This window comes from Vibrio sp. J383, from assembly GCF_023503985.1.
Taxonomy (GTDB): Bacteria; Pseudomonadota; Gammaproteobacteria; order Enterobacterales; family Vibrionaceae; genus Vibrio; species Vibrio splendidus.
Map to the genome: position 1 here is coordinate 461,371 of NZ_CP097293.1, position 57,671 is coordinate 519,041.

The following is a 57,671-nucleotide window of genomic DNA, read 5'->3' on the forward strand; positions in this document are numbered from 1 at the left end:
ATAGCGTGCGATCTTCCCATATTGTATAAAAATGCTTTACCTCTAATTTTTTTTAGTAGAGGGTGCTCATCGGTTCGCGCATCTACTCCAATAAAAAACTCAAAATCAACCTGAACACTTTTGAGAGCATTAGCTGTTGCTATTTGTCGGCTATCGTTGCCTTTTAAGGTAATGCAGTATGCTTTCATAAATTGTATGTATTCATATATAAGAGAGATATGTTATCACTCACTTAGATTTTTTGTAATGGTTGTTCTTTTTTCTAAGAGATTCTAACTGTAGAAAGAGTACTTCACTCTAACGTTAGAGAAAAACGGATTCATTTGAATGAAGGACTACCACGAAGTAGCTTTGATACTCGACTTTTCAATCTCCTTGATCTTGAGTTCGGAACATTTGTTGAGACCATAACCTTGTCCTGATAAGTTTTTAGGGTTGGTATTACATCCACTAAAACATAGCGCTCAATGATCGTTATGTTTTAGTGGATGAGAATACTACTTCGCTGTTTTTATTTTGATTTCGTGGGCTACTTTTTGTGGTACAAATTGACGAATATCCCCGCCATGAATAGCGACTTCTCGAACTATTGTCGAAGAGAGAAATGCATACTCTTCTGAAGGGGTTAGAAATACACTCTCAAGCCCCGGCAATAACTTACGATACATGCTAGTTAGCCCAAACTCATACTCGAAATCCATTGTTGTTCTCAAACCACGCACCAACACGTTTGCTTTCTGTTGTTTGGCAAAATCTACAAGTAATCCAGAAAACCCTTCAACAGATACATTAGACAGGTGAGCCACCGCATCACGTAGTAGCTCAACTCGTTCATCTAATTCAAACATGGTCTTTTTACTTGGGCTCGCTGCCACCCCAACGGTGATATGGTCAAACATGCTAGCGGCACGAACAATGATATCAAGGTGGCCATTGGTCACAGGATCAAAAGTCCCTGGGTAAATAACGTGTGTGCTCATTTTAGCTGTCCTTGCTTAATGTAGTGTTCGAATTCGGTGCTTTACTAGAGTTTAAGGCCTTATCGAGTTGCTGCTTTACCATATCGAGTGTGATGTCTTTCATCAGGTCATCGCCTTTAGCACGGGTTCCCCATGGAAGGCCTGTGACTGGTTTACCTTGTTGTGTTTCTACATGCTGTTGATAAACACTCACTACGATATCGAGATCGTTGTAAGGGCCTGTTCTACGAGGATCGCTGTGTGCGTACAAGCCGATTACAGGCGTTGACTGCGTGGTTGCCAAGTGGGCTGGGCCAGTATCAGGTGCCAATACTACCGTTGCATGTTTCAGTACGGCAGTCAGTTGCTTCAAGTTCGTTTTGCCAATCAAGTTAGTGATTGGCGACTGGCATAATTTTTCTATGTCGTTACCCAGGTTAACTTCTCTTGGTGCCGGAGAACCACATAACACCACTTGCATGCCTTGTTCTACAGCATAGTCAGCAATAGCAGCGTATCGCTCTGTTAGCCAGTTGCGAGAATCTTTGCTAGCAGCAGGGGAGATAACCAAGGTCGGTTTGTCTGCCATAGTACTGATTGCTAACTGTTCATCTTCAGGTGTTAAAGGGATATCCCATTGAGGTTTATCAAAAGGCACACCAATGTAGCGAGCAAATTCGGCAAAGTTATCCAGTACATGAAACTTGTCCGAGATAGGTAGATGGCGGTTGGTAAAGAGTGATTGAGCTTCACGAGTACGGTTTTTACCAAATCCTACCTTGCATTTTGCCTTTATCCCCCAAGATAGCACGCTGGCTCTGAGTGCAGCTTGCATATGCAGAAGTGCATCAAATTTACGATCAGATAGCTGACGCCATAATTCACGCATTCCTTTGAAGCCTTGTTTCTTATCGAAAACAATAACCTCAATACCGGGTAGATCGCCGATCAGCATGGCTTCTATTTTGCCCGTTATCCAAGTAATTTTCGTTTCAGGCCACTGCTTCTGGATGGCTTGAACCACAGAAATAGCATGACAAACATCGCCAATCGCGGAGAGGCGAAGTATGCAAAGAGATTGAGGTGCAGTTGAGAACAGTGACATAAAGTGCCCGAAAAAAGTGAATAACATCAGAATTATGCAGATACTCGCATTAGTTGTAAAATAGCAATGACGAAAAGCGACCCAAAGGCCTCATAGATGGAAACGATTAGCACCAAGAACCAAACAATTTGGTACGACCCTGAACTTCTGGCTCAGGTACCAGAGGACGATATCGCTCAGATCTTCGAGGCTGAATACTGGCGAAAACGTGAAGCCATTTCAGGGAGTGCTCAAGGTCGCGGTACCACATGGTTCATTCAGCTTGATGGAATACAGGCTGCATTGCGCCATTATCGTCGTGGCGGATTGTTTGGGAAGCTAGTCGAAGACCAATATCGTTTCTCTGATTGGGAAAGCACGCGCTGCGCGATGGAGCTTAATGTCCTAAAGATATTGGCAAACGCAGGTGTGAATGTACCGAAGCCTATTGCTGCTAGAGCAATTAAAAGCGGACTACTTTATCGAGCTGACTTAATGTCTGAACGAATTCCCAATGCCAAAGATCTGGTTGATGTCTTGGTCAATGGCCCGATAGATGCGGATGTTTATCGTCGAATTGGCCAAGAGGTACGCAAGATGCACGATGCTGGGGTTAATCATACCGATCTCAACATTCATAATATCCTGCTTGATGACTCGCAAAGGGTGTGGATTATTGACTTTGATAAGTGTGGTCAGCAAGCGGGTGATGACTGGAAAGAAGGCAACTTGAATCGCTTAAAGCGCTCGTTCTTAAAAGAAGTAAACAAGCGCCAGATTCAATGGCAAGAGTCGGATTGGGAACTGTTATTGCAAGGCTACCAAGGTTAATTAGGTCAAATAGTTGTTAGCTAAGAATGTATTCCAAGGTTTTACTCAATGCCCCTCGGTTCTGCTCAACCACTTGATAAGCCGCTAAGCCTCTGTTTTTACGCAAGTCAGGTTGAGTGAATAGCTCTCTTAGCTGGCCTGCAATTTTATTACTGTTTTGACAAATAGTGACGGCTTGAGCTTCAAGCAGTTTGTCTGTGATCTCGCTGAAGTTAAAATAGCTAGGGCCATTGAGTAAAGGTAACTGTAGTGCTGCCGGTTCTAGAAGATTGTGGCCACCTACCTTATCGCCCACAAGGCTTCCTCCCATAAAGCACACATCAGATCCGCCGAGTAATACCAACATTTCTCCCATCGTATCCGCAATATACACTTCAACATTAGAGGTGATTGGTTGCTGACTCGTTCGAGTGATGGTGTTGAATTGGTGTTGTTTAGCCAGTTCCGTCACTTGATTAAATCGCTCTGGATGACGAGGCACAATCATCAGTAAGGTATTCGGATTGTCTTTAAGGAGCTGTTTATGAGCGTCTAAGACAATTTCATCTTCGCCTTGATGAGTGCTGGCTGCTATCCACACACAGCGTTCAAAGCCAATTTGTTCACGTAACGCTTTGCCTTTTGATACTTGTTCAGCTGAAACTTCAATATCAAACTTGATCGATCCAGTCACATGCACAGATGCTTTATCTAACCCTAATCGTATAAAACGCTCAGCATCACTTGGGTATTGGCAAAGTACTTGAGAGAGATTTTTGGCTAAGAGATCAAAAACGGCTTGGAATTTAGCATAACGCTGGCACGAGCGTTCAGATAGGCGAGCGTTGAGTACCGAAATGGGGATTCCAGCTTTCGCGACGCAGTGCAGTGTGTTTGGCCATAACTCGGTTTCCATGATTAACATCTGTTTAGGCTGAACTGTCTTCAAAAAACCTCGAATACACCAAGAAAAATCAATCGGCATATAGCGATGCTCGACTAAATCACCGAGTTTTTCTATCTGCTCTGCACCTGTGCTGGTTGTCGTGGTAACGATAATGGCTTGGTTTGGATTTCGTCGCTTCAGTTGCTTGATGATCGGTACGGCGGCAATGGACTCACCAACTGATACTGCATGAATCCAGATAGGATTCTTATCTTGAGTTTGTGGCGTGATCCCGAAATGTTCTCTCCAACGCTGACCGAAACTTGGCTTCCCAGGTTTACTCTTATAAAGCCCATACAGCAGTAGCGGAGAGGCTAGTGACAATATGAGAGTGTAGAAAAGTCGTATAAGCATAAGAACAGTGACACCAGAAGGTAAAATCAGTATTGAGAAGAGTATTTTCTTCAATCTCGAAAGTAAAGAGCGTTATAATTAAATGCTTAGTTGCACTTTCAAACGGAAATGGTGAATTTTATCTCATCGCTTATGCAAACCGATCAAACCTATCGTTTCTTGCTCTACGTCGAGCAAAATTACTCATTTGCTATCCTTCGTCCCTTTTATGATTACGCGAAGCAGCTCGGCCACGATGTTAAGTGGTTGCTTGTTGGTGACGAGGCTTCTGAACATCTTTTACTAGAGCATGAACAGAACGTCTCTTTAGCTGAAGCTGTCTCTTTTAACCCTTCAGCTGTTTTAGTACCAGGTGATCGCGTTCCTGCGTTTATTCCAGGATTGAAGGTGCAAGTATTTCATGGCTTGAACGAGAGCAAACGAGGGAACTTATACCCTGAGCGTGGTCTATTTGATTTGTATTGCACTGAAGGCCATGAAAGAACAAGTTCGCTTGAGCCGTTAGCCAAGCAACGCGGCTATTTTCAAGTAAAAGAGACCGGGTGGCTGAAGCTCGATAGCTTGTTTAATTATCAAACTAGTGAGAACCGTCATGAGAGACCTCAAATTCTGTTTGCTTCGACGTTTTCGCCAAGCTTATCGTGTGCTGAACTGGTTTATGAAGAGTTAAAGCGACTAAGTCAACTGAGTCAATGGCAATGGTTAGTGACATTACACCCTAAAATGAAGCAAGAGACACGAGCAAAATATCAGGCGTTAGAAGGAGATAATCTTCTATTTTTTGATAATGACCGAGTGATTGAAATGCAGCATCGCGCCGATGTTATGGTGTGTGATAACTCATCGATATTTCAGGAATTTTTGTTGCTCAATAAACCTGTTGTTACGGTGAATAATCGTGAACCTCAAGCAAGCTTTATTAACATTACTCAAGCCGAGCAATTAGAATCAGCTATTAAGCAAGCCATGCTAGCTGATGAAGCTAGAGATAACGCTATCGTTAATTACGGCCCGTCAATTACACCGCATTTAGATGGGCAATCGTCGGCTAGGGTTCTGAACGCTATTACCGATGTGTTGGAAAGTGGCTGGCAAGATAGAAAGCCAAAAAATTGGATTCGTAATTTTAAGATCCGTAAATCATTAAACTATTGGAAATTCTAGGGCTGAATAATGAGAAAACATACCCTGTCTGTCATTGTTATTACCAAGAATGAAGAAGACCGAATTGAAACGTGCCTTAAATCTGTTGTTGATATTGCTGATGAACTGATTGTTTTAGACAGTGGCTCAACAGATACAACAGTTGAAATATGCCAAAAATACACAGATAACGTGACAATCACTGATTGGCCAGGCTTTGGTAAGCAGAAGCAGCGAGCGTTAGATAAGGCGACATGTGACTGGGTGTTATCAATTGACGCTGACGAAGCGTTAGATGAAGAGATGAGTAAGGCTCTTGTTGAACTATTGAAACAAGATCAAATTAAACACACAGCGTATAAATTGCCTTGGGGTGTGACCCTGTATGGCACAACACTTAAATATGGCCGTAGCGCTCGTGCAGTATTAAGGTTGTTCAAGAGAGACGGTTCTCGATATACGCTTGATGAGGTTCATGAGACGGTTGTTCCAGAGCAAGGCTCGATAGGGATATTGAAGGGGTTTCTTCTTCATTACACCCATCGCGATTATGGCCATGGTTTAGATAAAGCAGCGCAGTACGCCTGGCTCGGCTCGCAAAAGTACCATCGTAAAGGCAAGAAATCACACGGCTTATTCTTAGCTTTATTACGTGCCATATGGACGTTTTTCCTTGTGTATATCATTCGCCGCGGCTTTATGGATGGCAGTGTCGGCTTCATTATGGCGATGACCTACGCTCAAGTGAATTTCAATAAATACGTCGGTTTGTGGATTCTTGAAAATCGTTCAGAAGCCAGCTCAAAAGACCAAGCCAAATAGGAACTGAGAGATGAAGATTTTAGTTTGTGCATCTTACTTACATGCATGGAACAGTTTACGCCCTGAAGCCGCCATCTTTATTGAGCTTGCGCGTCAAGGTCACCAAGTCACTATCATGACCCAAGGTGAGTCTGAGCATGTATCAAAGTTAGAAGAGTATGGCATTCGAGTCGTTGATGGTTATCCAAAGCGTAAAATTTGTTTTGATACCATAAAAAAAATTCGCCACGAGCTGAAAACGCATGATTACGACATCTGCTATGCTTTTAATTCCAAAACGATACCTAATGCGGCGTTTGCCTGTATTGGTTTCAAGGTTAAATTAGTTGTTTATCGAGGCACTACTGGAGGTTTATATCGACATGACCCAAGTGCTTATCTAACACAGCTACATCCTCGTGTAGATGGCATTGTCTGTGTTTCTGAAGCGGTTCGACAAGATGTGCTGAAGCGTGTTTGGAAGAACAAAGATAACGTTGTTACCATATACAAAGGGCATGAATTGGATTGGTATAAAGTACCACCAACCGAGCGCTCTGAGTTTGGTTTGAATGAAGATGATGTCGTCGCGATCACTGCAGCGCACGTAAGGCCAAGTAAGGGCATCTCTGTTTTACTTGAGGCGACCAAATACATTACTGCACCGAACTTCCATTTGATCTTAGCGGGCAGCGGCTATGAGCCTCATTTTGATGAGATGAAAGCGAGCCCTATGAGTGAGCGAATTCACTACATTGGCCATCGTACTGACATCCCTTCAATTATGTGTATGGCTGATTTTCAAGTTCAGCCATCGATTAGCGGAGAAGGGCTACCACGCACGATTGTCGAAGCGATGGCAAATGGCACAACCTCAGTAGTTACAACTACCGGTGGCGCTCCTGAACTCGTTGTAGATGGCGAGACTGGGTATATTGTCCCAACCGGTGATGCTAAAGCCTTAGGTGAAGCTATGGACAAGCTAGCGCAAGACAAGGCCAAGTGCACAACAATGAGTGAAGCGGCTAAGAAGCGCTTAGATGAAAGCTTCAGTTCACGAGTGACAGTTAAGAAGCATTTGGAATTTTTTGATAGATTATTGAGTCACTAGTTATGAATTTGTACTTATGCTCTACATTACGGCATTTTCTCTTTGCTTTATTAAAGTCTTTAAAAGAGGTAGAGCAGGAAAGTAAAATAATAGTTGTTACGGATCAGCAGGGTCTTGAGTCTGAGAGTTTCGATTTATCTATCTTACCCAGTACTATCACGGTGAAGTTTATAGGTAGAAAAAAACTTCTTGAAGAAATATATAGTGGCGGTGTAGGTATTATTCATAAATGCTTTGCCGTTACTAATTATCAGAATGAGTTCTTCAAAAAAAGAACAGTTAATAAGCTATATGAAAGTGAAATATTAAGTGAGAAAATCACAGACGAAAAAACTCGTTTATTTTTATTTAATGATCGTAACCGTCTTTCAAGGCTAATGCGTTTAGCTTTCCCCTTTTATGAAGTTATAGAGGATGGGTTGTCGAATTATACAGGTACTGAGCTAAGTTTTACTGATCGTTTTCTTTCTAATAAAAAAAATCGGCGTTATATTGGAGATGATCGACGTTGTAAGTTTATCCATTTACTAACTCCTGAATTGGCCCCTAGTCAAATTATAAACAAAGTAAAAGGTATAGACTTCATCGACCCTAATAACGTCAATAGATTCTTGTATTCAATTTTTAAATTGGATAATTCAAATGTGGTGATCCCAGATGTGATAATTGCTACACAGCCTATTTCTATTGCTGGTATGAATAGTTCAGGAAAAGATATAGACATTTATCGTGAAATGGTGGAACACCTTGAATCTAAAAAATTCGTGTATGCCTTTAAGGTCCACCCTAGAGAAAATGAAGGTAAGTATAAAAGTGCATTTCCGGCTTCAAAATTTATACAAAGCAAAATTCCACTGGAGTTGTTGGTGTTCGCCTCTTCAAACTCACCGGTAGTCTTATCAGTATACTCTAGTGCTGGTATGGGATTTGAAGGTTTTTGCCGTAGAATGACTTTAATAACGGATGATGAAGCTGAGGTGCAGGCTGAGATCTATAATCAATGGAAAGAAAGTATTTTAGACTTAAATAAACGCTTAGAGGCAATGTTTTGATAAAAAAAATGGTTTTTGTAATATCAGCTTTACGAGGAGGTGGAGCTGAGAAGTTTGTGCTTAACCTTTATAAGGCAATGGAAAAATATCAAGGCTATGAGTGCCATATTGTCGCTATAGAAAAAGCCGTTGAGCATGATATCGATGGATGCCGTGTGCACTTTGTTAGTGATTTTTGTAACGTTTCAAAAAAAGGGTTAAGACGTCTTTCATATAAAAAGAACGTAGCTAAATCTATAGATAAATATATAAGCCAAAACATATCAAAAGATGCACTTGTACTGAGTAACATGTTGCTGGCTGATAAAATCATGTCTGAAAGCACCTTGAGAGTAAATCACGTAATTCATAGTTCATACCATTCGGCATTTTTACTAGGGAAAGGTTGGCTTAAGAAAAAACAAATAAAACGAAAAATAAACGCTATTTATAAAAATCACCCTCTGATTTTTGTCTCTGAAGCTTCAAAATATGAGTATGAATCGTCATTTGAATCTAAATTCTCAAATACTGTTATTTATAACCCAACAGAGTTAGAAGAGCTTGAAAATTTAGCTGATGAAGCTGTTGATGTGGATGGTCTAGGTGACTATCTTGTACATATTGGACGATTCAATCGAGCTAAGCGACATGACCGTTTGATTGATGCGTTCTCAAAAATGACTAACACATCAGTCAAGCTTGTCTTACTTGGAAATGGTGGCCTGTTAGAGAAAGCTCAGCAACAAGTTAAAGCCCTAGACCTTGAAGACCGTGTCATTTTTAAAGGTTTTTTAGCGAATCCATACCCTTATTTAAAGTACTCTAAAGGCTTAGTACTGACCTCTGATTTCGAGGGTTTACCTACGGTATTGATAGAGGCAATAGCCCTTGAAAAGCCGTTACTTACTACAAATTTCTCGGGTGGAATCTATGAAATCGTTGGTGATAACCAATTTGTAATTTCGGCAGAAAATGACCTACCCGAAAATATCGATGAAATTCTAGTTAACGGTCAGTACTATACCGTACCATTTGATGATAAATTTTCAGCGAAATGTATATCAGAAAGTTACCATAAACTTCATTTTCCTGAGTGAGCGTATAATGTCTAAAAAATTATTAACTCCAGCTTTTAAACTTCGATTGAAGAAGATGAATATTAAGGTAGCTAATAACACTATGCTATTTAGTCGTTTTTCATACAATAAATCGATAAGAATAGAAGAAAATACAGGTTTTTTTTGTGGTAAAAAATTATGGGCGATGGGGAGTTATTCTTACTCTATGAGTTCACTGCCTAGAGATACAATTGTTGGTCGGTATTGTTCAATATCATTTAATGTGACAGTCATGGGAGATAATCACCCTATCGACCGCTTTACGACAAGTACAATAACCTATGGTAATGAACAATTCAATCTGCCATTACCACCAATAGATATAGTTGATTTTGCACAAGATAAGCAGCCTATAGTTATTGGTCATGATGTTTGGATTGGGGCTAATGTTGTAATGAAACGTGGTATTAAAATTGGAAATGGTTCTATTATTGCTTCTAATTCAGTAATAACAAAAGATGTCCCTTGTTACGCTATTGTAGGTGGCGTTCCGGGAAAGGTTATCCGTAAACGTTTTGGCGATAGTCAGATTGCACAGCTTGAAAGCCTATGTTGGTGGGATTTAAATTTGGGAGATATTGGTAAGTTAGTTAAATCTAACTGCGATATTAAAGATTTTATTGAAAAAATTAAAATCGGTAAAGAACAAGGGGAATTAAAACCATTTCCCCTTAAGTTTATAGAATTTTAATTCTTTAAAAGAATTTCCCTTTAAGTTTGAATAGATACTTTTGGTGAGTATAGAGTTTTCCCCAGAAGTTTTTATGCTTAGATTTTAGGAACACTATACCTTTATTACTTTTCCAAGAGTGTTGATACCAGTGAGTCATATAGCGAGGTGTAAGACTATTTATATCTAATAGTTTCTTTCCATCATATGCATAAAAATAAGCTTGTTCATATAACCGACATGGTTCTAATTCTTGGAAACCATCGTGAGTTAACTTGTAGGATAAAACCTTAGGCCCCATATATAGCGAAGATGACATTATTTCGTTTTCATAGAAATGAACAAGCTTCGCTAATATTTTTGAGTTTTTATCGGCGTAAATTATTGCATTTCCTAGGAATTTGTCACTTTCCCACCCAGCAGAAAAAGACAACTCATCAAATAGTGGGAAGGGATCTTTGGTAATTGTTACGTCTGTATCTAAATAAAGCCCACCTTCTAAAGACAATATTTTTAGGCGTAAGTAATCGGTGACGAAAGCATAGAGTTCTCTTTTATAGCATTCTCGAGCAAATTCACAGCCATTTATCAAGTCGATTACGACAGGGTTATCATCTAACCAAAGTTTATAAGTAAACCCCTGCTTTTCCCAATCATCGATGCATGCATTAGAGAAACTGTTTGGAGTGCCTCCTAACCAGATTGCGTGAATTGTTTTATTTTGCTTCATTTTCAATATCACCTTTAAAATTATAGCTGTATAACACACCAAGAACTAAAGTGTGAATTAATACGCCGCTTTTAACAAAGAGGTATGACTCAAATAAATTCAGAACTCCTAAGAATGAATATAGGCAAACGGCAAAAACTAATATATCACGAGAGCCTCTATTTCTAGCAATTTTAAAAACATGAGTATATAAATATACCAACAGTATGATGCCAACTAGACCATAGGAAGCGATTAACTCCATGTAACTACTATGTAGGTGCCTGATTTTGTATTTTTCATACATTTCAGTATGACTTGAATGGTCTAAAATATACGTATTTGCATTATTCCCTAACCCTAAGATAGGGTTAAAGAGGAATTGCTTAATTGTATCGATCCAGGAATGGACCCTAATACCAACGGAGGTGTAAGGTATATTCTCAGAAAAGCCATCCAACTTGTGAATTATTTTTTCTCGAGATGTTAATTTGTTAACCGGATTTTTTGTTGAATAAAAAGGTGTTGTAGCTTCGTTAGTTTGAGGTTTTTCCTTAATTGCAACTTCTTTGATCGGAGAGTTTTTGTCAATTAAAACTTCAGTTTGTCTTACGTTATTTTCAACACTTTGATCGTATTTCTCTTGAAATTCTTTCGCTTCATAGTTTACTCGTGGAAGAGACGAGTAAATAAAGCTAACTAGGGTGGCTAATAAAACCATAAAAACAACAACAAGGTTGCCTTTATTTTTTTTCAAACTGGAAAAAAATAAAATGATAAATGGGATTGCGAGTGCAACATAAGCAGAGCGAGATTGTGTTCCCATTAAAAGAAAAATAGTGGTAGAAACTAATACCAATAATGGTATTAGTTTTCCAATACTTAGTTTAGCCTTAGAAGCGATATATGTAATAATTATCAAAGAAGCAGCAAGAAGTGCACCCGAATGGTTTGCGTTCATGAAGTTATAGTCAACTCTAATCCCTTTAGTTATTTTGGAGTAATCAGAGTAGATATCATTCGAATGTAGTAGGCATGTGAGTATTACACCAATGGAGAAAGCAAACAGGGTTATATTTATTTTATTATTATCACCTTTTAGCCAATATGCTATAACGAAAAATACAAAAAAATAGCCAAGCCAAGTCAATGATAGAACGTTAATATATTCTGGATCCAATAAATATAAACTATACCAACTTATAGTCTGTATGATGATAGAAGCAATAAATAGTTGGATAACTCTAAAATTAATTATATTAACACGGTGTATGTATAATGCACTCAAGGTACCTAAATAGATGATGGTTTGGAAAACATCCCCAACATAACGGTAGGATGTTTTGAACATAAAATAGCCCGTTATGCATGAAAGTAATACCAAGCTAAAAGTCGTTTCATTTTCCTGAAAATATTTCAATTTAATCATTATCTATAAGGGTTTATGTTGTTTTCTGGACGAGTCTTAAGCAACCTTAAGATCCACATATATTGTTCTGGGTTCTTACTCACGTAATCTTCAATACATTTATTCATCATACGTGCATCCTCCTCTTCGCTTCCTGTTGGGAAAGGTAGAGCAGGGTAGAAGTCCAGGGTATATTGGCCTGTACTGCTATCGTATTGAGCAAACAAGGGCACAATTTTAGCTTTACTTAGTTTTGATAGGCGACCAAGGCCTGAGATAGTTGCTTTTTGAGTCGCGAAAAAGTCAACGAAGACACTGTGCTCACGACCAAGATCTTCATCAGGGAGGTAGTAACCCAAGTACCCATCACGTACTGACTTGATGAAAGGTTTGATACCACCACTGCGATCATAAACACGACCACCATATTGCACTCTCTGTCTGTGCATCAACCAGTCACTGAGTTTGTTTTTCTGAGCTTTCGCCATCGCAGATACCGGAAGGTCGCGTGATGCTAATAATACCGCTGGGATATCGATAGCCCATGTGTGTGGTACCAGCAAGATCACATTCTCGCCGCTGTCCGTAATATCGGTTAGGTTACTCAGGCCGTTTATCGAGGTGTTGTTCTCTAGCCAAGTTTTACCCTTTAGTGTTAAAGAAGCAAAACCCATCAAAAACGATATAGATGTAACGTATGACTGATAGAGAGTTTCTTCGCGCTGTTCGATAGATTGCTCAGGGAAACACATCTCAAGGTTTACGCGAGCTCGGCGGTTAGCCTTATTCTTGATTTTTACAGCTTGTTTAGCCATAAACTTAGCGAGTGCTAAACGCATGCTATTAGGTAAGAAGCAGACTAAAGACGATAACAGAACAGCAATCCAAGTTCCCCAGTATTTAGGTGCAAGAAACCCCCATTCAAACTTAGGGTTATAAGCTTTTGGATCAAAATCATTGCGTTGTGTGGTCATTCGTTCACTACATTATTTAAATCAGAGAGTTAACTTTATATCGGTCACTCAGGGAATGATTATGTTTACTAGATTGCCCAACAATGCACCCCCAAAAGAAGGGGGCACTATTAGTCTTAATCTGAAATATAAAGCTGACAGCTATGCGTTTACGAGCTTCATGTACTCAGCGACGCCATCTGCCACTGTTTTAAACTCGATGTCGCAACCGGTATTGCGAAGCTTAGTTAAGTCAGCTTGTGTGAACTCTTGGTAAGCGCCTTTCAAATGCTCAGGGAAAGGAATCGTTTCAATCTCGCCTTTACCATGGTGCGTGATTACTGCTTTTGCGACTTCTTCAAAAGACTCTGCGTTGCCTGTACCTAGGTTGAAAATACCTGAAACACCGTTTTCTAAGAACCACAGGTTTACCGCTGCGACATCACCCACATACACAAAATCACGCTTGAAGGTTTCGCTACCTGCGAACAACTTCGGGTTTTCACCAGCATTCATTTGGTTGTTTAGGTGGAAAGCGACAGAGGCCATGCTGCCTTTGTGTTGCTCGCGTGGACCATAAACATTGAAGTAACGGAAGCCAACGATTTGTGGAAGCGTTTCGTTATGCGCTACGGCATCCGCAGTTAGGCGACGAACATAGTTATCAAACTGCTGTTTAGAGTAACCGTAGACATTCAATGCACCTTCGTACTCTCTCTCCTCGATAAAAGTATCGGTTTCGCCATAAGTGGCAGCAGAAGAGGCATATAGGAAGGGGATTTCACGCTCCACACAGTAATGAAGTAGCTCTTTTGAGTACTCATAGTTGTTGAGCATCATGTATTTGCCATCCCACTCAGTGGTCGCAGAGCATGCACCTTCATGGAAAACCGCTTCAATATGACCGAAATCATCACCAGCCATAACCTGAGTTAGAAAGTCATCACGATCCATGTAATCCGTGATGTCTAGGTCTACAAGGTTCTTAAATTTCTTACCATCTTTTAAGTTGTCGACGACCAGAATATCGTTGTGGCCCGCTTCATTTAGCGCCTTAACAATATTGCTGCCAATCATGCCTGCACCACCCGTTACGATAATCATAATTTCTAACTCTTTTGAATACAAAACTGTCACGAGTATAGCAAGGAATGGATAAAGCGGGCTAGTGGAATAATTCCCCAACCAGAGTATGATACGGCAAGCTAAGTTATAAATTATGTTGAGTTAATTACTCAAAACTATAGGTATTATCATGAAGATTGCAGTAGCCGGTACTGGGTATGTGGGTCTATCAAACGCAATGCTGTTAGCACAACATCATGAAGTGGTCGCGGTAGATATCATCGATGAAAAAGTGACAATGCTGAATAATAAGCAGTCACCGATTGTAGATAATGAGATTGAGTACTTTCTATCAAGTAAGGTTCTGAATTTCAGGGCGACAACAGATAAAGCGGCTTACAAAGATGCTGAATTTGTCATCATTGCAACTCCAACCGATTATGATCCAAAAAATAATTATTTTGATACCAGCTCTGTAGAATCGGTCATTAAAGATGTCATGGATATCAATCCAAATGCTGTCATGGTGATCAAATCAACGGTGCCTGTTGGTTATACTGAGCGCGTTAAGCAAGAACTGAACTGTGAAAACGTTATGTTCTCACCTGAGTTTTTACGCGAAGGCAAAGCCCTGTACGATAACCTACACCCATCACGTATTATCGTTGGTGAGTGCTCTGAACGCGCTAAAGTGTTTGCGAATCTGCTGGTTGAAGGCGCAGAAAAAGAGAATATCGAAGTACTATTTACTCACTCCACAGAAGCGGAAGCAGTAAAGCTCTTCTCAAATACCTACCTGGCGATGCGTGTTTCTTATTTCAATGAGCTCGATTCTTACGCGGAAGCGCATGGCTTGGATTCTCGTCAGATCATCGAAGGTGTGGGTTTAGACCCTCGAATTGGCAATCATTACAACAACCCTTCATTTGGGTACGGTGGTTACTGCTTACCGAAAGACACCAAGCAACTGTTGGCGAATTACCAAGATGTACCTAACAACATTGTGGGTGCCATTGTCGATGCTAACCGCACTCGTAAGGACTTCATTGCGGATTCAATTATTAAGCGCTCGCCTAAAATCGTTGGTATCTATCGCTTGATCATGAAGTCCGGCTCGGACAACTTCCGTGCGTCGTCGATTCAAGGCATCATGAAGCGTTTGAAAGCTAAAGGTATTGAAGTGGTCGTGTTCGAACCTGTGTTGGAAGAAGAGCATTTCTTTAACTCGAAGGTTTATTCTGACCTAGAAGAGTTCAAAGCCGTATCAGATGTGATTGTATCCAACAGAATGGTCGATGAAATATCAGACGTTGCAGATAAGGTGTACACACGAGACCTGTTTGGCAGTGATTGATTCCAGCAGCAATTGATTCCAGCTATGATTGATCAAAGGTATATGGATTGAAGGTGAATTTTAGCGCTTGCTAATTCGACCAGATGTTATCAGCTCGATCTATCCGCTTAGTGGCGATATACTGAACCACTAAACGGATAGGGATACTAATAACTAATGAAAACACGTGACAAGATTGTTTACGCTGCTCTAGAGCTTTTTAATGAGCACGGTGAGCGTAGTATTACGACCAATCATATTGCTGAGCATATCGAGATTAGCCCTGGTAACCTCTACTACCACTTCCGTAACAAACAAGAAATTGTACGTGACATCTTTACGCTCTATTCAACAGAGTTGCTTGAAAGGTTCACACCGATTCAAGGGCAACAAGAAAGCCTGACGCTACTAAAGCGCTACTTAGATTCTATCTTCACGTTGATGTGGAAGTACCGATTCTTCTATGCGAACCTACCTGAAATATTGTCACGTGATGAAAAACTCCACCTTGATTACATGGCCGTACAAGAAAAGCTGCAAACGAATCTTGTGGATATTATGAGAGCCTTCGTTGAGTTGAACTTGCTCAAAGCAACGGATACGGAAATGAAGTCGATGGTCACTTCTCTTCACTTGATCGCATCGGGTTGGTTGGCGTATCAGTCTGCGATGTCTCCAAAAGCCCAAATTACAGAGCAAGTCGTTCACCAAGGAATGCTGCAGATGATCGCGACCGTTAAACCGATTGCGACAGCTCAAGGCTTTGAGCAGCTGACATTGCTGGAAGATGGTGTGAAGGCGTTGAACTCTAAGTAGAAAGAGACGAGTAATGGAGATCGGGAAAGAGCAGATTCGAGTAACGAAAAGTTTAAAAGTAGATGTGAGTAACCGAGATTCCAGATATTTCGTTCCTCAATACTGGAATGACGAGGTTTTGTAAGTGACTAGTCCAAGGCTTCTTAACTCTTTTGGGTTGCTCAAGATTAATTAGCACCTTTTCCTCGAGCCTACTCTTAACCTTTTTGTATCCGGAACATTCGCACCCGTGTCTGCTTTAAGCTCTTGGTTAACATGTTATTCGTATCGATTTCTTCATCACGCATTGTAAATAACGACGTCATTCCCTACAGCGAGGTACGAGCGTGATAGGGAATCTTTGTGTTGTGGTGAATTAAACATGACAAATCATATATGAGACTGAGATTCCAGATATTTCGTTCCTCAATTCTGGAATGACGAGGTTTTGTAAGTGACTAGTTCAAGGCCTCTCAACTATTTGGGGTTGCTCTAGACTATTAGTACCTTTTCCTCGTACCTACTTTAACCCTTCTGTATCTGGAACATTCAACATCTGCTTTTAAGCTTTTCGTATCTCGGTTACTCGCATCCCTCATCTGCTCTTACCTAACCAACCAATTTTTCGGGTTCTGAGCTTGGCTGTTTCTGCGAATTTCAAAGTACAATGATGGGCGCGTTTGGCCGCCAGTGTCACCAGCAAGCGCGATGGCTTCGCCCGCTTTAACTTTGTCACCTTCTTTCTTTAAAAGTGCTTGGTTAAAGCCATAGAGCGTCATATCGCCTTTACCGTGGTCAAGTAGCACCACTAATCCATAACCACGTAGATACTCTGCAAAAACCACCGTGCCTGAGTAAACAGACTTAACCTGCTGACCGTACTTGGCGTTGATCACCATGCCTTTCCAGTTTATTTGACCCGTTTGGCGTGAGCCGTAGTTATGCAGAACTTTGTCTTTGATTGGCCAAGGCAGTTTGCCTTTACGTTTGGCTAACCCATCCATAGGGATTGCATTACGTCTCTCGCGAGCCGCTTTCTCCGCTTTCGCTATTTCAGCTTTAAGACGAGTTTCATTTCGCTGAAGCTCTGCCAAGTAATTCTTGTCACCCGAGATGTTTTTCTTGATGCTGCCAACCGTTTTCTTACGCTGCGTTTGAGTCTTAGATAGCTTGTCGCGCTTGGTGGTTTGCTGTTTTAACAATGTTGCTATCTGTTCTTGCTCAAGTTGACGCTGCTTATGGCTCTCTTCTAATTCTAGTTGCGTCTGTTCAATCGTTTTGATTGTTGCGGAGCGCGCTTTGGCAAGGTGTTGGTAGTAGTGACTGATACGATCTTCTTCCACACCTGTGTTGAGGATGTGAGAAGACGCTTTAGCTCGACTTGTCATGTAGTAAGTCTGAATCAGTTGTTCTAACTTGTCGGTATGGATTTTTTTCTGAGCCGTAAGCGCTTTAATCTTGGTGTCTAAGTTGGAAAGATTTGCATTGGCCGTATTGAGTTGCTTTTTACTGTCTAGAATCGCCTTTTCAAGCGACACAATCGACAGCTCTTGTTTCTTGAGGTTTGCCTGTAGGCTATCGAGTTTTTTCTGCTGTGAGGAAAGGTTTTTTTGTTGGCGAGATATTTCGCTCGATACGCCTTTCAGTTCCCCCTGAGAGGCGGAAAATGACGATGTAGATAACAGAGCAGCGCAAAGGCTGGTAGATATCAGAAGAGTCCGGCTAATGGCTCGAATTTTTTTCATCATTATCGTCATTTAGTTGTATTCATCTGCTCTTAATTTTTCGAATTTCGCTTAATCGAATCCACATCTGCTTTTAAGCTCTTCGCATCTCGGTTACTCGCATCCCGTATCTGCTCTTAAATCCCATCACCATGGATGAAGTTCTGAGAGCGACCGTTAAACCCCTGATCCATATCCAAAGACGGCTTGTCAGTTTTCGGCTTTCCAACAATTTTTGCAGGAACACCAGCGACTGTCGTATGAGGTGGAACTGCCTGAAGAACCACAGAGCAAGAGCCAATCTTCGCGCCTTCACCGACCTCGATGTTGCCAAGTATTTTAGCACCGGCACCGATCATTACACCTTCTCGGATTTTAGGGTGACGATCGCCACCTTCTTTACCTGTACCACCAAGGGTCACGTCTTGAAGGATAGATACATCATTTTCAACGACGGCTGTTTCACCAATTACAATGCCTGTCGCGTGGTCGAGCATGATCGCTTTACCGATACGAGCTGCCGGGTGAATATCCACTTGGCATGCAACAGAAATTTGGTTTTGTAGGTAAGTGGCAAGTGCGATACGGCCTTGCTTCCACAACCAGTTAGCCACTCGGTAGCCTTGCAGAGCGTGGTAGCCTTTCAGATAAAGCAGAGGCATCGAGTACATCTCGACCGCAGGATCTCGATTTACCGTCGCGCAGATATCACAAGCGGCAGCATCAATAATCGATTGGTCCTGCTTAAATGCTTGTTCAACCACTTCACGTACTGCCATTGCTGGCATTGAAGCCGTCTTTAGCTTGTTTGCTAGGATATAGCTAAGGGCTGCGCCTAAACTTTCATGGTTGATGATCGTGGCATGATAAAAACTCGCAAGCATAGGTTCTTGCTCCGACTGCTGTCGAGCTTCCTTCACAATGCATTGCCAAACTTTTTGTTGTTCACAGTGTTTCATTTTACCATCCATTCTTTTAAACCAGATACGTGTAGCGAGATGAGAGATGCGAAGAGCGACAAGAACAGATTAGAGTAGCGAGATGCGAGTAACGAAAAGCAGCCTTCTTTAAGCGCTCAATCTGCTTTTACTCTTTTCGCATCTCGTTTACTCGAATCTCGTATCTGCTCTTATTATCTTTCTGATTTTTTATCTCGAGCAAGTAAGTCTTGCGCCGCCAGGTGTGCATCTTTCCCTTGATACAACACTTGATAAATTTGTTCAACAATTGGCATCTCAACGCCCATGCGTTCTGATAATAACCAAACTTCTTTGGTGTTGCGATAACCTTCAACGACTTGGCCAATTTCTTCTTGTGCGGTATCGACGTCTTTGCCAGCGCCAAGTGCCAAACCAAAGCGACGGTTACGTGATTGGTTATCAGTACAGGTTAGTACTAAGTCACCTAATCCTGCCATACCCATGAAGGTTTCTGGTTGCGCACCAAGAGCAGCACCTAAGCGGCTCATCTCAGCTAAACCGCGAGTGATAAGTGCGGTACGTGCATTAGCACCAAAGCCAATACCATCCGACATGCCTGCGCCAATTGCGATAACATTTTTAACCGCGCCGCCAAGTTGCATACCAATGAAATCTGAGTTTGCGTACACGCGGAATGTTTTACCGCAGTGGATTTTTTCTTGCAGCTCTTCTAAGAAAACTTCATCAGGTGAAGCGACAGAGATAGCCGTTGGCATACCCATCGCTAACTCTTTGGCAAAAGTAGGACCTGAAAGAACGGCAAGCGAGTAGCCATCACCAAGCACATCGTGCGCGACATCTTTAAGTAGGCGGCCTGTTTCTGGCTCTAGGCCTTTGGTCGCCCAACAGATGCGAGAGTTCTCTGTTAAGTGAGGCTTAAGGCTATTTAAAACGAGACCAAACACGTGGCTTGGAACGACAACCAAAAGGTCTCGACTTGAAGTCACGGCTTTTTCTATATCTGACTCAATAATTAAGCTGTCTGGGAAAGCGATATTTGGTAGAAACTCATTGTTCGCACGCTCAGATTCAAGGCGAGCCATATGAACAGGGTCATGTCCCCAAAGAACAACATTGGCACCGTTACGCGCTAGAGAGATCGCTAAAGATGTCCCATAAGAACCTGCGCCTATCACTGTCATGGCGATGTCTTTACCGTAAGCGCTGTCTTTACCGTAAGCGCTATCTTTACCGTAAGCGGCTTTCGCGTGAGTCGGGCGAGTTGTTTCTGTCATGCTTCCACCTAAAAATAATGAGGGAAATCGAAGAGTTCGGGAGAAACTCTTTACTAAGAAGGGAAAGAGCTCTACTAAGAAAAAATATCTCTATCAAAGTACAGTGTAAATAAAAAATGCACATCGCAGAAGCTGCGATGTGCATTTAAAAGCTAACTATTTAACGAAAACTAGCTATCTAATAAAAGCCCAGCTTCTTAAAAATAAGCGATTTGAGCATTAGTCAGAGTAGTTCTATTTCGAAACTTAAGCTCTATTTGAAAACCTAAGCTTGCTCGCCTTCAGTTTGTTCTGCTTGTTGAGCTTGGTTTTGTAGGTAGTTCATGAACAATGCATCAAAGTTTACTGGTGCTAGGTTTAGTTGTGGGAACGTACCTTTAACCACTAGGCTAGAAATCGTTTCACGAGCGTAAGGGAACAGGATGTTCGGGCAGAATGCACCTAGGCAATGTGCTAGTTGGCCAGCTTCCATTTCGCTTGCTGAGAAGATGCCGCCTTGTTGAACTTCACAAAGGAATGCAGTGTCTTCTGCGTTCTTAACCGTAACCGTTAGACGTAGGATAACTTCGTAAACGCCTTCGCCAAGCTCACGGCTTTGAGTGTCTAGGTCCAGTTTTACATCTGGGTTCCACTCTTTTTGAAACATGTCTGGAGAGTTTGGCGCTTCGAAAGAGACGTCTTTTAGGAAGATACGTTGGATTGCGAAGTTTTGTTGTGCGTCTTGTTGTGCTGCTTCAGCCATTTTCTTGTCCTTAAAAATTTTAAATTAGACTCTGTTCATTGTATTTATCGAACAGAGCCTTAAAGTCATATTCGTGTAATCAGATCAGCTAACTGCTTGTCGTTAATGGTTTATTGCCTTTAACTACTTCTTTCCTTTAACCAAAGGAAGGTTAGCTTCGCTCCAAGCCACTAAGCCACTTTTCAGTACGCTTACGTTTTCGAAGCCTGCTTTAACCAGTAGGTTAGCGCTTTCTTGAGCTGTCTGACCTGTCTTGCATACTACGATGATTGGGTCTGCTTTATGACTTTCAAGGCTACCAAAGCTATTTGCTTTGATATCTGACGGCAAAATGTGAAGTGCGTCAGTAATGTGGCCTTTTTTGAATTCATCCTTTGTACGAATATCCACCACAACGCCGTTTTCACGGTTAATCAGATGTGTGGTTTGTGCTGCCGTGATCTCTTTGTAGGCAGCGTTTGATGTTTTGATAACGTTCGCAATGATGGCAACAATCAAGCCGATCCATACGATGGCTAAAATCATATTCTCTTGAACAAATGGAACTAACTCTTGCATATCTTGAACTCTTATTCGTTATTGGGCGAAAAACTATAGGTCAGGAGTATAGCGAGAAAGGATAGGAGAATACAGAGGAAGGGCGCTGTGGCGCAAAAAGCGTTATCTCAAGAAGGATTTATAAGGTATTGCTTATGATTTACTCATTTACTTGATTGTGGTTATTATCTATCATGATCAATCAGTTGTTTAAGCTGAGCAACTGATTGAGGGTGTGAAAATCATCCTCTAAATATAAACGTTTATATCAATGGAAATCATTATGAAAAAGATGGCTCTAGCAGCTGCATTAGCAGTTAGCTTCTCAGGTGCTGCGTTTGCAGCTGAAACTACAGCGGCAGCTGGCACTGGTACTGGCGCAAGCTCAGGCGCAGCAGCAGGCGCTGGTGCATCTGCAGCAGCAGCTGGCACAGCAACAACAGTTGCAGTAGCGACAGCAGCAGTAGCGGCAGCAGCAGCTGTAGCGGTTGCTTCTAACGAAAGCGGTGCAACAACTACAACAACTACTCGATAATTTTTGAGTAGGCGTTTAAAACCATTTTATGTGAAAGCATAAAGTGGTTTTTTTATATCTAATTGATTAATTTCCATATTGGACAGCAGCAACCAGATTGCTAGGAAGCAGAACTCGCCATGCTTAAACCTCTAATCATATCTCTTGGTCTTTTTCTTGCTGGTTGTTCTCAGCAGTTTCAAGACGTTAATTCCACTTTTGATGAAGCCTTTTTTGGAAGCTCCGATGTTGAGCTATCCAAGGAATACATTCAAAACTTACCTTATTCCAGTATTTATGCGGAAGTAAACGATCAAGGCAAAATCTTCATGGTTTTGGCTTACGTAGGTGAAAACCCTCAAACGGGTGCAGAGCAGTTAAAGTGGATGTCTTCTGACAAAGCGATGATCGTCACTGAAAATGGACGCATCGTACAAACGCTATTGCTTCCTTATGAAAACCTTTCTGGCTTAGCATTCCAACCGTTGGGTGCATTCTCTTCTGCAAACAGCTCGTCACCAGATTCTTCTTCTGCGTTTGATGTGTCAGTTAACCCCGGCGCCCAAAAGTGGCAAGCGGTTTACGACTGGCAACCTAACTATCGATTTGGCTATAAAGCAAATATCACCCGAACGTATGCAGGGAATCAAACGGTAGAAACACCGTTAGCGTCTATCGATACTAAGAAGTTCCAAGAAAAAATTAACTTCCCAATGTTAGAGCAAGAGATAACCAACGAGTATTGGGTCGACAGTAAAGGCAAAGTGGTCAAAACCATACAGTATTTAGGTCCTGATATGACAAGGCTTGAGTTAACCGTCCTTAAGCATTATCAAAGCAATTAACGAACAGGGTTATGAACTAAAATGATGAATTATATTAGTCACGCATCAAAAATGACGGGGCGTCGGTTGCCATTGGTGAGAGCTCTATTAACGGTGAGATCTACGTTAACGATGAGAGCTCTGTTGACGTTGAGTGCGTTGTTATCTCTGTGTACTTTTAGCTACGTTTCTGCGGCATCTAACGTTGTTACGCCTTCGGTTAAAACTACAATTGAGCTTCCTCTTCAAGGTGTGACGCTTGAGTATAAAGCTAACGTTCGATTGCTTCAGGTGTTAGACGACGCGAACGCTAGCTTTAACGCGAATGCTAGCTCTAACGAAAATGCTAGCGGCAGTATTGGTTACTTCCCCCTTTCTGCTCAACTGTTTGATAAAACCAATACTGAAGCTAACAAATCTAATAAAGCTATCGAAGCCAAAAAGCGCAATGTATTTAACCAACTTGATGCTTTCTCTGTAGAAGAACCAGAAGCAAAATTAGTAAAGCAACAATTAGCTTCTTTCCAGTATCTCAATCGAGTTTTTATTGAGTTAGACCGCAATGCGGTTATCTCGCAATCAGATAAGAACCCGTTACTTGTTTCAAGCTCTAATACTAACAAGCCGTCGTCTGCTGCTATCAAAAGAGCATCGACTAGCCAAACTCAAGCCTTTTCTTTGTACTTACCACAACGACCAACTTCCATTCATTTGATGGGAGCAATGAAAGAGTCGGTAACAATGAATCTTATTGAGCATGGAACCTTGAATGATTATCTCGATGCATTACCGAACGGTTTTATGGGTGAATCAGCAGATAAAAGCGTGGCTTATGTTGTTCAGCCAGATGGCGTGGTACAAACCATTCAATACGCTTACTGGAACGAACAGCCGGTTTACCTAGCACCAGGTGCCATCGTATTTATGACGTTTTACTCTTTGCCATCGGAATACTCAACGTTGAACCAAGATATCGTCGATTTGTTACGTCATAAGGTTGGCCTGTAATGTTGAAACAGAAATCATTCCCTCTATCGGCAGTGTGCACATCGGTCACCTGCGCCTTGTTAATGACCAGTAGTGTGTCGGTTTTTGCCGAAACAGCCATTGATTCCTCTTCGATAAGAGCAGAGAAATCATCATTCGACGACACAGAATACAGAACGTCGCAAATGAACTTTGGTGGTGTTGGCCTAATGCAAATGCCAACAGGCCGAATGGCACCAGAAGGTGAGTTCAACTTTAGTGCTTCGTTTAATAACGAATACTACTTTTATAACGTAAGCCTGCAGGTGATGCCTTGGCTTGAAACCACCATTCGTTATACACAAGTACAAGATCTGCTTTATAGCGGAGGCGCAGACCAAGACTGCTCACAAAACTCATTCAGTGGCTGTACCAAATACACAGATAAAGGCATCGACTTTAAACTGCGTTTAATCGAAGAAGGATATTACTTACCGGAAGTGTCGGTAGGCGTACGTGATTTCGGTGGTACAGGCTTGTTTGATGGCGAATTTGTCGCGGCCACTAAGCGCTTTGGCCCTGTTGATTTTACTTTGGGCATGGCTTGGGGATACATGGGCACCAGTGGTAACTTCACTAACCCATTGTGCAAAGCCAGTGACAAATATTGTGAACGTCCATCTGACACCAAAGGTAATGGCGGAAGTGTCGATTTTGAGCGTTGGTTTAAAGGCGATGCGGCTATTTATGGTGGTTTTGAGTATCAAACTCCTTATAAGCCGCTAACCTTAAAGCTTGAATATGATGGCAACGATTACTCTCAAGATTTCCCAGTAGTACGTGGTGGTGTCGACATGACACAGCACACGCCATGGAACGTGGGTGCTGTGTACCGTTTCACTGATTGGGGTTCAGCGAAAGTCAGCTATGAGCGAGGCGATACTTTAACCTTTGGCTTTGATCTCTCGACTAACTTCAATGAAATGTATTCTGTGTGGCGAGATACCGAAACCGCAGAATTGCGCCCAAGCGGTGTCGAGACGGTTGACGATATTGACATGGCGGCCCTTGCGGAAGAGCTTGAAACGATCGCTGGCTATGAACAAGCTCAAATCTTAGTCGACGATAACAGTATTGTGGTCAAGGGTACTCAGGTTAAATACCGAGACAGAGACATCGCCCTTGAGCGCGGTGCGACAGTGATTGCCAACGCGGTACCGAGTTACATCGACACCTACAAAATCATTGAAAACGACAAATCATTGGAACTCACCGAGACAACGGTAGATGCCCAAGTGTTCAAAGCGACAGCTAACAATAGTTATCTCAATGCTCAAACCAGTGACGCAACGGATACTCACGATTTAGAGCGTAAGAAATCCGTGATTTATCATGATGGGCGTGAACGATTCGATGTGTCGATTTCACCAAACCTAGCTCAATCGTTCGGTTCAGCCGAAAACTTCTACTTATACAGTTTGGGTTTATACACCAATGCTTCGTTCTGGGCGTTAAACAATGTCGAACTGTCGGGCTCTCTTTACGTTAACTTAGTCGACAACTATGACAAGTTTAATTACGAAATCCCATCAGACGGCACTGACCAAACGCCAAGAGTAAGAACCTTGTTCCGGTCTTATGTTGATGATCCGGTTCGTTTAGACCGTTTACAACTGACGTGGTTTGAAGATTACGGCAGCGGTGTCTACACCCAAGCTTACGGTGGTTACCTTGAGAGCATGTTCGCGGGTGTGGGGGGCGAAATCCTTTATCGTCCATTCAACCAAAACTGGGCGATTGGCGCAGACATGACCGCAATAAGCCAGCGCGATCCAGAAAGCTGGTTCGGTACGTTTGATGAAGAGATCCAAGTCAACCCAGACGACAGCAGCCGAACGTACAAAGTGATTGATAAAGGCACCACTGGCTTTATTACTGGTTACTACACCCCACAATGGGATTTCTTGAGCGATACCTTGCTTAAAGTGGGTGTGGGTAAATTCCTGGCGGGTGATATCGGTACACGTGTCGACTTCTCTAAGCAGTTCAAGAGTGGCGTGATTGCCGGCGCGTTTGTCAGCCTAACCGACATGACAACCGAAGAATACGGTGAAGGTAGCTACACCAAAGGCTTCTACGTATCGATTCCGTTTGATTTAGTCACCGTAAAACCAAGCTCAAGCCGTGCGGGTTTCACCTGGTTACCGATCACGCGTGATGGCGGGCAAGTGCTGAATAAGCAATACAACTTGTTCGATAAAACCGATGCTCGCTCACCTTGGTTCCAAAGACCAAGTAGCGTTAAGTAGATCGAAAGCAGATGCGGGTAACGAGTAAGCGGGATACGAAGAGTAGGGAAAGGGCAGCAACGAGATTCGGGTAATCGAGTAACGAATAGCTTAAGAGCTCGTGATATTAATTGGGTCTAGTTTTTGGTTCTTCCCCTTGAACGCCGTTCGTTTATGAACGTTGATGTTCATCAAAGGGGGAGTTAGAGGGGGATGTTAACCTAGTTGTTACCAACCCCTCCCAGCCTCCCCTTATTTTGGTATTGTCTGCCAAGCAACAACAGCGATAAAGGGGAGGAGCTAAAAGCATCCCGTTACGGCTTTACCTGCTTTTAGCTCTTCGTTTACCCGCATCCCGTATCTGCTCTTAAACTCTTAAGCTCTTTAACCTTAAACCATTCAACTAGGTTGATAATAACCACAATTTGTGGATAATGCTTACGGATTAAACTAACTGTGTGCAAGTATACTTTTTTGCTACATTTTATACAAAATACTCCTAATCAACCCTTATCCTGATAGGAGCAACATAACTACGCAGTGTGATGTCGCGGAATATCAAGGGGCGGTAGCGTTTCTATCTTTGATATTAAGTGGGAGCGAGGTCACGGTAATAGCTCTCCTTAACTCTCCTAAATACTTCGTAGCTGATAAAATTATTTCTCTAACTTCTTTGGGTGTCCTTTGGGATATCACGACACATTCCGTTTCTATGACTTGGTTAACATGAAGATTAATAAAAATCGTCTCCTTTTAGCGCTCCTTCCTGCATTACTTGCAGGGTGTACAACGCCAGGAACCCACCTTTCTACTGGCAACAAGAATGTGATTCATCCTTCAGAGGAACAACAAGAATCTGATATCTCTGATGTGGTTAACCTTTACCCACTGACCGCTCAATCAGTATCGAGTTACCGAAATGAATTTTTATCGGTTTCCCAAGCTAACCCGACATTAGATATTGATATTGCAAAGTATGAATACCAAGTGGGTGTCGGTGATATCCTAAATATCACCATTTGGGATCACCCTGAACTGACGATTCCTGCGGGCTCTTACCGTAGTAGTACTGAAGCGGGTAACTGGGTTCATGCAGACGGCACTATCTTCTACCCATACATTGGTACTGTAGAAGTAGCAGGAAAAACCGTTCGTGAAGTGCGTGCTGATATTGCTAGTCGCTTAGCGAAGTACATCGAAAGCCCTCAGGTTGATGTTAACGTCGCCGCTTTTCGCTCTAAGAAAACCTACATTACTGGTGAGGTGTCAAACCCTGGCCAGCAAGCCATCACCAATATTCCTTTAACCTTATTGGATGCCGTGAACCGTTCTGGCGGCCTTTCAGAAGATGCTGATTGGCGTAATGTTTCATTAACCCGAAATGGTGTAGAAGAGAACCTTTCACTTTACGGCTTGATGCAACGTGGTGACCTAACCCAAAACCGCTTATTGCAAGCCGGTGACATTGTTCACGTACCTCGTAACGACAACCAGAAAGTGTTCGTGATGGGTGAAGTGAATGACCCACAACTATTGAAGATTGATAGGGTGGGGATGAGCCTAACCGAAGCGCTCAGCAACGTAGGTGGCATAAACCAACTGACTGCAGATGCGACCGGTGTGTTTGTGATTCGCACTTCTGATGATAAATCCGAACGCATGGCTGATATCTACCAACTCAATATGGAAGACGCCTCAGCCTTAGTCATCGGTACCGAGTTTGATTTAAAACCTTACGACATTGTTTACGTTACCGCTGCGCCAATCAGCCGTTGGAACCGTGTCATAGGTCAGCTTGTACCGACCATTTCTGGTTTCAACGACCTAACCGAAGGCATGTTGCGCGTTCGTAATTGGTAATTAGATCATATTGATAATCAGGTTGCATGTTGCATGTAACCTGATTTTTATGCCTGTAGACCCAATACAATTAGAGACAATTATGTTTAATAAAATTTTAGTGGTCTGTGTAGGTAACATTTGTCGTTCCCCGACTGGAGAGCGAGTTTTACAAAAATTGCTTCCCTACAAAGAAGTGGCCTCTGCCGGCATTGCTACCGAGAAAAGTCGTTTAATCGGTAAACCAGCAGACGACACGGCGATTTTAATTGCCGCTGAAAATGGAATCGATGTTGAAAATCATCAGTCGCAACAAGTTACACCACAGCTTTGTGCCCAGTATGATTTGATATTGGTGATGGAGAAGGGCCATATGGAGGCGCTCACTCAAATATCACCGGAAGCGCGTGGTAAAACCATGCTGTTTGGTCAGTGGATTGGCCAGAAAGACATTCCAGATCCGCACCGTCAAAGCCGTGAAGCGTTTGAATATGCTTATAAGCTGATTGACGAAGCTGCGCAAGCTTGGGTAAAAAAACTGTAGGTTTTAGAATACAGTAGATTTAAATAGACAGCTTTTTAAATGTCATGCTCTAAATGTAGGCGTGGCTAAGCCACCAACAGAATCATATAAAAGAGAAATACGCGGAGCGTATATATCGTCTCTTAAATAGCAATAATTTAGGAAGTAGTAATCTGATGACAACAAAACCATCTCAGCAATCACACACAGATAACTCTGATGAGATAGATTTAGGAAAACTGCTTGGCATATTATTAGATGCTAAATGGCTAATCATGCTCACCACATTTGCTTTTGCTGTGTTTGGTATTGCGTTTGCCCTGCTTTCAACACCGATATACAAAGCCGATGCTCTGATCCAAATTGAAGAGAAGAGCTCTGGCGGCATTTCATCGATGGTCGGTGACATGGGGGAGTTGTTTTCTCAGGAATCTTCTGCGACGACGGAAGTTGAGATCATCAAATCGCGTATGATCTTGGGCGAAACGGTTGATAAATTTAATTTGACCACCGTAACCGCACCGAATTATGCACCTATTGTCGGCAAAGGGTTTGCTCGCTTAATTGGCGACATCAACCACATTGTGGTGAGCCGTTTTACCTTGCCAAGCTATGCGAGCGTATATGCACACACGATTCAGATCGTCGATGCCGAACAAGGCACTTACCAATTGGTACGTGACGATGAGCGCGTTATCTTGAAAGGTAAAGTGGGTGAACTAGCAACCTCCGATGACTACAGCTTATTTGTAGCAGGTTTTGAATCCCATAACGGTTTTGAATTCTCGATTGGTCAACGCAGCCGACTAGAAGCGATCGAATGGTTGAAATCTTCCTTGTCTCTATCAGAGCAAGGTAAGCAAACTGGTATTTTGAAGTTGAGCTTTGAAGGTGAAAACAAACAACAGATTTCTGAAATACTTAACCACATTAGCCAGATCTACTTCTTACAAAATGTGAAGCGTAATTCAGCGGAAGCAGAGAAGAGCCTATCATTCTTAGAAAGCCATCTTCCAGGTATTAAGCATGAACTAACAGGCTACGAAGACTCGCTGAACAATTACCGTCAAGAAAATGAATCTATTGACTTAGGCTTAGAAGCACAATCTACTTTAAAAGTAATGGTAGAGCTTGAAGCGCAGCTAAATGAGCTTACCTTTAAAGAAAGCGAGATTAGCCAACGATTTACGAAAGATCATCCAGCGTATAAATCCCTGCTTGATAAACGTAAAACACTGTTGAATGAAAAAGAACGTTTAAACAAGCAAGTACAAAAGCTACCAAAAACCCAGCGTGAAGTACTGCGTATGACTCGAGATGTCGAAGTTAGTCAACAGATTTATATCCAACTGTTAAATAAAGTTCAAGAATTGAGCATTGTTAAAGCCGGCACGGTTGGAAATGTCAGAATTTTAGACGATGCTCAAGTGTATGCTAGTGCAGTTAAACCGAAGAAACCTGTGATAGTATTAATTGCCACTTTTTTGGGCTGTTTTAGCAGCATCATTTTTGTATTCATTAGATCTTTATTGCATCGTGGTATAGAGCGAGCGGAAGATATTGAACGAATTGGCCTTCCTGTTTACGCCGTTGTCCCAAAATCTGATTTACAGCTCGAATTAACTAACCGTTTCCAGTCGAAGAAAAAAACTTTTCAAGGGACTCAAGCACTGCTTGCTGAGTCTAATCCTGCGGATCTTTCTGTAGAAGCATTACGTTCACTTCGTACTAGCTTACATTTTGCGATGCTTGAAGCGAAAAATAATATATTGATGATTTCTGGTCCAGCACCTGGTATCGGTAAATCTTTCGTTTCAACTAATTTTGCGGCTGTTGCTGCTAAAACGGGTCAAAAGGTTCTTCTGATTGACGCTGATATGCGTAAAGGTTATTTACAACAAAGTTTTGGTATTGGCTGGAAAAATGGGCTTTCTGATGTTTTAAGTGGCAAGTTAGGCTTTCCTGAATCAATAAAAAAAACGGCAGTAGAAAATCTTGATATAATCACTCGCGGTCAAGTGCCCCCTAACCCATCAGAGTTACTGATGCATACACGCTTTGCTGAATTGATGGAGTGGGCATCGAGTGAATATGACCTGATTATTGTCGACACCCCACCTGTACTAGCAGTAACTGACCCCAGTATTGTTGGTGCTTTTGCAGGTACTACATTAATGGTAGCTCGTTTTGCTCTAAACACTACTAAAGAAATAGAAGTTGCTCGTAACCGCTTTGAGCAGTCAGGTATTGAAGTGAAAGGTGTTATTTTTAATGCCGTTGAAAAGAAAGCTTCAAGTTCTTATGGTTATGGTTATTACAACTATGCGTATTCAAGCGATAACAAATAGAACTGTACCGACTCTTACTACTGGGTGACAGCATGCTAGAAAGTAGAGTATTGTACAGCGGATTATGTTATGTCCTAGTGAAGTGAACGTACAGGCTATAAAAGCTTTATGAAAGACGTATCGGTCAAAAGATTATTAATAATTAGGTTTAATGACTTATGAATTTGTCAGTAGAAAATGCAAGAATTGCAATCATTGGTTTAGGTTATGTTGGGCTTCCACTTGCTGTAGAGTTTGGAAAGAAATTTGCAACGGTAGGCTTCGATATAAACGAAACTCGGATTCAAGAGCTATCTTTGGGGAGTGATAGTACTCTAGAGTGTAGCGAGCAAGAACTAGCGGAGTCTAGAAACTTAACTTATACATCCTCTATCGATGACCTACAACACTGTAATGTGTTTATTGTTACAGTTCCAACTCCGATTGATGAGCATAAACAGCCTGATTTAACTCCATTAATAAAAGCGTCTGAAGCGCTTGGGGCAGTTATAGATAAAGGTGATGTGATTGTTTATGAGTCAACGGTTTATCCTGGTGCGACTGAAGAAACTTGTATTCCTGTTGTAGAAGCTGCTTCAGGTTTAGCCTTTAACAAAGATTTTTTTGCGGGATATTCTCCAGAGCGTATCAATCCTGGAGATAAAGAGCATCGTGTTACAAATATCCTCAAGGTGACTAGTGGCTCGAATGAAGAAGTAGCAGACTTTGTTGACTTGTTGTACAAGTCAATCATAGAGGCTGGTACGCATAAAGCGTCAAGCATCAAAGTAGCTGAAGCCGCTAAAGTGATTGAAAACACTCAGCGAGATGTGAACATTGCTCTTATCAATGAGCTATCTATCATTTTTGGTAAGTTAGGGATTGATACCTTAGAAGTTCTAGAAGCTGCAGGGACAAAATGGAACTTCTTACCGTTCCGTCCTGGCTTAGTTGGCGGTCACTGTATTGGTGTTGATCCATATTATCTAACACACAAGGCTCAAGCTGTCGGATACCACCCTGAAATGATACTTGCCGGGCGTCGTTTGAATGACAACATGGCTAAATATGTTGTTTCAGAATTGGTAAAAAGTATGCTGAAAAAAAGAATTCATGTTGAGGGGGCTAATGTGTTAGTGATGGGCCTTACTTTCAAAGAAAATTGCCCAGATTTGCGTAATACTAAGGTTGTTGATATTGTCTCTGAGCTAAAAGACTATAACATTAATGTTGATATAACAGATCCATGGTGCTCAAATGCAGAGGCTCAATCTGAATACGGTTTGTGTTTGACCAATGAACCAGCGAAAGGCCAGTACGACGCAATTATTATGGCTGTAGGGCATAACGAGTTCAAAAACCTAGGTGCGGAAGCTATTCACAGCTTAGGCAAAGAGACTCACGTACTCTACGACTTGAAATACATCTTAGATAAATCAGATGTAGATATGCGCTTATAATTACAATTCAATAGGTATCAGGTAAATCACATAATGTGAGTTCTGATACCTAGTTACAGGTAAATCATGACTAAATTTGAACAAATCAAGCGTGAACTGCTTGCTGAGCCCAAAACTTGGCTAGTAACAGGCGTTGCTGGCTTCATTGGATCAAACTTGTTAGAGACACTCTTAAAACTTAATCAAACAGTAGTAGGTTTAGATAACTTTGCAACTGGCTTTCAACAAAATCTGGATGAAGTCCAAGGGCTTGTTTCTGATAGTCAATGGAAACAATTCACCTTTATCGAAGGAGACATTCGCAGTTATTCTGATTGTCAATTAGCTGTTAAGGGGGTTGATTACGTGTTGCACCAAGCCGCATTAGGGAGTGTTCCTCGTTCTATTGCTGATCCTCTTACTACGAATTCATCAAATATCTCTGGCTTTATCAATATGTTGACTGCGGCGAAAGAAGAGCAGGTAAGTAGCTTTACTTATGCTGCTAGCAGTTCTACGTATGGCGATCATCCTGCCTTGCCAAAGATTGAAGATAACATAGGCAAGCCGTTATCTCCTTATGCCGTAACTAAGCTTGTAAATGAGCTTTATGCAGAGGTTTATGCAAGAACATATGGCTTTAAATCTGTAGGCTTACGTTACTTCAATGTCTTCGGTAAAAGACAGACTCCAAATGGTGCTTATGCGGCGGTCATCCCCAAATGGACATCTTCAATTATTGAAGATGAAGATGTATATATTAATGGGGATGGTGAGACGAGTAGGGATTTTTGCTATATAGCTAATACAGTCCAAATTAATATATTAGCAGCGACTTGCAATGAAGCTGCTAAAAATAATGTATATAACGTCGCGGTTGGAGATCGAACTACATTAAATGATTTATATGAAGAAATTAAAGTTCAATTAAACAATAATGGTATTTCTACTGAAAAATCCCCTTTCTATCAAGGGTTTAGGGCTGGAGATGTGCGTCATTCGCAAGCTGATGTATCAAAAGCTAAAGTCTTATTAGGGTATGAGCCACAGTACAATATAACCGATGGGATTAAAGAAGCGATGTCTTGGTATGTCAAAACACTCAAGCAAGGGGTGTGATTAATTGTGTTGTGCTTCAATGATATTCTCTTGTAAGTTCATACTATGAGCAAAAAACTAATTGGCAACGGATTTATATATTTGTTTACAAATATATTTAACGCGGCAATACCATTTCTTCTTCTTCCGATATTGACAAGAGTTCTAACTCCTGAAGATTATGGTTTAGTCACGATGTTTACGTTGTCAGTATCAATATTAGGAACATTTATTGGGCTTAGTGTACATGGTGCAATAAGTGTGAAATATTTTCAAATATCTGAGGAGGAACTGTCTGAATATGTAGCATCATCACTGCTGATACTTATTGTTAGTTGTTTGTTAGTCTTATTTATAGTTTGGAATGTCGACTTCGTTAGTGACTATACACTATTACCAAAAACTTGGTTGATAATAGCCTGTTTTACTGCAATGTCACAGTTTATTGTAAATATTAAATTGGCATTATGGCAAGTTAAGAAAGAAGCAATTAAATTTGCACTATTTAAGATATCATTAACATTATTAAACGCGACTTTATCAGTTTTCTTCTTGTTCTTTTTATTGAAAAGTTGGGAAAGTCGTACCCTAGGTATTTCAGTATCCATTTCATTGTTTTCTATTATCGCGTTATTATACCTTTACCTTAATGGTAATTTAACTATTAGAATAAAACAAAAACACTTATTGGAAATCTTAAGGTTTGGAGTGCCTTTACTTCCTCATGCTGTTGGTGCATTTGCGATTTCAATGGTGGATAGGCTTATTGTTGCCAATATTTTAGGTGATAAGTCTGTGGGGGTTTATATGGTAGGTCTGCAAGTAGCAATGGTGATGGCTATATTATCTGATGCATTTTCAAAAGTTTATTCACCTTGGTTGTACGAAAAGTTAAAAGAGAAAACTGAATTAGCATACCTTATGATTACAAGTTCTACTTATATTATATGTTTGTTTTTTTCTATGATGATTTTCCCAGTATATTTTGTTTTGAAGTTTCTACTTCCTTATATAGTAGGCTCTGAATTTTATTCAGCTGATGAGCTAATTATTTGGTTTGTTATAGGTAATGCATTCACGGGTATGTATCATGCTATTGCAGGCTTATATTTCTTTACTGGAAGAACTGGTTTGTTATCCATGGTTACTTTGTTTTCTGGAACCCTGTCTATATTATTAACCTACTATATGGTTTTACGGTGGGGGATCATAGGAGGGGCGATTTCGTTTGCAATTAGTAACGCATTTATGTTTTTATCTGCTCTTTTTGTATCGTCTTTTATTATAAAGCTTCCTTGGTGTAAATATTACTCTATGTTTGTTTTTTTTAAAGTTAATATAATAAAAAGATGAGAAATATCATAGCGGTTAGTGTTGTGTTTTATTTGTAATGATACACCTTTCAAGGGCGTGTCATTATGGAAGTGCATATGTATTTGTTATATAATAGTAAAGGCTGATGAAGTATCTAGATGAGAATGCCATACTATTTTTACATTTTGGTAAGTAGCTACCAGATATGGCTAGTTAGTGGTTTTTCTGAGACGATATTACGATTTTTTAAAATATAAAGGTGTTTCATGCTAAATAATAAGAGCGTATTGATAACTGGCGGTACTGGTTCATTTGGTAAGCAGTTTATAAAAAGTATTCTGGAGCAGTATGATGATGTTAAGAAAATAATCATTTACTCTCGTGATGAGTTAAAGCAATCTGAAATAAAGTTGCAGTATCCTAGTAAAGATTATCCTCAACTTCGTTTTTTTATCGGTGATGTTCGCGACCAAAACCGTCTCATACAAGCTTGTGAAGGCGTTGATGTCATAATCCACGCTGCTGCAATTAAACAGGTTGATACTGCAGAATATAACCCAACTGAATGCATCCGTACTAATGTCGATGGTGCTGAAAATGTAATCAATGCGGCTTTACAGTGTGGAGTAAAAGATGTTGTTGCTCTTTCTACTGACAAAGCCTGTGCGCCTATTAATTTATATGGTGCAACTAAATTAGCATCGGATAAATTATTTGCTGCAGCTAATAACATTAGGGGCTCTAAAGATATCCGTTTCAGTGTTGTTCGCTATGGTAATGTGATGGGTTCTCGTGGTTCTGTTATCCCATTCTTTATGAAAAAGAAAGAAGAGGGTCTTTTGCCGATCACTCATGAAGAGATGACACGCTTTAATATCTCTCTACAAGACGGTGTAAACATGGTTATGTATGCGTTGGAAAACCACCTCGGTGGTGAAATCTTTATCCCTAAGATCCCATCATACAAAATCCTTGACATAGCAGAAGCGGTAGCGCCAGGCATCGCGACAAAGGTCGTTGGTATTCGTCCTGGTGAAAAGTTGCATGAAGAGATGATTACCGACACAGATTCGTTGAATACTATTGATTTAGGTCGGTATTATGCGATCTTGCCATCAGTATCACTTATTTATAGCGAACAAGAATATATGGGTCACCACAAAGCGGAGAAAGTGCCTTTTGGTTTTAAATACAACTCCGGCACCAATACCGAGTGGGAAACCATTGAAGGCCTGCGTATGCTAATTAAAGAGCATGTTGATCCAAACTTTACATTGTGAGAAATGTCGTGATTCCTTACGGTAAACAAGATATTAGTCAGCAAGACATCGACAGTGTTTTGGATGTTTTGAAATCAGATTTTTTAACGCAGGGGCCTCAGGTCCCAGCTTTTGAGCAAGCATTAATCGGTCATACTGGTGCCAATTACGCTTTAGCTGTGAACAGTGCTACATCAGCTCTTCATATCGCTTGTCTGGCTTTAGGCCTTGGTGAGGACGATTGGCTATGGACTTCACCTGTGACCTTTGTAGCATCAGCAAACTGTGGTTTGTATTGCGGCGCAAAAGTTGATTTTGTCGACATAGACCCAGACACGTACAATATGTGTCCAAAGCGTCTTGAAGCGAAGTTGATTGAGGCCAAAGCCGCGAATAAGCTTCCTAAGGTCGTTGTCCCTGTGCATTTATGTGGTCAACCTTGTGATATGGCTGCCATTGGTAAGCTGTCAAAAGAGTATGGCTTTAAAGTCATTGAAGATGCGTCACATGCGATTGGCGGCCGATATCAAGACCAGCCAATTGGGAATTGCAAATATTCAGATATTACGGTGTTTAGTTTCCACCCAGTAAAAATCGTGACAACTGCTGAAGGTGGTGCTGCTCTTACAAATAGTAAAGAGCTGGCTGACAAGATGGCGCTATTGCGCAGTCATGGTGTGACTCGCGATCCTGAGTTTATGCGTGGGGGGTCTCATGGTGGTTGGTATTATCAGCAAGTCGACCTCGGCTTTAACTACCGTATGACGGAGCTTCAAGCGGCACTAGGTGTAAGCCAAATGCAACGTCTTGATGAGTTTGTGATGGCTCGCCATAAACTTGCTAATGGGTATAACGAAAAGCTCGCTGACCTACCTTTAGTGTTACCTTATCAGCTACCGGATACCTATTCTGGGCTTCATCTTTTCGTGATTCGTTTGCGTTTGGATGAGATTGAGTTAACGCATAACCAAGTGTTTGATGCGCTGCGTGAACGAGGTATTGGGGTCAATCTTCATTACATTCCGGTTCATACTCAGCCTTATTATCAAGATATGGGGTTTGCTGATGGGGATTTTCCTGCGTCAGAGCAATATTACCGCGAGGCGATTTCTTTACCGATGTTCCATGGTATGACGAAAGAGCAGCAAGATACGGTAGTCCAAACTTTGACAGATATCTTGCAGGGACGTTAATGAAAATTGCAATCATTCCTGCGCGTGGTGGCAGTAAGCGGATCCCACGTAAGAACATCAAGGCGTTTCATGGCAAGCCTATGATTGCGTATTCGATTGAAGCTGCAACAGCATCGGGATGTTTTGATAAGGTCATTGTTTCTACTGATGACGTTGAAATAGCCAATGTTGCGAAAGGGTACGGTGCAGAAGTACCGTTTTTACGTCCTGCTGAAATATCCGATGACTATGCGACCACCATGGACGTGATGGCCCATGCCATTCGTTGGTGTGAAAGCGAAGGGTGGTATGTAGAAGCTGTATGCTGTTTGTATGCGACAGCGCCTTTTGTTTTGCCGAGTGATTTGCAACGCGGATATCGCCTATTGGAAAACGACCAACAGGTGCAGTTTGCGTTTAGCGCGACGTCTTTCCCATTTCCAATCCAACGCGCAATTAAACTTGATGAGCATGACTCGGTTACCATGTTTGATCCAGAGCATGAACAAACCAGATCTCAAGATCTGGAGGAAGCTTATCATGATGCAGGTCAGTTTTATTGGGGGCAGACAAATGCCTTCTTAAACAAGCTTTCAATCTTCTCGCCTCACTCTAAAGCGGTGCAACTACCTCGCTCTCGTGTTCAAGATATTGATACGCAAGAAGATTGGGAACTGGCAGAAGCACTTTACTCTGCTTTTAAATTGACTGAAAAATAAAGTTAGAATTGCTATGAAAGTTGTTTTTCGAGTAGATGCTTCCTTATTGATTGGAAGTGGCCATGTCATGCGGTGTTTAGTACTTGCTGACCAGTTGAAGCAAAAAGCGTATGACGTCGTCTTTGCATGCACTCCTTTAGAAGGGGATATGCGGTCGTTTATTCAACAAAGAGGGTTTGGTGTTATCACACTCCCTGCTCCTCAACAAGTGGTTGCTCCTCAACACGATGCCGATTATGTAGCTTGGCTTCAAAAAAGCATTGATCAAGATGCAAGCGACTTTGTTGGGGCGGTAGGCTCTGCGGATCTGGTAGTTACTGACCATTATGCAATCGATGAAAAATGGCAGCGCTCAGTCAAGCAGACAATGAACTGTCGACTGTTGGCCATTGACGACCTTGCCCGCGGTCACTGTGCTGATGTCGTGCTTGATCAAACTTTAGGGCGCGCCGAGTCTGATTATCGTGGAAGTGCTTCAGTCGTGTTGGCAGGAAGTGAATATGCTATGCTGCAACCTGCTTTTGCTAAGAAGCGCGAATTGGCATTATCCCGAAAGCTTACTTCGGAGCCCCCAAAGGTATTGATATCGATGGGAGGAGTTGACGCTCCCAATGCTACTCTCAAGGTGCTAGAGTCTTTAGTGCCTTACGTTCATGCCAATTTTACCGTTCTGCTTTCTCCACGAGCCCCTCATTATAACGAGGTTGCACATTGGTGTGCTGAACAACCCTCTATTACTCATCTGGACTTTGTCTCCGACATGGCGAGTTTAATGTTGGAGCACGATGTTGCGATCGGTGCTCCTGGCACAACCAGCTGGGAGAGAGCTTGTTTGGGGTTACCAAACTTAATTGTTCCTCTGGCGGACAATCAGAAGTTGATTAGTCAGCAGTTAATTGATTGCCAGGCTACCATTAAGGTGGAAGTTGAAGGTATCTCCACCAGACTAGTGAGTGCTTACACTGAATTGATGGAGTGTTGGCATGAGATGAAACAAGCCAATTTAGCATTATGTGATGGCCGTGGTGTTCGCAGAGTCGCGCTCACCATTAATGAGTTACTCACATTGGATAAGACGGCTTTGTCGTTAGTATTGGCTTCGCAAGACGACATCAAGCTAGTTTATGAGTGGCAGTGTAGCCCGAGCACGAGAAAGTATGCATTAAAGTCTGCGCCTCCCTCTTGGGCAGAACATCAAGCTTGGATGTCAAAAAAACTTACCGAAACGTCTGATTATTTTTATATGGTAACGAATCGCTTGGGCCATCGTAAGTTGGGCGTTGTGCGCTTAGACAGAATAAAGGTCGGACATTACCTTGTGTCTATCTTTGTTGAACCTGGGAGTTATGGTCAAGGCGTTGCATCGCAGGCTCTTGAAATGGTTGATGCGATACACCCTGACGTTACTTTGCATGCAACGGTTTTGAAAGCAAACTGTGCTTCTCAACGATTATTCCAAAGAGCAGGTTACCAACAAGTCGATGATGAGACTTACGTTCGACAACCTATTTATTGAGGCAAAATGAAACCATTTATAACCATTGACGGCCGTCAGATCGGCTCAGATTTTCCACCATATATCATTGCTGAATTGTCTGCTAATCATAATGGTGATATCAACCGCGCCTTTCAAATAATGGAAGAGGCGAAAAAAGCCGGTGCAGATGCGATCAAGCTTCAAACCTACACACATGAAACGATTACAATGGAATGTGATTCTGAAGAATTTCAAATTCATGGTGGCTTATGGGATGGTCAAACCTTATATGAACTCTATAAAGGTGCCCATATGCCTTGGGAGTGGCACAAACCGTTGTTTGAAAAAGCTCAAGAGCTCGGTATTACGATATTTAGTTCACCTTTCGACTTTACAGCTGTGGATTTACTGGAAGAGTTAGATGCTCCTGCTTACAAGATTGCATCGTTTGAGGTGATTGACTTACCGCTGATTAAACGTGTAGCACAGACCGGTAAGCCAATGATTATCTCTACAGGGATGGCGAATGAAAAAGAAATTGCAGAAGCCATTAAGACTGCGAAAGATAACGGTTGCCAAGAGTTAGTTGTTTTGCACTGTGTTAGTGGTTATCCGGCACCTGCTGAACAATACAACTTAAGAACTATTACTGATATTGCACAGCGCTTTGATGTGCTCTCTGGTCTTTCTGATCACACAATAGATAATGCTACGGCAGTGGCATCGATTGCCTTGGGCTCTTGCTTGATAGAGAAGCATGTGACTATGGACAGAAATGGTGGAGGAGCTGATGATAGCTTCTCTCTTGAACCCGCAGAGTTAAAAGCTCTTTGCCAAGACACTAAAACAGCATGGCAAGCACTAGGTAATGTTAACTACGAAAGAACAGAAGCGGAAAAAGGTAATGTGAAGTTCCGTCGGTCTTTATATGTAGTAGAAGATATAAAAGCTGGCGAGGAGTTAACTGCAGTTAACGTTCGTAGTATTCGTCCTGGTTTTGGTTTGGCGCCGAAGCATTACGAGGCCGTAATGGGTAAAAAGGTGACGCAAGACCTTTCCCGTGGTACGGCACTGGCGTTTGGTATGATAGAGATAGATTGATAATGAAATACTGCAAAAAGTGTTTAACGACGGACCTTCGTCCTAACGCTTCCTTGTCGGATGGCGTGTGTATCGCGTGTCGTTATTCTGAATCAGAGAGTGACGATAATGTCAGCTTGAAGCTGAAACTGCTCAAGGATAAGATTCAACAAAGTCGTCAGAAGCAGAGAAATAAAGGTGCCTATGACTGCATCGTTGGTGTGAGTGGTGGCAAAGACAGTACTCGTCAAGCTCACTGGGTTCGCGACCGCTTAGGGCTACGACCGTTACTGGTGTGCTGTGCTTACCCGCCTAAGCAGATGTCCGAAATCGGCGCTCGCAACCTGACTAACTTAATTGAGATGGGGTTCGATGTCATAGCCGCTACGCCTGCACCGCAGACTGCAGCGCAGTTAGCTTTGGAGTCGTTTAAGCAGTTCGGTAATGTTTGTAAGTCGACAGAGATGTCATTGTTTTCTACAGTGCCACGTTTGGCGATAGAGCTTGGGGTGAATACCATTTTTTGGGGTGAAAACCCTGCGCTGCAAGTTGGTGATGCGGCGGTTGAAGGCTTTGATGAGTTTGATGGTAATAATTTGCGTCGATTGAATACTTTGACGGCGGGTGGTACCGATTGGCTGAAAGCCGCGGTCGCCTCTCCGTATCTGGCTGAGCATTATTTATACCCTAATGAGATAGAGTTTGAGCGTAAGCAAATCAACATTTTCTATCTTGGTCCTGCATGGGATGATTGGAGTAATGATGACAACTCTGCTTATGCATCGCTGCAAGGTTTAACACTTCGACCGGGTGAGGAGCTGGAGACAGGGGACCTGTCAAACGCGTCCATGTTGGATGAAGAGTTTACGAACATCAATATGATGTTGAAATACTATAAATTTGGTTTTGGCAGAGCAACCGATGCGGTGAATGAACAAATTCGCGCGGGTAAACTCACTCGAGAGCAAGGGATTGAAATCGCAGAAAAGTACGATGGCCTTTGTTCAGACCGCATCATTCAAAGTTACTCAGATTATGTGGGTATAACAGTGGATGAGTTCTGGAACATTGCGAATCATTGGATAAATCTCACCATTTTTGAGATTAGACCGGGTCAGCGTCCAGTGAGAAAATTCAGTGTGGGAGTGGATTATGAAGGTTGATATTCTTGATATCGGTAGTGGTAACATTCGCTCGGTAAGAAACTGGATAGAGAAATCTCATGTATCTACTCGAATTGTGACTTGCCCTGAAGACATTCAATCCGAGATGCTTGTTTTACCTGGCGTCGGCTCGGCGGGCTCATACATGCAACGTATGAAAGCGGGGCATTTTGATAAAGCGGTGAAAGAGCATGTCAAGCAAGGTCGTCGTTTGATGGGGATCTGTCTTGGTTTTCAGTTAATGATGGAGCACTCTGAAGAGGATGGTCATGTTGAAGGGCTGGGCTTGCTAAGCGGGCATGTCGAGCGCCTGCCTAGTGCAATCTCTCATAATGGTTGGGAGTCGCTCTCTTTTCATCGACATGAGATGAACGGTCAACGTTTTGGAAGCCGCCATCAGTTGACTCAGAAGCGTATTTTTGATGGACGCGTTTTTTATAATCATGAGTACGGTGTTTTCAGTCAAGACGATGCCGTCTTTGCTCTTCCAGTGAGTCATGCTCTGGAACAATATAGCGGACTGTTGGTGAAAGATAACATCATCGGTATTCAGTTCCATCCTGAGAAAAGTCAGGTGTCAGGAACGGACTTAATCAATATGATTCTTTAGGGAGATACGATGCGAGTCGGCTCTACAGTTTTATTGCACAACCAACAATGTGTGCAGTCTTATCAATGGACTACCCTACGCCCTTTAGGTGACTTACAAGGAGTATTGGACTCACTAGAAGAGTACCAATGTGACGAAGTCGCTATTATTCGCCCCGTGAGAGCGTGCGATACGTTGGCGAAATTTGAAGAAGACATTCAGGTGTTACACCGCTTGAAAACCATGACGCCTATCAGTTTTGGAGGGGGGATACGAACGGTGGAGCATTTAGCGTTGTTGAATGACTTGCCGGTTGAGCGGTTGGTGTTTTCCTCTGCATTCCTGTCGAAAGAGCGTGAATTGCTTGAAACGGCTAAAGACCTCTTTGGTCACCAAGCTATTCAATGCTTACTCCCGATTCAGAATAGTGAGGGAAGTATGCAAGTCTATTGTTCTGAAAAGGCGATGTTTATTCCATTGAGTGACGTTGATTTCGACTTCATTCAGGCGTACGCCAACGAGGTCATCTTGTTGGATGTGATGAATGAAGGGGCGAATAACCAATTTGATTTTGAACTGCTGAAACACGTTCCACTGAGCCATCGCAAATTGATTGTCAGTGGTGGAGTTGGGTTTGAATCCGTCAAGTCAGCACACAAGCAAGAGCTTGCTTCTGTGTTGGTTGATAACAAAGTCCTACATAAAGAATATTCAATTACGAGTTATAAACATGCTGTCAAGATGTCCTAAATGTCATTATCCAACAAAGCATCCATTTGGTTTGATTGTTTCTGAGCAAGAGTGCTCGGGTTGCTTCACCCATAAAGAAAAAGATCAAATAGATTGGGGTGTCAAAGCTGGTGAGCTTGAACTGACTCTGAATCGATTTAAAAAACAGAGCAGACAATACGATTGTGTTGTCCCAGTTGTTGGTGATGCGGAAGATTACTACACCTTGAGTAAGGTATTAGAGTTAGGACTGTCTCCACTTGTCGTGTGTGTGAATGACTACTTTAAGAACGATATTGGTTGGCATAACCTACATAACTTGATCACACACTTTGATGTGGACTCATTTGTATTTAACCCAGATATGCGGGTATACAAAGATCTGGTGAGAACCTCATTGCGAAAGTATGATCATATGATGCTACCTTTTCTTCAATTGCATACATCTTTCCCCGTACACGTTGCGTATGAAAGAAAGATCCCACTTATTGTCTGGGGGCAAAATCAAGCGGTGGAGCAAGTGGGTAAGTTCTCACACCATGATGCAGCTGAAATGAGTCGTTGGAGCCGTCGAGAGCATGACTTATTTAATGTCGAGGTTGAGCATTTAATAGGTAATGGTGCTCAAGTTGATGAGCGTGAGCTTAACTACTATCGATACCCAAATACTCAGGCTTTATCGCGTCGAGGGGGACAAGGGTTATATCTAAGTAACTACATGCGCTGGGACCCACTTGCTCAAAACCAAGCGATGACTCAGCACGGGTTCGTGCCAGAAGTAAACTCATCTTCATTTGATGTGTATGAGCGAGCGGGCAGCTCGGTGTACTATCACCTGCATGACTTACTTAAATTGAAGAGAGTGGGTTATCGTAAGGTGAATGATCATGTGGCAAGGGAGATTCGTCACGGTCGTTTAACGAGTGAGGAAGGTCGCACAGTGTTGGAAGGGTATAATCAAGCCCCGGTTCATGTGAAGCCATTTTTTGATTGGTTGGGTGTCAGTAAGAGTGGCTACGACTGGTTTAAGATGCATCGCCTCAAACCAGTTCAAGCGCTTGTTACTGAAAGTCGCTGTGACGTTGACATTATAGTGAAGTTGCCAAGAGCTGTGAGAGATTTATTATTACCGACAAAAACAGCACGAGAGCACCATGTTGTTTTTGGGAAAGGTATATCTATCTGATATTGAATGTTTTAATTGCAGTTTGGGATGTGTGAATGAAAATTAGAAAATCGCAGATTTATCAACTTGAAGCCCCTAAAGAGCTAAAAGTTATAGATAGGGAACTCTCGATCGAAAGTGGCGATCAAGTGTTAGCTGAAAGTATTTATAGCGCTGTATCTCCAGGTACAGAGCTGTCAGCATGGGTGGGAAAGCCTCCTTTGCGTCCAGGTAAGATATACCCACGAGTGCAAGGCTACTGTAATTTGGCTCGAGTTGTTTCTATTGGTAATCAGGTTAAAAATACTAAAATAGGCGACTGGATTCTTACTCATCAGTCTCACCGAACTAAATTCTGTATTTCTGAGAGTGAGATACTAGTTTCATTTGATAACTTAACGGATGTTGAAGCAAAAAAAGTTGTAAACACTTATTTGTATCACTTAGGCTACTCTTCATTACTTAAAGCAAAATTTTTCCCAGGACACAAGGTGGGAATTATTGGTTTTGGTGCTTTAGGCTATACAACGGCTGCTTTGGTTGCTGCATTTGGTGGGGCGCCAGTTTTAATCACTAGCGATCCTAAACGTGTATCTATATTTAATGACTCATGTGTTTCTGCATTGTCAAAAGAAAGAGCACGAAGTAATGATGAACAAGATTCGTTCGATATAATTATCAATACATCCGATAGTTGGGACGATTATTTAATTGGATTAAAGCTGCTACGGTTAGGTGGAGTTTGTGTGCTATTAGGCTTCCCTGGTCGAGGTGAGCATCTACCAAGCTTTAACCCTTTAGATTCTCGCTACCTTTACGATAAGCAGTTGAATATAAAGTATGCAGGTCATGTTTGTGAAAGTGATTGTCTTCCTATAGATGTCAGGTTTACGCTGAAGAGGAATATGGAATATATATCGGATATGATTTTGAGTAATAGAATTGAAACAGCAGCTCTTGATTCTTATGTAGAGAATTGGACGGAATTAGAACAAGTATATACTCATTTAAATAATAGAACTGTCCCATCTCTAGGGGGAATTTTAAAGTGGTAGCAAAGTGCGCAGTGATTGGTTGTGGAAGAATGGGGGCTCAAAAATCTGAGCGACTAGAAGGCATTGTTCCTTCTGGGTGGTTACCAATATCACATGCGGAATCAATAGAACAAACTGATATTATGAGCTTGGTTGCGCTTTCTGATAATGATGAAAATAGACTTACTGAAGTTTCAAGTGACTATGATGTAGATGAAAAATATCTAGACTATGAAAAACTGTTAAAAGACGTTCAGCTAGATATTGTTACAGTTGCAACTAGAACGCCGATGAAGTTTGATATTATTAAAAGTTCAATTTTAAAAGGTGTAAGGGGGATCTATGTTGAGAAACCACTTTCAAACAGTTTGAGAAAGACGGTTGAGCTTTTAGAGCTTGCAGATAGCCATAGGTGTTTTTTATCATATGGCGTAAATCGAAGATTTCATTACGTATACAGAAAAGCAAAAGAGTTGTTGGCTGAGGATGCTATCGGTAAGTTAATAGAAGTTAGCGTTGAATTTGGATGTTCACCATTGCTTTGGACTCACCCTCATAGTATGGACATGCTTACGTACTTCGGTGGAACTCCTATTAGTGTTAGAGCTGATTTAGACTCAAACACTTTTAACCTTATTAGTGATAACATCGTAGACTCTGATCCATTAATCCTAAGTGCTCAAATTGTATTTGAGGGTGGGGTACGAGGTTCAATAAGTTGTGGTGAAGGAGGTGTTGTTCGATTGCTAGGCTCTAATGGTACAATGATCATCCATGGTGATGGTGCGTGTATCCAAATGTCTACTAAATCAGAATCTCATTCTCCATATTTTCATGATCAAAAGTTTATAACACCTCAAGCGCCTAAAGGGGCAACTAAAGTTGCTTTCGAAGAATTAGCAAAGGTTGTACAGGGGAATATATCAGAAGAAGAGTTTATCGACAAAATATCGCCTAATGATATCTTGCATGGACAACAGTTACTATTGGGATGTGCTTGGTCACACTTAAATTCTAATAAATACATTGATATTGATACTATTCCTAGTGATCTAATTGTTACTGGTAAAAACGGGCAATACTTCGCATAAGTTACAGAGTATGAAGAAATTTATAAACGCAATAAAGACGATTCGTAGTGCTATTCTTGTAAAAGATGAAAAACCAGATTATATATCAGAAAATTCAATCCTGTTCGGCTGTCATGATGTTAACCGTTCTATGAAAGAAAATGGAAATTTTTATTCTCCAATTTTAGAGGGGGTTAAATCATTACTAATTGGTAAGTATGATTTTGTAAATATATCACATCCGTTTGCTATACTATCGAGCGGTAAAGTAAAGGGAGGAAGCATAACTTTAAACTATAAGTTCTTAGCTATGCGAGTTAAATTGTTTTTTAGCTCTATATTAGGTTTGAAGAATTATGATTATTATCGAACGGAATTAGAACTCCAAATATATAGTGATTTACTGGAAAAAATAAACCCATTGATGATAATTTCGATTCAACCGCCACTTGGACTGTGTAAAGCTGCGCGTTTGAGAGGAATAAAAGTGGTTGAACTAATGCACTTTAATAATATAAGTTCACATGATGATATCTTTACAAAGCATTTCTCTCTTCCTGATGAGTTATTACCCAATGTTATTCTGAGTTTTGATCAATGTAGTTATAAGACTGTTTCGGGTCTGTGTGAAGGTCGTGATATAATATCTTATCAAACTGAAGATGCTTGGTATAATCATTTGATGTTTAATAAAGATAAAGATAAAGATAAAGATAAAAATGAATTAAAGTCGATAATCGACGATTTTGACAAAGTTATTCTAGTATCGCTTCAGTGGGGCTATGATGGTGAAAGAGACCGGTTATCAAATATAATACCCAACGGTATAGTTCATCCTGCTATTGAAGATCTAATTCAAGAATCTAATAAGGATACTTTATTTTTAATTCGTCTACATCCAATTCAGATATTAAGACCTTGGTATAGACACCATGTGGAACATGTCCGAGCATTAGCAAAAAAACATAAAAATGTTGAATTTGAAATGTCAAGTGATTTACCACTGCATTATATACTTGATGACGTTGATGTACATTTGACTATGTCTAGCAGTTGTGTAGGTGAAGCTGCGATAGCAAAAGTTCCTTCTCTTTTACTATGTCCATCTTTAAAGCTCGGAAATGAAAACTATGGACTTTTTAGAGAGCTTGAGTCTGAAGGGTATGTTACCTTTGGTGAGTTGAATAAAAAGTATATACAGAAGTGGGTTAATATATCGTGTAAACAAGCTTCAAAAGATATTTACAATGTAGAAGAAGTTCGAAACTCATTGAAAGCATTTTATTTTGATTTAATAGAAAATAAAGATTAAAACAAGCCTTAAGGTTAAAGTAAATGAAAAAATATATAGTCATGGTTTCAGGTGGAATTGGAGGAGCCGAGAAACGATTTTTTGATATTTTTAAAGGGTTAGTTACATATGATAAAGAAATATATCTAGTCCTACCAAGTTGCCTGTTTAACTTGATATCGGAAAGCGAAGATGTCCAGCCTTATCTTTGCAATATTGTAATAGTGGACATGCCTGCGTGGTCTCCAATACGCTTTGCCTGGAGATTTTATAACGATGTTCTTAAAGTAGCTAAGAACGAAGATGTTTTCCACTATCCTTTAAGCCCTCTTTTTTTTCTACACCTTTTCGGAGGTAAAAAATTCACAATTTCATATTGTGATTGTTACAAGCCTCCTAAATTAAGTACTAATAATAAAAATTCGACACTACAATATATTGCCAGTTTTTTCTCAAGTAAAATTGACATTTTGAGTCCAGATGTTTTTTCTCTTGTAAAAGATAAGAATCCTTATCTTAAAGAAAAAATATCACTGACTCCTGGGGGGACATATATTTATCCAACTGAAAATAGAAATGAAGAAAAAGAACGAAAGTTAGTTTTTCTATCTAGATTGGAGCCTAATAAAGGAGTTGAGGTGCTATTCTCATTATTGCCTAAAATTAATGAGCAATTGAGCTTGGAGGCTTCAGTGCGATTTGAAATTTATGGCTTAGGGAGTCTATCTGATTTTGTAACGGAGCAAGTAGAGATACTGAGGCTTAAGGGAATAAATATAGACTATTTGGGTTATGGTGACCCTAAGAAAGTTCTTCCAACTGCTTGGGTTGTTTTTTCTTTACAAGAAGTGACGAACTACCCCTCAAGAGTTGTAGCAGAGTCGCTATTAGAAGGGTGCGAGGTTATTATTTTAGATACTGGTGATAGTCGAAGGTTTGGTGACAAAAAAGGAATAAGTTATTTGGATGAAAAATTAGAGAACATAGAAGAAATTGTTAACAATATTATCGAAAGATCTACTTATAATAATATTGACATTGTCAATGTTATAAAAAATGAAGCCCGATGCTCATTTAGTTCGAGTCAATATATCAGTTACTTCTATACATTACTAGGCGGTAAATAAGGTGAATGTTGGTAAATCAAATTCATTGATCCTGTGTGTCATTTCTTTTTTTATTGTTAGCTCGATTATAGTGTTTTTTTCAGAATCGATTCAAGCGATGCATGCTGCTGATTATGGAAGTGCCTATTGGTTTGCTAGTGACCCTGGTGTTTATTATAAAATATTTTTACTGCGTGATGGTTCAACCATGACAACTGAGTCATTAATTTACTCATTTATGGTTGGTGTGCCGGTTTTAATGCTACTGCTAACTGATGGTCAAGTTTCACCTATTCTTATTTTTTCTTGTATGATCTTCTTTTTTTCTCTTTATTCATCTATGAAATATTTAGAAAGAAATAGGATTTTATTTTTCTTTGGGATTGTTCTGATTCCATATGTTGCATTAGGATTTTTTGCTTTAAATAAAGAGATATTTGTAGTGTCGTCAACTCTATTTTTTTTGACGTACTATAAAAGTAATAATATTAAATATTTATTATATTGCTTTTTTTTCCTGTTTTTTGCTCGTTATTACATGCTGTTTGTGTTTGTTTTTTGTTTATTTATTTTCCCTCCCGGAACTGGTAAAGTTCGTTGGGTTTTTTTGTTATTGACTTTATTTTTAGTTTCATTGCTCTCGCCCTTTGTTTTAACCGGAGGGGCCTTAATGTCCTACTCTAGTGATGCAGCTGTTGGTGATAGTGGTTTTGTTTCTTTAACATTTTCAAATTTGATTAGAAACTATATGTACTTTGTGGCATACATACCTAAGTATATTATGTTGATATTGTCGAGGTTTTGGACTGTTATTGTGTCGGGAATCCATGCAGATGCTAAAGCTAATTTATTAGGGTTTCTGTTTTCATTGTATACAATATTGGTTTTAATTTTGGTTGTTTTTAAAGTACATAACAAAAAGAGTGACTCATACCCATACCTAATGATGGCGATATTTTCCCCACTTCCAATTATGTTTAACGATATATTTCATTGGCGTTATTATATCTTTACAATTCCGGTTTTTATTTTTTATTTAAACCAAAGGAAAATTAATAATAGTGAAAAAAGACATTAAGTTTTCTTATCATCGAGAGATAAAGTATGTGCGGTATAGCAGGTTTTTATAGTAAGAATATCCCTTCAACATCCAGTTATGATGTTTTACGTAAGATGGGTAATCAAATAGAATCAAGAGGCCCAGATAGTTCAGGAGAATGGCTAAATTCAGAAGAAAAAGTTGGTTTCGCTCATAGAAGACTGGCTATTTTAGATATAAGTGAGTCTGGGTCACAACCAATGACTTCTCAGTCAAAAAATTTCACTATTGTATTTAACGGTGAAATATATAACCATCTAGAGTTAAGGGCTTTAGTGGAAAAAGAGCGTAAAAATTTTGAGTGGATAGGTTTCTCTGATACAGAAACAATTTTAGCTTGTCTGGACGTGTGGGGTGTAACAAGGACTCTTAGTAAGTTGGTTGGTATGTTTGCTTTCGCTGTCTGGGATGAAGATTTAAGAAAGTTAACTTTATGTAGAGACCGTATGGGAGAGAAACCTCTTTACTATGGCTGGCAACAAGATGAGTTTTTGTTTGGCTCAGAGCTTAAAGCACTTAAGGCTCACCCAAAGTTTGTCGGTGAAATCGATAGAAGGTCTTTAGCACTTTTACTTCGTTATTCTTATATTCCATCGCCAAATTCAATCTATCTAGGTATATCTAAATTAAGTCCAGGACATTATTTAGAGGTAGATTTAGAAAAAAACACATGCAACGAGTATAAATATGAAAACGCTGAAGACCTAATTCTTTCAGGGAAGCATAACTCATTTAATGGTACTGAACAAGAAGCTCTAGAGAAGCTAGAAGGTCTCTTGAAAAAAGCAGTAAAAAGTCAAATGCTCTCAGATGTTTCAATCGGAGCATTTCTTTCTGGAGGGGTTGACTCTTCTTTGGTGGTTTCCTTGATGCAATCTCAGTCAGAGACTCCGATAAAGACTTTTTCAATAGGGTTTCAAAATGAGGCTTATGATGAGGCTGTTTATGCGAAAAAGATTGCTGAGCATCTAGGTACAGAACATACGGAGGTGTATGTAAAGCCAGAAGATGCATTAAATGTTATTTCACTTTTACCTCAGCTATTCGATGAGCCTTTTGCTGATTCTTCTCAAATACCAACCTATCTGGTATCAAAAATTGCCAGCCAACACGTAACTGTTGCGTTGTCTGGAGATGCAGGAGATGAAGTATTTTGTGGTTATAATCGTTATATTGTGACTGACAAAACTTGGAGGTCGCTTGCTAGATTACCTTTAAGTGTAAGGGCAATATTGTCTAAATTGATAACACTTTTACCTATGAAATATTGGGATGCACTTAACAAGGCTTTGCCTTTTAAGCACCAAATGTCCCGATTTGGTGAAAAAATGCACAAAGGTGCTGCGGTATTAACCTCTAATTCTCTCAATGATCTTTATACGAACTTGGTTTCGAATTGGCGCGAGCCAGAAAGTGTCGTTTTAGGAGTAGACAAGAGACATGTTTCCTCCATTAAAGAAGGTGCAAGTAGGCGCTTGTCAAGCGATATTGAACATATGATGCTCTTAGACACGCTCTGTTATTTACCTGACGATATATTAGCTAAGGTTGATCGTGCTGCAATGGGAGTATCTTTGGAAACTAGAGTTCCTTTCCTCGATCGTGATCTTGTTAGATTCGCTTGGTCTTTACCTTTAAACCAAAAAATTAGAGATGGTGTAGCCAAGTGGTGTCTTAAAAAAATACTGTATAAATACGTTCCCAAAGAATTAATTGAGCGCCCTAAAATGGGGTTTAGTATTCCTTTGGCGGAGTGGTTACGTGGTCCGCTCAAACCTTGGGCTGAAGAGCTATTAGATTGTGATAAAATGAAGACTCAAGGATATCTTGACTCTTCCGTTATTAGAGAACTCTGGCTAGAACATTTATCTGGCCGTAGCGACAAACATTCTCAATTATGGCCGGTTCTTATGTTTCAGCAATGGTTAGAACATAATGAGATAAGTTGAAAACTTCTCGTTGAGAAAATCTTTAAAAGCTCACACAAACATACTTGTTATATTTGTGTGAGTGTATGAAATTAATTTAATTAAGGTATTAATGATGTCAAATAGGACTATCGATTCAGATTTATTAAAGAAAATATTGGGTGTTGATGTATCCCCTGCTTCTTTTTCTGCTATCGGCGACATTCATTCAAATCATTCAAATAATTTGTTGACCTATTTGAAAGAGAAGAAATACATTGAAGTTGTATTAAATAATAAATTTATTCGGGGTGTCATATGTACCCAAGAAGTAGCGAGTTTGTTACCGGATAGAATTATTAAGGTTATTCATGATGATCCAAACTATGCTTTTTTCTCTATTGTTGATTATTTCGGTAATAGTAATGTAGGAGACTTTGACAGTGTTATCAGATCTCCAATTGAGTATTCTAATATAACGATTAGTAACAAAAATGTACAAATTGGTGAAAACGTTATTATTGAACCAAACGTAACAATACATTCCGGAGTTGTAATAGAAAATAATGTTATTTTAAGAAGTGGTTGTGTAATTGGTTTAGATACATTTCAACACCAAAAGACGTCTAAAGGAATTATTAGTCCAAAACATGACGGTATTTTACACGTAAATTCAGGGTGTGAAATCGGAGCTAACTCTACTTTGAGTCGTGGTTTTAGTTACCGAAATACTGTTATTGGCAATCACTGTAAATTGGATGCTCAGGTATATGTTGGGCACGGCACGATTATCGAAGATAACGTGTTGGTCTGCGCAGGTGCTAGAATTATGGGACATGTTCGTATTTGTGAAAATGCCTTTATTGGTCCATCAAGTTCAGTTAGTAGTAGAGTCCATATAGGCTCTAATGCAAGGGTTTCTATTGGCTCTGTTGTTACTAAAAGTGTCGAATCTGACAGCGTCGTATCTGGGAATTTCGCAGTTCCTCATGATAAATTTATTCAGTTTATGAAAGCACAGGTTGAATAAATAGTTTCTTTAATTTTAATAATTGAAGTTATACTTATTTCTTTAGAGGTATATAGTGAAGTATAGAAAAGATATTGATGGCTTAAGAGCTGTGGCTGTTCTATCGGTCATCTTTTTTCATTCTGGCGTGATTGCATTTTCTGGTGGTTTTGTTGGAGTTGATGTATTTTTTGTTATAAGTGGTTATCTGATAACAACTCTAGTTTATAACGACATTAAGAAGGGAGAGTTTAGCTTTATATCATTTTATAAGAGAAGAGCGTTAAGATTACTTCCTGCTCTTAGTATTACGCTATTTTTTGTTTCTCTCTTTGGTTTTGTTTTTCTTAATAATGCTGAGTTTAGTAATTTAGGAAAAGAAATAATATTCTCCTCTGTTGGTTTGGCGAATATATTGTTCGCTCAGGGGAGTAACTATTTTGTTAATGATAGTGTTTTCAATCCATTAATCCACCTTTGGTCACTGGGTGTAGAAGAACAATTTTATTTTGTTTGGCCATTGATATTATTCATTTTAGGACGCTATAACTTTCGCTTTCTATTTGTTATAACATTGCTGTTCATCTGTTCATCTTTATATTTTTCAGAAATTGCAACTGAGATGGACCCTATAAAGTCTTATTATTACCCACATTATAGATTCTTTGAGTTATTGGTAGGTGCTATTTTTGCTATTCTAGCTTCAGATAGGCGTTTTTCTTATTTGAATTCTAATTCCGTAATTAATGAGTTACTTTCATTTTTTAGTTTTTTTGCTATAGTTTATTTTAGTTTCGTATTTGATGAAAACACCCTATTTCCAGGGTTCAATGCCCTTTATCCTTGTATTGCTACCGGCATTTTTCTGTTTTGCTCAAAGTCGACAAAAATGGGTGACATATTAGGTAATAAACTTTTTGTCTTTATTGGTTTAATATCTTATCCATTATATCTATATCACCAACCATTTTTATCTGTATTGTATTTTTTCAATATTGATATGAACCCTGTAAATTTAGCAATTTCTACGTTATTGGTTTGTAGTCCCTTAGCTTGGCTGACTTATAGATATATAGAGAAGCCATTGAGGCAATCGTCTAGCTTCCATAAAGGAAAATGGCCAAGTTCATTAACTTTGGTTATATTTACTATTCCAATTTTTGTTTCTATAGGTGTTTTTATTAATAGAACACATGGTGTCCCTTGGAGGTTTAGCTTTTTGAACTCATTTGCATATGAAGTGAGTCAAAACAACGTTAGTAGCTTTCATGATAATTTTCAGCGCGGATATTCTGTGCGGCCGGAATCTAAGGGTAGGGTGTTATTCGTTGGTGATTCTGTATTACAAAATTACGTGGTTCCAATTGTTAATGCTTTAGGTATCGAGCAATATGATCAAGTGGATGTAGCAAGTCGGGGAGGGTGCGTATTACTTAAAGGAGTTTCATTCCTTGATAGTTTTTCCGATGTGTCATGTGATGACATTCGTGATAAGTTGTATTCTAGCGACAAACATTATAACTTAGTAGTTATATCGCAAAGCTGGTCTCTATACGATAAAAATATTCTGAACACTATAGATGATGGTAGCGAACGCTATTTTTTAAACAAATGGAATAAACTGCTATCGGATACCGTTGAATATTTTAATAATAAAGCAGATAAGGTGGTGATTATAGGCGCACATCCTTTTGTTGCTGGAGCACAAGCTATTGAGCCCAATATACTGTTGACTAAGTCGAAGTATTTATCGGAGGTACAGAGTTTAGAAGTGGTAAATATTAATTATTTGATAGACTCAAAGGTTTTTTTTCAATCATTTGTTAACGATAAAACTTCTATCTTATACCCATATGATATATGGTGCGGTGAGAGTGGGGCCTGTAAACTTCATGATGAAGATTGGTCTTTTTTTGTAGATACAAAACACATTTCGTACGCTGGTGCGAGTTTTGCCGAAAAAAGATTGAATCAAGAAAGAATGTTGGATTTATTTAAAGACTAATTATGAAAAAAATAATTTTTGTTGTTAATGATGACTGGTTCTTCAAGTCTCATAGGCTCCCAATAGCGTTGCGTGCAAAGCAACTCGGTTATGAGGTACATATTGCTACTGGCCAATATGAAGGGGATTCAATCTTTAAAGAGTACGGATTCGTTCATCATACCTTTAGGATAGCAAGAGGGAAAGTTAGCCCTGTTTCTGATCTTTTTATGCTGGTCGATTTATGTCGATTATATTTCAAAGTTAAGCCTGATATTGTCCATCATGTAACAATAAAGCCAGTTATTTACGGTGGTATTGCATCGAGAGTTGCGAGTGTCAAAGGTGTCGTCCAAGCGATATCTGGACTAGGTGTTATATTTATTGATGAGGGTGTTCGAGCGCGAGTCAAGAAGTATTTAATATCGAAGTTATACAAAGTTGCCTTAGGTGGTAAAAACTCTGTAATTATCTGTCAGAATACTGACGATAAAGAAACCCTAAAAAAATTGGTATGTTCATCAAAGCTGAATTTTAGAATAATTAAAGGTTCAGGTGTGGACTTAGTTGCACTAAAGTATGCTCCATATGAACATAAGAATGAAAGGAAGGTCATTTTATTGTCTAGGATGCTAAAAGATAAAGGGATATTAGAATTTTATGAAGCAGTAAAAATATTAAAACCTAGCTTTTCAAATACAAAGTTTATTTTAGCCGGAGGGATCCACGAGAATCCATCATCCCTTGATGAAAAGACACTGGAATCTTGGAACCAAGAAGGGATCATAGAATGGATTGGTCACGTAGATCACCCTGAATATGTGATAAAGGATGCGGATATAGTTGTTTTACCTTCATACCGTGAAGGACTTCCTAAAGTACTCTTGGAAGCAGGAGCAATAGGGAGAGCTGTTGTTACAACTGATGTTCCTGGTTGTAGAGATGCTGTAATTGATGGGAAAACTGCATTGGTTGTTAAAAGTAAATCAATAAATGAACTTTCCGAGGCAATTAAAACTTTGTTATTAGATCATGAGTTATGTGTAAGTATGGGAATAAATGGACGGGAACTTGTAGAGAAGGAGTTCTCAATAGAGCATGTAGTTCTCAAGCATTTTGAAATATACGACTCTTTTAGTGAATAGCTTTATCTATCAGTAAATACCATTTATTTCGAACAATTTTTCTTAATCTTATTAAGAGAAAAAGTTCACGATTAAATGCCCTGTCTAGTCGGGAGGCTTTTCTCTTTTAGCATTACTAATTGCTTTTGAAACCTCCCATTTTAATTAACTAGTATTTAGATACCTTTAAATACTAGTAATTTTTTTCTGGTAGGCCAAAATAATTTCTTATCCAACTAGTTATTTTCCATATGTAGCTCATTGCTATTGCATAAATAGAAAAACAAAATATAAATGACAGAAACATAATTGACTCTTTGACTTTAAATAGTTCGCCATAAATCCCAAATCCTGCAAAAGCACTTGATATAATACAAATAACTGCAAGGGTTTGACGTGGACTAAAACCTAATCGTTGAAAAATATGGTGTAAATGTTCTCTGTCTGGTTTAAATGGTGAATCACCACGTCTGATCCTTCTGAACATAATGGCCGCCATATCCATTAAAGGTATTGCAATCAGCCATAGAGCGGTAATGGGCCGCATTAAAAATGAGTTCTCTTCTTGGCTAGCCCCTAGTAGCAACCAGATAACAGTGAAACCAATCATCATACTACCGGCGTCTCCCATAAAAACCTTTCTTTTTCGTCCTAGAATTCCAAGATTCATTAAAATATAAGGGATTATGGCAACGATGAATACAACGCACAAGTAGGCGAGCCCGTGCTGGCTTTCTACTTGTAATAAAACGGCAATTCCAGCAAAAGTTACAATAGATAGACCACCTAGTAGTCCATCGATTCCATCAACCATGTTAAATGCATTTATAGCCCCAATTACTGCTATTATCGTAATAAATGGGCTTAGCACACCTAATTGTATAGCTCCAATACCTAAAATGTCTCCAATGTTTTGTAGACGTAAATCTGCAAAGTACATCATACTTATAGATAATAACGCTTGGATAAATAAGCGGAGTTTGAAGCTAAGATCAAATTTATCATCGAGTGCTCCAACGAGTACAAGTATTGATATACAACCTAAAAATAAATAGCTATGAGCTATCACATCTGGATTGGACGCGATAAATTGCCCTATGGATAAGCAAATAGAAATACCACCGACAAGAGGTATAGCCCCGTTGTGAAGTTTTCTGGCATTTGGTTTGTCTACTAAGCCTATGCTCTTTGCGATTTTTCGCATCAGGAATAATGAAGAAAATGAAAAGAAGCCAACGAAAGATAGCTCTAATAACATGATAGTCTCTAGCTGATTTTTATTAATTATTTGGATAGTTGATGATACGCTAAAAGCATACAGATGTATATTTGGTTGGCTGTATATTAGACTATTTATAGAGACGCGTTTTTAAGTACGAGCCATGTTTTAGTCTAAGGAATGTAAACCTAATTAAACCCAAAGTGACATTTTTTTTCACATCCGATCCGCCTACCTGCGCCCTTTCTTGATCTTCCGCTACAGTTTTGACTGTAAACTGTAGTAAAATTACGCTAATTTGTTTTTATACCGATTTATTTTGAATTGAACGAGGTCAGTCCTATGTCAGCTAAGAAGCCAATGGCTCTAGTGATCCTTGACGGTTACGGTTACCGTGAAGACAACCAAGACAACGCTATCGCGAACGCTAATACACCCGTATTAGACGGTCTTATTGCTAACCAACCTAACACGCTAATCTCGGCTTCTGGCTTAGATGTAGGCCTACCTGATGGCCAAATGGGTAACTCTGAAGTGGGTCATACCAACATCGGTGCGGGTCGTGTGGTATACCAAGATTTAACGCGCATTACTAAATCAATCGCAGACGGCGAGTTCGCTCAAACGGAAGCGCTGGTTAACGCTGTTGATAAAGCGGTTAAAGCAGACAAAGCAGTGCACATCATGGGTCTTATGTCTCCAGGTGGCGTTCACTCTCATGAAGATCACATCTATTCAGCTGTTGAAATGGCAGCAGAGCGTGGCGCAGAGAAAATCTACCTACACGCATTCCTAGACGGTCGTGATACGCCGCCACGTAGCGCAGAAAACA

At 40.3% G+C, this 57,671-nt stretch carries 52 protein-coding genes (2 of these 52 only partly in view); 38 read left to right on the forward strand and 14 right to left on the reverse strand.

Annotated elements, in window-relative coordinates:
• The 3 genes from M4S28_RS02135 to M4S28_RS02145 form a co-directional block, all read right to left on the reverse strand.
• Positions 1-188 carry the 5' end (the start) of a glycosyltransferase family 25 protein gene (locus M4S28_RS02135; protein ID WP_249632224.1) on the reverse strand. 565 nt of this gene lie to the left of the window's left edge, so the window shows 188 of its 753 coding nt (coding positions 1-188); the start codon lies at positions 186-188; its stop codon lies beyond the left edge, outside the window.
• Positions 189-497: 309 nt separating this feature from the next.
• The gene (gene coaD / locus M4S28_RS02140) at positions 498-980 is read right to left on the reverse strand and encodes a pantetheine-phosphate adenylyltransferase (RefSeq protein ID WP_249632225.1); all 483 of its coding nucleotides are present in this window, start codon (positions 978-980) and stop codon (positions 498-500) included.
• Between the two features lies 1 nt (position 981).
• The gene (locus M4S28_RS02145) at positions 982-2,064 is read right to left on the reverse strand and encodes a glycosyltransferase family 9 protein (RefSeq protein WP_249632226.1); all 1,083 of its coding nucleotides are present in this window, start codon (positions 2,062-2,064) and stop codon (positions 982-984) included.
• 96 nt (positions 2,065-2,160) lie between these two features.
• Between M4S28_RS02145 and M4S28_RS02150 the strand changes: the two genes are divergently transcribed.
• Positions 2,161-2,874 carry a 3-deoxy-D-manno-octulosonic acid kinase gene (locus tag M4S28_RS02150; RefSeq protein ID WP_249632227.1) on the forward strand — a complete coding sequence of 238 codons (714 nt, stop codon included), beginning with the start codon at positions 2,161-2,163 and terminating at the stop codon, positions 2,872-2,874.
• Between the two features lie 16 nt (positions 2,875-2,890).
• Here the strand turns inward: M4S28_RS02150 and waaA are convergent, their stop codons facing one another.
• Positions 2,891-4,153: a lipid IV(A) 3-deoxy-D-manno-octulosonic acid transferase gene (gene waaA, locus M4S28_RS02155; RefSeq protein ID WP_249632228.1), complete on the reverse strand. Its 1,263-nt coding sequence runs from the start codon at positions 4,151-4,153 to the stop codon at positions 2,891-2,893.
• Between the two features lie 132 nt (positions 4,154-4,285).
• Between waaA and M4S28_RS02160 the strand changes: the two genes are divergently transcribed.
• The 6 genes from M4S28_RS02160 to M4S28_RS02185 are packed head-to-tail and all read left to right on the forward strand — an operon-like array spanning position 4,286 to position 10,051.
• Positions 4,286-5,317 carry a CDP-glycerol glycerophosphotransferase family protein gene (locus tag M4S28_RS02160; RefSeq protein WP_249632229.1) on the forward strand — a complete coding sequence of 344 codons (1,032 nt, stop codon included), beginning with the start codon at positions 4,286-4,288 and terminating at the stop codon, positions 5,315-5,317.
• A 9-nt stretch (positions 5,318-5,326) separates the two neighbouring features.
• Positions 5,327-6,118, forward strand: coding sequence for a glycosyltransferase family 2 protein (locus M4S28_RS02165; protein ID WP_249632230.1), 792 nt, complete (start codon positions 5,327-5,329; stop codon positions 6,116-6,118).
• Positions 6,119-6,128: 10 nt separating this feature from the next.
• Positions 6,129-7,208: a glycosyltransferase family 4 protein gene (locus M4S28_RS02170; RefSeq protein ID WP_249632231.1), complete on the forward strand. Its 1,080-nt coding sequence runs from the start codon at positions 6,129-6,131 to the stop codon at positions 7,206-7,208.
• 2 nt (positions 7,209-7,210) lie between these two features.
• On the forward strand, positions 7,211-8,260 hold the full coding sequence (locus M4S28_RS02175; RefSeq protein ID WP_249632232.1) for a glycosyltransferase family 52: 1,050 nt from the start codon (positions 7,211-7,213) through the stop codon (positions 8,258-8,260).
• The gene (locus tag M4S28_RS02180) at positions 8,257-9,339 is read left to right on the forward strand and encodes a glycosyltransferase (protein ID WP_249632233.1); all 1,083 of its coding nucleotides are present in this window, start codon (positions 8,257-8,259) and stop codon (positions 9,337-9,339) included. The genes M4S28_RS02175 and M4S28_RS02180 overlap by 4 nt, the downstream gene beginning before the upstream one ends.
• Positions 9,340-9,346: 7 nt before the next feature.
• The gene (locus M4S28_RS02185; RefSeq protein ID WP_249632234.1) at positions 9,347-10,051 is read left to right on the forward strand and encodes a CatB-related O-acetyltransferase; all 705 of its coding nucleotides are present in this window, start codon (positions 9,347-9,349) and stop codon (positions 10,049-10,051) included.
• A gap of 4 nt (positions 10,052-10,055) precedes the next feature.
• On the opposite strand, the gene M4S28_RS02190 is transcribed toward M4S28_RS02185, so the two are convergent.
• From M4S28_RS02190 to rfaD, 4 genes are all read right to left on the reverse strand, one after another.
• Positions 10,056-10,760, reverse strand: coding sequence for a glycosyltransferase family 32 protein (locus tag M4S28_RS02190; RefSeq protein ID WP_249632235.1), 705 nt, complete (start codon positions 10,758-10,760; stop codon positions 10,056-10,058).
• Positions 10,747-12,090, reverse strand: a complete 1,344-nt coding sequence (locus M4S28_RS02195; RefSeq protein ID WP_249632236.1) for an O-antigen ligase family protein — start codon at positions 12,088-12,090, stop codon at positions 10,747-10,749. The genes M4S28_RS02190 and M4S28_RS02195 overlap by 14 nt, the downstream gene beginning before the upstream one ends.
• A gap of 77 nt (positions 12,091-12,167) precedes the next feature.
• A complete protein-coding gene (lpxM, locus tag M4S28_RS02200) occupies positions 12,168-13,121 on the reverse strand; it encodes a lauroyl-Kdo(2)-lipid IV(A) myristoyltransferase (RefSeq protein ID WP_249632237.1) in 954 nt (317 codons plus the stop codon).
• A gap of 141 nt (positions 13,122-13,262) precedes the next feature.
• Positions 13,263-14,204, reverse strand: coding sequence for an ADP-glyceromanno-heptose 6-epimerase (gene rfaD, locus M4S28_RS02205; RefSeq protein ID WP_249632238.1), 942 nt, complete (start codon positions 14,202-14,204; stop codon positions 13,263-13,265).
• Between the two features lie 151 nt (positions 14,205-14,355).
• Between rfaD and M4S28_RS02210 the strand changes: the two genes are divergently transcribed.
• Positions 14,356-15,519, forward strand: a complete 1,164-nt coding sequence (locus M4S28_RS02210; protein WP_249632239.1) for a nucleotide sugar dehydrogenase — start codon at positions 14,356-14,358, stop codon at positions 15,517-15,519.
• A 156-nt stretch (positions 15,520-15,675) separates the two neighbouring features.
• Positions 15,676-16,314, forward strand: coding sequence for a TetR/AcrR family transcriptional regulator (locus M4S28_RS02215; protein ID WP_017085178.1), 639 nt, complete (start codon positions 15,676-15,678; stop codon positions 16,312-16,314).
• A 584-nt stretch (positions 16,315-16,898) separates the two neighbouring features.
• Here the strand turns inward: M4S28_RS02215 and M4S28_RS02220 are convergent.
• The 5 genes from M4S28_RS02220 to M4S28_RS02240 form a co-directional block, all read right to left on the reverse strand.
• On the reverse strand, positions 16,899-18,050 hold the full coding sequence (locus M4S28_RS02220; RefSeq protein ID WP_249632240.1) for a murein hydrolase activator EnvC family protein: 1,152 nt from the start codon (positions 18,048-18,050) through the stop codon (positions 16,899-16,901).
• A gap of 104 nt (positions 18,051-18,154) precedes the next feature.
• Positions 18,155-18,976: a serine O-acetyltransferase gene (cysE, locus tag M4S28_RS02225; RefSeq protein WP_009847961.1), complete on the reverse strand. Its 822-nt coding sequence runs from the start codon at positions 18,974-18,976 to the stop codon at positions 18,155-18,157.
• Between the two features lie 173 nt (positions 18,977-19,149).
• Entirely contained in the window at positions 19,150-20,232 is a 1,083-nt protein-coding gene (gene gpsA / locus M4S28_RS02230) for an NAD(P)H-dependent glycerol-3-phosphate dehydrogenase (protein ID WP_249632241.1), read from the reverse strand.
• Positions 20,233-20,497: 265 nt separating this feature from the next.
• On the reverse strand, positions 20,498-20,974 hold the full coding sequence (gene secB, locus M4S28_RS02235) for a protein-export chaperone SecB (protein WP_004733234.1): 477 nt from the start codon (positions 20,972-20,974) through the stop codon (positions 20,498-20,500).
• A 123-nt stretch (positions 20,975-21,097) separates the two neighbouring features.
• Entirely contained in the window at positions 21,098-21,532 is a 435-nt protein-coding gene (locus tag M4S28_RS02240; RefSeq protein ID WP_145570106.1) for a rhodanese-like domain-containing protein, read from the reverse strand.
• A gap of 262 nt (positions 21,533-21,794) precedes the next feature.
• Here M4S28_RS02240 and M4S28_RS02245 point away from each other — a divergent pair, with 262 nt between their 5' ends.
• The 28 genes from M4S28_RS02245 (at position 21,795) to M4S28_RS02380 (ending at position 55,641) form a co-directional block, all read left to right on the forward strand.
• Complete coding sequence (locus M4S28_RS02245; protein ID WP_102383293.1) at positions 21,795-22,046, forward strand: hypothetical protein; 252 nt, start codon at positions 21,795-21,797, stop codon at positions 22,044-22,046.
• 119 nt (positions 22,047-22,165) lie between these two features.
• Positions 22,166-22,870 carry a YjbF family lipoprotein gene (locus tag M4S28_RS02250; protein WP_102383292.1) on the forward strand — a complete coding sequence of 235 codons (705 nt, stop codon included), beginning with the start codon at positions 22,166-22,168 and terminating at the stop codon, positions 22,868-22,870.
• 21 nt (positions 22,871-22,891) lie between these two features.
• On the forward strand, positions 22,892-23,857 hold the full coding sequence (locus M4S28_RS02255; RefSeq protein ID WP_249632242.1) for a capsule biosynthesis GfcC family protein: 966 nt from the start codon (positions 22,892-22,894) through the stop codon (positions 23,855-23,857).
• Positions 23,857-26,124, forward strand: a complete 2,268-nt coding sequence (locus M4S28_RS02260) for a YjbH domain-containing protein (protein WP_102383290.1) — start codon at positions 23,857-23,859, stop codon at positions 26,122-26,124. Before M4S28_RS02255 ends, M4S28_RS02260 begins: the two co-directional genes overlap by 1 nt.
• Before the next feature lie 705 nt (positions 26,125-26,829).
• Positions 26,830-27,963, forward strand: a complete 1,134-nt coding sequence (locus M4S28_RS02265; protein WP_102383289.1) for a polysaccharide export protein — start codon at positions 26,830-26,832, stop codon at positions 27,961-27,963.
• A gap of 82 nt (positions 27,964-28,045) precedes the next feature.
• Positions 28,046-28,486, forward strand: a complete 441-nt coding sequence (locus M4S28_RS02270) for a low molecular weight protein-tyrosine-phosphatase (RefSeq protein ID WP_102383288.1) — start codon at positions 28,046-28,048, stop codon at positions 28,484-28,486.
• A 155-nt stretch (positions 28,487-28,641) separates the two neighbouring features.
• Positions 28,642-30,813 (forward strand): polysaccharide biosynthesis tyrosine autokinase, encoded by a 2,172-nt coding sequence (locus M4S28_RS02275; RefSeq protein ID WP_249632243.1) that lies wholly within the window; start codon positions 28,642-28,644, stop codon positions 30,811-30,813.
• 158 nt (positions 30,814-30,971) lie between these two features.
• The gene (tviB, locus tag M4S28_RS02280) at positions 30,972-32,252 is read left to right on the forward strand and encodes a Vi polysaccharide biosynthesis UDP-N-acetylglucosamine C-6 dehydrogenase TviB (RefSeq protein WP_102383286.1); all 1,281 of its coding nucleotides are present in this window, start codon (positions 30,972-30,974) and stop codon (positions 32,250-32,252) included.
• A 66-nt stretch (positions 32,253-32,318) separates the two neighbouring features.
• A complete protein-coding gene (locus M4S28_RS02285; protein ID WP_249632244.1) occupies positions 32,319-33,350 on the forward strand; it encodes an NAD-dependent epimerase/dehydratase family protein in 1,032 nt (343 codons plus the stop codon).
• A 45-nt stretch (positions 33,351-33,395) separates the two neighbouring features.
• Positions 33,396-34,682, forward strand: coding sequence for a lipopolysaccharide biosynthesis protein (locus M4S28_RS02290; protein WP_102383284.1), 1,287 nt, complete (start codon positions 33,396-33,398; stop codon positions 34,680-34,682).
• A 227-nt stretch (positions 34,683-34,909) separates the two neighbouring features.
• Entirely contained in the window at positions 34,910-35,923 is a 1,014-nt protein-coding gene (pseB, locus tag M4S28_RS02295; protein WP_102383283.1) for a UDP-N-acetylglucosamine 4,6-dehydratase (inverting), read from the forward strand.
• Positions 35,920-37,095, forward strand: coding sequence for a UDP-4-amino-4,6-dideoxy-N-acetyl-beta-L-altrosamine transaminase (gene pseC / locus M4S28_RS02300; protein ID WP_249632245.1), 1,176 nt, complete (start codon positions 35,920-35,922; stop codon positions 37,093-37,095). The genes pseB and pseC overlap by 4 nt, the downstream gene beginning before the upstream one ends.
• The gene (gene pseF / locus M4S28_RS02305; protein WP_102383281.1) at positions 37,095-37,793 is read left to right on the forward strand and encodes a pseudaminic acid cytidylyltransferase; all 699 of its coding nucleotides are present in this window, start codon (positions 37,095-37,097) and stop codon (positions 37,791-37,793) included. The genes pseC and pseF overlap by 1 nt, the downstream gene beginning before the upstream one ends.
• Positions 37,794-37,860: 67 nt before the next feature.
• Positions 37,861-39,309 (forward strand): UDP-2,4-diacetamido-2,4,6-trideoxy-beta-L-altropyranose hydrolase, encoded by a 1,449-nt coding sequence (gene pseG, locus M4S28_RS02310; protein ID WP_349631992.1) that lies wholly within the window; start codon positions 37,861-37,863, stop codon positions 39,307-39,309.
• Between the two features lie 6 nt (positions 39,310-39,315).
• Positions 39,316-40,371 (forward strand): pseudaminic acid synthase, encoded by a 1,056-nt coding sequence (gene pseI, locus M4S28_RS02315; RefSeq protein WP_102383279.1) that lies wholly within the window; start codon positions 39,316-39,318, stop codon positions 40,369-40,371.
• Positions 40,372-40,373: 2 nt separating this feature from the next.
• Entirely contained in the window at positions 40,374-41,513 is a 1,140-nt protein-coding gene (locus M4S28_RS02320) for an N-acetyl sugar amidotransferase (protein ID WP_102383278.1), read from the forward strand.
• Positions 41,503-42,123, forward strand: coding sequence for an imidazole glycerol phosphate synthase subunit HisH (gene hisH, locus M4S28_RS02325; protein WP_102383277.1), 621 nt, complete (start codon positions 41,503-41,505; stop codon positions 42,121-42,123). Before M4S28_RS02320 ends, hisH begins: the two co-directional genes overlap by 11 nt.
• A 9-nt stretch (positions 42,124-42,132) precedes the next feature.
• On the forward strand, positions 42,133-42,852 hold the full coding sequence (locus tag M4S28_RS02330; protein WP_102383276.1) for a HisA/HisF-related TIM barrel protein: 720 nt from the start codon (positions 42,133-42,135) through the stop codon (positions 42,850-42,852).
• Positions 42,833-44,017, forward strand: a complete 1,185-nt coding sequence (locus M4S28_RS02335; RefSeq protein WP_249632247.1) for an N-acetyl sugar amidotransferase — start codon at positions 42,833-42,835, stop codon at positions 44,015-44,017. The genes M4S28_RS02330 and M4S28_RS02335 overlap by 20 nt, the downstream gene beginning before the upstream one ends.
• A 35-nt stretch (positions 44,018-44,052) precedes the next feature.
• Positions 44,053-45,051: an MDR/zinc-dependent alcohol dehydrogenase-like family protein gene (locus tag M4S28_RS02340; protein WP_102383274.1), complete on the forward strand. Its 999-nt coding sequence runs from the start codon at positions 44,053-44,055 to the stop codon at positions 45,049-45,051.
• Positions 45,045-46,121: a Gfo/Idh/MocA family protein gene (locus M4S28_RS02345; protein WP_133149500.1), complete on the forward strand. Its 1,077-nt coding sequence runs from the start codon at positions 45,045-45,047 to the stop codon at positions 46,119-46,121. The genes M4S28_RS02340 and M4S28_RS02345 overlap by 7 nt, the downstream gene beginning before the upstream one ends.
• 10 nt (positions 46,122-46,131) lie before the next feature.
• Positions 46,132-47,412: a hypothetical protein gene (locus M4S28_RS02350; protein ID WP_249632248.1), complete on the forward strand. Its 1,281-nt coding sequence runs from the start codon at positions 46,132-46,134 to the stop codon at positions 47,410-47,412.
• A 23-nt stretch (positions 47,413-47,435) separates the two neighbouring features.
• Positions 47,436-48,518 (forward strand): glycosyltransferase, encoded by a 1,083-nt coding sequence (locus M4S28_RS02355; RefSeq protein ID WP_102383271.1) that lies wholly within the window; start codon positions 47,436-47,438, stop codon positions 48,516-48,518.
• A gap of 1 nt (position 48,519) precedes the next feature.
• Complete coding sequence (locus M4S28_RS02360; RefSeq protein WP_249632249.1) at positions 48,520-49,575, forward strand: hypothetical protein; 1,056 nt, start codon at positions 48,520-48,522, stop codon at positions 49,573-49,575.
• Positions 49,576-49,601: 26 nt separating this feature from the next.
• Positions 49,602-51,545 (forward strand): asparagine synthase (glutamine-hydrolyzing), encoded by a 1,944-nt coding sequence (gene asnB, locus M4S28_RS02365; RefSeq protein WP_249632250.1) that lies wholly within the window; start codon positions 49,602-49,604, stop codon positions 51,543-51,545.
• A 94-nt stretch (positions 51,546-51,639) separates the two neighbouring features.
• Positions 51,640-52,533, forward strand: a complete 894-nt coding sequence (locus M4S28_RS02370) for a DapH/DapD/GlmU-related protein (protein WP_198593356.1) — start codon at positions 51,640-51,642, stop codon at positions 52,531-52,533.
• 55 nt (positions 52,534-52,588) lie between these two features.
• Entirely contained in the window at positions 52,589-54,517 is a 1,929-nt protein-coding gene (locus M4S28_RS02375) for an acyltransferase family protein (protein ID WP_249632251.1), read from the forward strand.
• Between the two features lie 2 nt (positions 54,518-54,519).
• The gene (locus tag M4S28_RS02380; protein WP_102384410.1) at positions 54,520-55,641 is read left to right on the forward strand and encodes a glycosyltransferase family 4 protein; all 1,122 of its coding nucleotides are present in this window, start codon (positions 54,520-54,522) and stop codon (positions 55,639-55,641) included.
• Positions 55,642-55,813: 172 nt separating this feature from the next.
• On the opposite strand, the gene wecA is transcribed toward M4S28_RS02380, so the two are convergent.
• A complete protein-coding gene (gene wecA / locus M4S28_RS02385) occupies positions 55,814-56,878 on the reverse strand; it encodes a UDP-N-acetylglucosamine--undecaprenyl-phosphate N-acetylglucosaminephosphotransferase (protein ID WP_102384411.1) in 1,065 nt (354 codons plus the stop codon).
• Positions 56,879-57,181: 303 nt separating this feature from the next.
• Between wecA and gpmM the strand changes: the two genes are divergently transcribed.
• Positions 57,182-57,671, forward strand: partial view of a 2,3-bisphosphoglycerate-independent phosphoglycerate mutase gene (gene gpmM / locus M4S28_RS02390; protein ID WP_249632252.1) — the 5' end (the start) only. It continues 1,043 nt past the right edge of the window; 490 of the gene's 1,533 nt are visible here — the first part of the coding sequence; it begins with the start codon at positions 57,182-57,184; its stop codon lies off the right edge, out of view.

Excerpts from the sequence above, each read along its gene's own strand:
- coaD (WP_249632225.1), bottom strand. The coding sequence starts at position 980 with ATGAGCACACACGTTATTTACCCAGGGACTTTTGATCCTGTGACCAAT.
- M4S28_RS02145 (WP_249632226.1), bottom strand. The coding sequence starts at position 2,064 with ATGTCACTGTTCTCAACTGCACCTCAATCTCTTTGCATACTTCGCCTC.
- M4S28_RS02150 (WP_249632227.1), top strand. The coding sequence starts at position 2,161 with ATGGAAACGATTAGCACCAAGAACCAAACAATTTGGTACGACCCTGAA.
- waaA (WP_249632228.1), bottom strand. The coding sequence starts at position 4,153 with ATGCTTATACGACTTTTCTACACTCTCATATTGTCACTAGCCTCTCCG.
- M4S28_RS02160 (WP_249632229.1), top strand. The coding sequence starts at position 4,286 with ATGCAAACCGATCAAACCTATCGTTTCTTGCTCTACGTCGAGCAAAAT.
- M4S28_RS02165 (WP_249632230.1), top strand. The coding sequence starts at position 5,327 with ATGAGAAAACATACCCTGTCTGTCATTGTTATTACCAAGAATGAAGAA.
- M4S28_RS02170 (WP_249632231.1), top strand. The coding sequence starts at position 6,129 with ATGAAGATTTTAGTTTGTGCATCTTACTTACATGCATGGAACAGTTTA.
- M4S28_RS02175 (WP_249632232.1), top strand. The coding sequence starts at position 7,211 with ATGAATTTGTACTTATGCTCTACATTACGGCATTTTCTCTTTGCTTTA.
- M4S28_RS02185 (WP_249632234.1), top strand. The coding sequence starts at position 9,347 with ATGTCTAAAAAATTATTAACTCCAGCTTTTAAACTTCGATTGAAGAAG.
- M4S28_RS02190 (WP_249632235.1), bottom strand. The coding sequence starts at position 10,760 with ATGAAGCAAAATAAAACAATTCACGCAATCTGGTTAGGAGGCACTCCA.
- M4S28_RS02195 (WP_249632236.1), bottom strand. The coding sequence starts at position 12,090 with ATGTTCAAAACATCCTACCGTTATGTTGGGGATGTTTTCCAAACCATC.
- lpxM (WP_249632237.1), bottom strand. The coding sequence starts at position 13,121 with ATGACCACACAACGCAATGATTTTGATCCAAAAGCTTATAACCCTAAG.
- rfaD (WP_249632238.1), bottom strand. The coding sequence starts at position 14,204 with ATGATTATCGTAACGGGTGGTGCAGGCATGATTGGCAGCAATATTGTT.
- M4S28_RS02210 (WP_249632239.1), top strand. The coding sequence starts at position 14,356 with ATGAAGATTGCAGTAGCCGGTACTGGGTATGTGGGTCTATCAAACGCA.
- M4S28_RS02215 (WP_017085178.1), top strand. The coding sequence starts at position 15,676 with ATGAAAACACGTGACAAGATTGTTTACGCTGCTCTAGAGCTTTTTAAT.
- M4S28_RS02220 (WP_249632240.1), bottom strand. The coding sequence starts at position 18,050 with ATGACGATAATGATGAAAAAAATTCGAGCCATTAGCCGGACTCTTCTG.
- cysE (WP_009847961.1), bottom strand. The coding sequence starts at position 18,976 with ATGAAACACTGTGAACAACAAAAAGTTTGGCAATGCATTGTGAAGGAA.
- gpsA (WP_249632241.1), bottom strand. The coding sequence starts at position 20,232 with ATGACAGAAACAACTCGCCCGACTCACGCGAAAGCCGCTTACGGTAAA.
- secB (WP_004733234.1), bottom strand. The coding sequence starts at position 20,974 with ATGGCTGAAGCAGCACAACAAGACGCACAACAAAACTTCGCAATCCAA.
- M4S28_RS02240 (WP_145570106.1), bottom strand. The coding sequence starts at position 21,532 with ATGCAAGAGTTAGTTCCATTTGTTCAAGAGAATATGATTTTAGCCATC.
- M4S28_RS02245 (WP_102383293.1), top strand. The coding sequence starts at position 21,795 with ATGAAAAAGATGGCTCTAGCAGCTGCATTAGCAGTTAGCTTCTCAGGT.
- M4S28_RS02250 (WP_102383292.1), top strand. The coding sequence starts at position 22,166 with ATGCTTAAACCTCTAATCATATCTCTTGGTCTTTTTCTTGCTGGTTGT.
- M4S28_RS02255 (WP_249632242.1), top strand. The coding sequence starts at position 22,892 with ATGATGAATTATATTAGTCACGCATCAAAAATGACGGGGCGTCGGTTG.
- M4S28_RS02260 (WP_102383290.1), top strand. The coding sequence starts at position 23,857 with ATGTTGAAACAGAAATCATTCCCTCTATCGGCAGTGTGCACATCGGTC.
- M4S28_RS02265 (WP_102383289.1), top strand. The coding sequence starts at position 26,830 with ATGAAGATTAATAAAAATCGTCTCCTTTTAGCGCTCCTTCCTGCATTA.
- M4S28_RS02270 (WP_102383288.1), top strand. The coding sequence starts at position 28,046 with ATGTTTAATAAAATTTTAGTGGTCTGTGTAGGTAACATTTGTCGTTCC.
- M4S28_RS02275 (WP_249632243.1), top strand. The coding sequence starts at position 28,642 with ATGACAACAAAACCATCTCAGCAATCACACACAGATAACTCTGATGAG.
- tviB (WP_102383286.1), top strand. The coding sequence starts at position 30,972 with ATGAATTTGTCAGTAGAAAATGCAAGAATTGCAATCATTGGTTTAGGT.
- M4S28_RS02285 (WP_249632244.1), top strand. The coding sequence starts at position 32,319 with ATGACTAAATTTGAACAAATCAAGCGTGAACTGCTTGCTGAGCCCAAA.
- M4S28_RS02290 (WP_102383284.1), top strand. The coding sequence starts at position 33,396 with ATGAGCAAAAAACTAATTGGCAACGGATTTATATATTTGTTTACAAAT.
- pseB (WP_102383283.1), top strand. The coding sequence starts at position 34,910 with ATGCTAAATAATAAGAGCGTATTGATAACTGGCGGTACTGGTTCATTT.
- pseF (WP_102383281.1), top strand. The coding sequence starts at position 37,095 with ATGAAAATTGCAATCATTCCTGCGCGTGGTGGCAGTAAGCGGATCCCA.
- pseG (WP_349631992.1), top strand. The coding sequence starts at position 37,861 with ATGCGGTGTTTAGTACTTGCTGACCAGTTGAAGCAAAAAGCGTATGAC.
- pseI (WP_102383279.1), top strand. The coding sequence starts at position 39,316 with ATGAAACCATTTATAACCATTGACGGCCGTCAGATCGGCTCAGATTTT.
- M4S28_RS02320 (WP_102383278.1), top strand. The coding sequence starts at position 40,374 with ATGAAATACTGCAAAAAGTGTTTAACGACGGACCTTCGTCCTAACGCT.
- hisH (WP_102383277.1), top strand. The coding sequence starts at position 41,503 with ATGAAGGTTGATATTCTTGATATCGGTAGTGGTAACATTCGCTCGGTA.
- M4S28_RS02330 (WP_102383276.1), top strand. The coding sequence starts at position 42,133 with ATGCGAGTCGGCTCTACAGTTTTATTGCACAACCAACAATGTGTGCAG.
- M4S28_RS02335 (WP_249632247.1), top strand. The coding sequence starts at position 42,833 with ATGCTGTCAAGATGTCCTAAATGTCATTATCCAACAAAGCATCCATTT.
- M4S28_RS02340 (WP_102383274.1), top strand. The coding sequence starts at position 44,053 with ATGAAAATTAGAAAATCGCAGATTTATCAACTTGAAGCCCCTAAAGAG.
- M4S28_RS02350 (WP_249632248.1), top strand. The coding sequence starts at position 46,132 with ATGAAGAAATTTATAAACGCAATAAAGACGATTCGTAGTGCTATTCTT.
- M4S28_RS02355 (WP_102383271.1), top strand. The coding sequence starts at position 47,436 with ATGAAAAAATATATAGTCATGGTTTCAGGTGGAATTGGAGGAGCCGAG.
- asnB (WP_249632250.1), top strand. The coding sequence starts at position 49,602 with ATGTGCGGTATAGCAGGTTTTTATAGTAAGAATATCCCTTCAACATCC.
- M4S28_RS02370 (WP_198593356.1), top strand. The coding sequence starts at position 51,640 with ATGTCAAATAGGACTATCGATTCAGATTTATTAAAGAAAATATTGGGT.
- M4S28_RS02380 (WP_102384410.1), top strand. The coding sequence starts at position 54,520 with ATGAAAAAAATAATTTTTGTTGTTAATGATGACTGGTTCTTCAAGTCT.
- wecA (WP_102384411.1), bottom strand. The coding sequence starts at position 56,878 with ATGTTATTAGAGCTATCTTTCGTTGGCTTCTTTTCATTTTCTTCATTA.